Annotated in this window: 50 protein-coding genes (1 of these 50 only partly in view); 25 read left to right on the top strand and 25 right to left on the bottom strand. The window is 75.1% G+C overall.

What is annotated here, in order from left to right; genetic code table 11:
- Positions 1 to 38 precede the first annotated feature (38 nt).
- Complete coding sequence (locus ACWGKI_RS06970; RefSeq protein WP_452185790.1) at positions 39 to 1,739, bottom strand: restriction system modified-DNA reader domain-containing protein; 1,701 nt, start codon at positions 1,737 to 1,739, stop codon at positions 39 to 41.
- Positions 1,740 to 1,880: 141 nt separating this feature from the next.
- Positions 1,881 to 2,198 (bottom strand): MTH1187 family thiamine-binding protein, encoded by a 318-nt coding sequence (locus ACWGKI_RS06975; RefSeq protein ID WP_079571762.1) that lies wholly within the window; start codon positions 2,196 to 2,198, stop codon positions 1,881 to 1,883.
- 51 nt (positions 2,199 to 2,249) lie between these two features.
- Here ACWGKI_RS06975 and cofD point away from each other — a divergent pair, with 51 nt between their 5' ends.
- The 3 genes from cofD (at position 2,250) to ACWGKI_RS06990 (ending at position 4,340) form a co-directional block, all read left to right on the top strand.
- Complete coding sequence (cofD, locus tag ACWGKI_RS06980; protein WP_380244621.1) at positions 2,250 to 3,200, top strand: 2-phospho-L-lactate transferase; 951 nt, start codon at positions 2,250 to 2,252, stop codon at positions 3,198 to 3,200.
- A complete protein-coding gene (gene cofC, locus ACWGKI_RS06985) occupies positions 3,197 to 3,940 on the top strand; it encodes a 2-phospho-L-lactate guanylyltransferase (protein WP_452185793.1) in 744 nt (247 codons plus the stop codon). Before cofD ends, cofC begins: the two co-directional genes overlap by 4 nt.
- A gap of 70 nt (positions 3,941 to 4,010) precedes the next feature.
- Complete coding sequence (locus ACWGKI_RS06990; protein ID WP_380244623.1) at positions 4,011 to 4,340, top strand: cupin domain-containing protein; 330 nt, start codon at positions 4,011 to 4,013, stop codon at positions 4,338 to 4,340.
- Between the two features lie 3 nt (positions 4,341 to 4,343).
- Here ACWGKI_RS06990 and ACWGKI_RS06995 read toward each other — a convergent pair whose 3' ends face one another.
- On the bottom strand, positions 4,344 to 5,324 hold the full coding sequence (locus tag ACWGKI_RS06995; protein WP_452185795.1) for an aldo/keto reductase: 981 nt from the start codon (positions 5,322 to 5,324) through the stop codon (positions 4,344 to 4,346).
- Positions 5,325 to 5,414: 90 nt separating this feature from the next.
- Between ACWGKI_RS06995 and pdxR the strand changes: the two genes are divergently transcribed.
- The gene (gene pdxR, locus ACWGKI_RS07000; RefSeq protein WP_452185797.1) at positions 5,415 to 6,851 is read left to right on the top strand and encodes a MocR-like pyridoxine biosynthesis transcription factor PdxR; all 1,437 of its coding nucleotides are present in this window, start codon (positions 5,415 to 5,417) and stop codon (positions 6,849 to 6,851) included.
- A 10-nt stretch (positions 6,852 to 6,861) separates the two neighbouring features.
- Here pdxR and ACWGKI_RS07005 read toward each other — a convergent pair whose 3' ends face one another.
- The 3 genes from ACWGKI_RS07005 to ACWGKI_RS07015 all read right to left on the bottom strand — a co-directional run bounded on the left by ACWGKI_RS07005 (position 6,862) and on the right by ACWGKI_RS07015 (position 10,714).
- A complete protein-coding gene (locus tag ACWGKI_RS07005) occupies positions 6,862 to 7,467 on the bottom strand; it encodes a nitroreductase family protein (protein WP_452185799.1) in 606 nt (201 codons plus the stop codon).
- A gap of 95 nt (positions 7,468 to 7,562) precedes the next feature.
- Complete coding sequence (locus tag ACWGKI_RS07010; RefSeq protein WP_452185801.1) at positions 7,563 to 9,752, bottom strand: YhgE/Pip family protein; 2,190 nt, start codon at positions 9,750 to 9,752, stop codon at positions 7,563 to 7,565.
- Positions 9,749 to 10,714, bottom strand: a complete 966-nt coding sequence (locus ACWGKI_RS07015) for an ATP-binding cassette domain-containing protein (protein ID WP_452185803.1) — start codon at positions 10,712 to 10,714, stop codon at positions 9,749 to 9,751. The genes ACWGKI_RS07010 and ACWGKI_RS07015 overlap by 4 nt, the downstream gene beginning before the upstream one ends.
- 101 nt (positions 10,715 to 10,815) lie before the next feature.
- On the opposite strand from ACWGKI_RS07015, the gene ACWGKI_RS07020 reads away from it, so the two are divergent.
- Positions 10,816 to 11,451 carry a TetR/AcrR family transcriptional regulator gene (locus ACWGKI_RS07020; RefSeq protein ID WP_380244629.1) on the top strand — a complete coding sequence of 212 codons (636 nt, stop codon included), beginning with the start codon at positions 10,816 to 10,818 and terminating at the stop codon, positions 11,449 to 11,451.
- A gap of 81 nt (positions 11,452 to 11,532) precedes the next feature.
- Here the strand turns inward: ACWGKI_RS07020 and ACWGKI_RS07025 are convergent, their stop codons facing one another.
- The 4 genes from ACWGKI_RS07025 to ACWGKI_RS07040 form a co-directional block, all read right to left on the bottom strand.
- Positions 11,533 to 14,493 (bottom strand): FAD-binding and (Fe-S)-binding domain-containing protein, encoded by a 2,961-nt coding sequence (locus tag ACWGKI_RS07025; RefSeq protein WP_452185874.1) that lies wholly within the window; start codon positions 14,491 to 14,493, stop codon positions 11,533 to 11,535.
- Between the two features lie 556 nt (positions 14,494 to 15,049).
- The gene (locus ACWGKI_RS07030; protein WP_380244850.1) at positions 15,050 to 16,090 is read right to left on the bottom strand and encodes a TetR/AcrR family transcriptional regulator; all 1,041 of its coding nucleotides are present in this window, start codon (positions 16,088 to 16,090) and stop codon (positions 15,050 to 15,052) included.
- A 113-nt stretch (positions 16,091 to 16,203) separates the two neighbouring features.
- Complete coding sequence (locus tag ACWGKI_RS07035; RefSeq protein ID WP_452185806.1) at positions 16,204 to 16,590, bottom strand: DUF2510 domain-containing protein; 387 nt, start codon at positions 16,588 to 16,590, stop codon at positions 16,204 to 16,206.
- A gap of 118 nt (positions 16,591 to 16,708) precedes the next feature.
- The gene (locus tag ACWGKI_RS07040) at positions 16,709 to 18,070 is read right to left on the bottom strand and encodes an MFS transporter (protein ID WP_380245419.1); all 1,362 of its coding nucleotides are present in this window, start codon (positions 18,068 to 18,070) and stop codon (positions 16,709 to 16,711) included.
- 227 nt (positions 18,071 to 18,297) lie between these two features.
- Here ACWGKI_RS07040 and murA point away from each other — a divergent pair, with 227 nt between their 5' ends.
- From murA to ACWGKI_RS07055, 3 genes are read left to right on the top strand one after another with little or no spacing between them, the layout of a single operon-like run.
- Positions 18,298 to 19,614, top strand: coding sequence for a UDP-N-acetylglucosamine 1-carboxyvinyltransferase (gene murA, locus ACWGKI_RS07045; RefSeq protein ID WP_380245420.1), 1,317 nt, complete (start codon positions 18,298 to 18,300; stop codon positions 19,612 to 19,614).
- A 58-nt stretch (positions 19,615 to 19,672) separates the two neighbouring features.
- The gene (locus ACWGKI_RS07050; RefSeq protein ID WP_380245421.1) at positions 19,673 to 20,431 is read left to right on the top strand and encodes a lysophospholipid acyltransferase family protein; all 759 of its coding nucleotides are present in this window, start codon (positions 19,673 to 19,675) and stop codon (positions 20,429 to 20,431) included.
- Complete coding sequence (locus ACWGKI_RS07055) at positions 20,428 to 21,486, top strand: NAD(P)H-dependent glycerol-3-phosphate dehydrogenase (protein ID WP_452185809.1); 1,059 nt, start codon at positions 20,428 to 20,430, stop codon at positions 21,484 to 21,486. The genes ACWGKI_RS07050 and ACWGKI_RS07055 overlap by 4 nt, the downstream gene beginning before the upstream one ends.
- A gap of 11 nt (positions 21,487 to 21,497) precedes the next feature.
- Here ACWGKI_RS07055 and ACWGKI_RS07060 read toward each other — a convergent pair whose 3' ends face one another.
- From ACWGKI_RS07060 to ACWGKI_RS07070, 3 genes are read right to left on the bottom strand one after another with little or no spacing between them, the layout of a single operon-like run.
- Positions 21,498 to 22,640 carry a trans-sulfuration enzyme family protein gene (locus ACWGKI_RS07060; protein WP_452185811.1) on the bottom strand — a complete coding sequence of 381 codons (1,143 nt, stop codon included), beginning with the start codon at positions 22,638 to 22,640 and terminating at the stop codon, positions 21,498 to 21,500.
- A gap of 43 nt (positions 22,641 to 22,683) precedes the next feature.
- Positions 22,684 to 24,243 carry a pyridoxal phosphate-dependent decarboxylase family protein gene (locus tag ACWGKI_RS07065; protein ID WP_452185813.1) on the bottom strand — a complete coding sequence of 520 codons (1,560 nt, stop codon included), beginning with the start codon at positions 24,241 to 24,243 and terminating at the stop codon, positions 22,684 to 22,686.
- Complete coding sequence (locus ACWGKI_RS07070) at positions 24,240 to 25,628, bottom strand: MFS transporter (RefSeq protein WP_452185815.1); 1,389 nt, start codon at positions 25,626 to 25,628, stop codon at positions 24,240 to 24,242. The genes ACWGKI_RS07065 and ACWGKI_RS07070 overlap by 4 nt, the downstream gene beginning before the upstream one ends.
- Positions 25,629 to 25,688: 60 nt before the next feature.
- Here ACWGKI_RS07070 and ACWGKI_RS07075 point away from each other — a divergent pair, with 60 nt between their 5' ends.
- Positions 25,689 to 26,648: an aldo/keto reductase gene (locus ACWGKI_RS07075; protein WP_380245294.1), complete on the top strand. Its 960-nt coding sequence runs from the start codon at positions 25,689 to 25,691 to the stop codon at positions 26,646 to 26,648.
- Between the two features lie 125 nt (positions 26,649 to 26,773).
- On the opposite strand, the gene ACWGKI_RS07080 is transcribed toward ACWGKI_RS07075, so the two are convergent.
- The 3 genes from ACWGKI_RS07080 to ACWGKI_RS07090 are packed head-to-tail and all read right to left on the bottom strand — an operon-like array spanning position 26,774 to position 30,403.
- On the bottom strand, positions 26,774 to 27,964 hold the full coding sequence (locus ACWGKI_RS07080) for an acyl-CoA dehydrogenase family protein (protein ID WP_452185818.1): 1,191 nt from the start codon (positions 27,962 to 27,964) through the stop codon (positions 26,774 to 26,776).
- 28 nt (positions 27,965 to 27,992) lie between these two features.
- Positions 27,993 to 29,018, bottom strand: coding sequence for a CNNM domain-containing protein (locus tag ACWGKI_RS07085; protein WP_452185820.1), 1,026 nt, complete (start codon positions 29,016 to 29,018; stop codon positions 27,993 to 27,995).
- The gene (locus ACWGKI_RS07090; RefSeq protein ID WP_452185822.1) at positions 29,015 to 30,403 is read right to left on the bottom strand and encodes a hemolysin family protein; all 1,389 of its coding nucleotides are present in this window, start codon (positions 30,401 to 30,403) and stop codon (positions 29,015 to 29,017) included. Before ACWGKI_RS07090 ends, ACWGKI_RS07085 begins: the two co-directional genes overlap by 4 nt.
- 232 nt (positions 30,404 to 30,635) lie before the next feature.
- Between ACWGKI_RS07090 and ACWGKI_RS07095 the strand changes: the two genes are divergently transcribed.
- Positions 30,636 to 32,264, top strand: coding sequence for an AMP-binding protein (locus ACWGKI_RS07095; RefSeq protein WP_452185824.1), 1,629 nt, complete (start codon positions 30,636 to 30,638; stop codon positions 32,262 to 32,264).
- A gap of 101 nt (positions 32,265 to 32,365) precedes the next feature.
- Positions 32,366 to 33,535, top strand: a complete 1,170-nt coding sequence (locus tag ACWGKI_RS07100) for a D-alanine--D-alanine ligase family protein (protein WP_380244032.1) — start codon at positions 32,366 to 32,368, stop codon at positions 33,533 to 33,535.
- A 58-nt stretch (positions 33,536 to 33,593) separates the two neighbouring features.
- Here ACWGKI_RS07100 and ACWGKI_RS07105 read toward each other — a convergent pair whose 3' ends face one another.
- Together ACWGKI_RS07105 and ACWGKI_RS07110 are read right to left on the bottom strand one after the other, a co-directional pair.
- On the bottom strand, positions 33,594 to 34,007 hold the full coding sequence (locus ACWGKI_RS07105; RefSeq protein WP_452185826.1) for a VOC family protein: 414 nt from the start codon (positions 34,005 to 34,007) through the stop codon (positions 33,594 to 33,596).
- A 104-nt stretch (positions 34,008 to 34,111) separates the two neighbouring features.
- Complete coding sequence (locus ACWGKI_RS07110) at positions 34,112 to 34,588, bottom strand: DUF3515 family protein (protein WP_452185828.1); 477 nt, start codon at positions 34,586 to 34,588, stop codon at positions 34,112 to 34,114.
- 52 nt (positions 34,589 to 34,640) lie between these two features.
- On the opposite strand from ACWGKI_RS07110, the gene ACWGKI_RS07115 reads away from it, so the two are divergent.
- Positions 34,641 to 35,654: a thiamine-phosphate kinase gene (locus tag ACWGKI_RS07115; protein WP_452185830.1), complete on the top strand. Its 1,014-nt coding sequence runs from the start codon at positions 34,641 to 34,643 to the stop codon at positions 35,652 to 35,654.
- A 24-nt stretch (positions 35,655 to 35,678) separates the two neighbouring features.
- Here ACWGKI_RS07115 and ACWGKI_RS07120 read toward each other — a convergent pair whose 3' ends face one another.
- Together ACWGKI_RS07120 and rpmB are read right to left on the bottom strand one after the other, a co-directional pair.
- Positions 35,679 to 36,197 carry a GNAT family N-acetyltransferase gene (locus ACWGKI_RS07120; protein ID WP_380244036.1) on the bottom strand — a complete coding sequence of 173 codons (519 nt, stop codon included), beginning with the start codon at positions 36,195 to 36,197 and terminating at the stop codon, positions 35,679 to 35,681.
- Positions 36,198 to 36,404: 207 nt separating this feature from the next.
- Positions 36,405 to 36,596 carry a 50S ribosomal protein L28 gene (gene rpmB / locus ACWGKI_RS07125; protein ID WP_069984843.1) on the bottom strand — a complete coding sequence of 64 codons (192 nt, stop codon included), beginning with the start codon at positions 36,594 to 36,596 and terminating at the stop codon, positions 36,405 to 36,407.
- Positions 36,597 to 36,811: 215 nt separating this feature from the next.
- On the opposite strand from rpmB, the gene ACWGKI_RS07130 reads away from it, so the two are divergent.
- Genes ACWGKI_RS07130 through rsmD form a run of 3 tightly spaced genes read left to right on the top strand, consistent with a single transcriptional unit; the run spans position 36,812 to position 41,573 of the window.
- Positions 36,812 to 38,584: a DAK2 domain-containing protein gene (locus ACWGKI_RS07130; protein WP_452185832.1), complete on the top strand. Its 1,773-nt coding sequence runs from the start codon at positions 36,812 to 36,814 to the stop codon at positions 38,582 to 38,584.
- Positions 38,581 to 40,842: an ATP-dependent DNA helicase RecG gene (locus tag ACWGKI_RS07135; protein ID WP_452185833.1), complete on the top strand. Its 2,262-nt coding sequence runs from the start codon at positions 38,581 to 38,583 to the stop codon at positions 40,840 to 40,842. Before ACWGKI_RS07130 ends, ACWGKI_RS07135 begins: the two co-directional genes overlap by 4 nt.
- A 56-nt stretch (positions 40,843 to 40,898) precedes the next feature.
- The gene (gene rsmD / locus ACWGKI_RS07140; RefSeq protein ID WP_452185835.1) at positions 40,899 to 41,573 is read left to right on the top strand and encodes a 16S rRNA (guanine(966)-N(2))-methyltransferase RsmD; all 675 of its coding nucleotides are present in this window, start codon (positions 40,899 to 40,901) and stop codon (positions 41,571 to 41,573) included.
- Between the two features lie 56 nt (positions 41,574 to 41,629).
- Here rsmD and ACWGKI_RS07145 read toward each other — a convergent pair whose 3' ends face one another.
- The gene (locus tag ACWGKI_RS07145; RefSeq protein WP_452185837.1) at positions 41,630 to 42,433 is read right to left on the bottom strand and encodes a GNAT family N-acetyltransferase; all 804 of its coding nucleotides are present in this window, start codon (positions 42,431 to 42,433) and stop codon (positions 41,630 to 41,632) included.
- A gap of 105 nt (positions 42,434 to 42,538) precedes the next feature.
- On the opposite strand from ACWGKI_RS07145, the gene coaD reads away from it, so the two are divergent.
- From coaD to mutM, 6 genes are all read left to right on the top strand, one after another.
- Positions 42,539 to 43,048: a pantetheine-phosphate adenylyltransferase gene (gene coaD / locus ACWGKI_RS07150; RefSeq protein WP_452185839.1), complete on the top strand. Its 510-nt coding sequence runs from the start codon at positions 42,539 to 42,541 to the stop codon at positions 43,046 to 43,048.
- A complete protein-coding gene (locus ACWGKI_RS07155) occupies positions 43,045 to 43,614 on the top strand; it encodes a hypothetical protein (RefSeq protein ID WP_380244042.1) in 570 nt (189 codons plus the stop codon). Before coaD ends, ACWGKI_RS07155 begins: the two co-directional genes overlap by 4 nt.
- A gap of 182 nt (positions 43,615 to 43,796) precedes the next feature.
- Positions 43,797 to 44,348: a YceD family protein gene (locus ACWGKI_RS07160; RefSeq protein WP_380244043.1), complete on the top strand. Its 552-nt coding sequence runs from the start codon at positions 43,797 to 43,799 to the stop codon at positions 44,346 to 44,348.
- 2 nt (positions 44,349 to 44,350) lie between these two features.
- Positions 44,351 to 44,545: a 50S ribosomal protein L32 gene (gene rpmF / locus ACWGKI_RS07165; RefSeq protein ID WP_079574722.1), complete on the top strand. Its 195-nt coding sequence runs from the start codon at positions 44,351 to 44,353 to the stop codon at positions 44,543 to 44,545.
- Position 44,546: 1 nt separating this feature from the next.
- A complete protein-coding gene (gene rnc, locus ACWGKI_RS07170) occupies positions 44,547 to 45,290 on the top strand; it encodes a ribonuclease III (protein ID WP_452185841.1) in 744 nt (247 codons plus the stop codon).
- A complete protein-coding gene (mutM, locus tag ACWGKI_RS07175) occupies positions 45,283 to 46,218 on the top strand; it encodes a bifunctional DNA-formamidopyrimidine glycosylase/DNA-(apurinic or apyrimidinic site) lyase (protein ID WP_452185843.1) in 936 nt (311 codons plus the stop codon). The genes rnc and mutM overlap by 8 nt, the downstream gene beginning before the upstream one ends.
- A 36-nt stretch (positions 46,219 to 46,254) precedes the next feature.
- Here the strand turns inward: mutM and ACWGKI_RS07180 are convergent, their stop codons facing one another.
- On the bottom strand, positions 46,255 to 47,193 hold the full coding sequence (locus ACWGKI_RS07180) for an NAD(P)-dependent oxidoreductase (protein WP_452185845.1): 939 nt from the start codon (positions 47,191 to 47,193) through the stop codon (positions 46,255 to 46,257).
- 123 nt (positions 47,194 to 47,316) lie between these two features.
- Between ACWGKI_RS07180 and ACWGKI_RS07185 the strand changes: the two genes are divergently transcribed.
- Genes ACWGKI_RS07185 through ACWGKI_RS07200 form a run of 4 tightly spaced genes read left to right on the top strand, consistent with a single transcriptional unit; the run spans position 47,317 to position 52,367 of the window.
- The gene (locus ACWGKI_RS07185) at positions 47,317 to 48,864 is read left to right on the top strand and encodes an APC family permease (protein WP_452185847.1); all 1,548 of its coding nucleotides are present in this window, start codon (positions 47,317 to 47,319) and stop codon (positions 48,862 to 48,864) included.
- A gap of 1 nt (position 48,865) precedes the next feature.
- Complete coding sequence (locus ACWGKI_RS07190; RefSeq protein ID WP_452185849.1) at positions 48,866 to 49,390, top strand: hypothetical protein; 525 nt, start codon at positions 48,866 to 48,868, stop codon at positions 49,388 to 49,390.
- Positions 49,391 to 49,398: 8 nt separating this feature from the next.
- Complete coding sequence (locus tag ACWGKI_RS07195; protein WP_452185850.1) at positions 49,399 to 50,766, top strand: M20/M25/M40 family metallo-hydrolase; 1,368 nt, start codon at positions 49,399 to 49,401, stop codon at positions 50,764 to 50,766.
- A complete protein-coding gene (locus ACWGKI_RS07200; RefSeq protein WP_380244105.1) occupies positions 50,763 to 52,367 on the top strand; it encodes a phytoene desaturase family protein in 1,605 nt (534 codons plus the stop codon). The genes ACWGKI_RS07195 and ACWGKI_RS07200 overlap by 4 nt, the downstream gene beginning before the upstream one ends.
- Here the strand turns inward: ACWGKI_RS07200 and ACWGKI_RS07205 are convergent.
- The 3 genes in view from ACWGKI_RS07205 to cydC are tightly spaced (at most 34 nt apart) and all read right to left on the bottom strand, a layout consistent with a single transcriptional unit that may run on beyond the window.
- Positions 52,364 to 53,119, bottom strand: coding sequence for an ABC transporter permease (locus ACWGKI_RS07205; protein WP_380244106.1), 756 nt, complete (start codon positions 53,117 to 53,119; stop codon positions 52,364 to 52,366). The genes ACWGKI_RS07200 and ACWGKI_RS07205 overlap by 4 nt on opposite strands.
- The gene (locus ACWGKI_RS07210) at positions 53,116 to 54,036 is read right to left on the bottom strand and encodes an ABC transporter ATP-binding protein (protein ID WP_452185856.1); all 921 of its coding nucleotides are present in this window, start codon (positions 54,034 to 54,036) and stop codon (positions 53,116 to 53,118) included. Before ACWGKI_RS07210 ends, ACWGKI_RS07205 begins: the two co-directional genes overlap by 4 nt.
- Positions 54,037 to 54,070: 34 nt before the next feature.
- Positions 54,071 to 55,479, bottom strand: the 3' portion of a protein-coding gene (cydC, locus tag ACWGKI_RS07215; RefSeq protein ID WP_452185858.1) for a thiol reductant ABC exporter subunit CydC. 388 nt of this gene lie beyond the right edge of the window; the window shows 1,409 of its 1,797 coding nt (coding positions 389–1,797); the start codon falls outside the window, past its right edge; its stop codon occupies positions 54,071 to 54,073.

The following is a 55,479-nucleotide window of genomic DNA, read 5'->3' on the forward strand; positions in this document are numbered from 1 at the left end:
GTTTCTCGACGAAACAGGGCCAAACGCCCGCTCACAGCTCAGGCGAAGCGGTGGCGGTACGCGTCGGTGAGCGTGGGGCCCTCGGCGCCGAGGCGCCACACGCTCCACCCGTCGGCGGTCGGCGAGCCCGACGCGGCGGACGCCGCGTGGTCGGGGTGCCAGTAGCGGGAGCCGTCCGCGAGCTCGATCGCGCCGTCCTGGTGCAGCACCGCCTCGAAGTACTGGCGGCGCCGGGGACGCGACCAGACGATCGTCGTCGGGTGCACCAGCGTGCGGGCCAGCGCGACGAGGTCGGTGTCCACCTCGTCGGCGCCCGGCGGCGGCGCCCACGCCTGCTGCTCCGGCTCCGGCTCCGGCTCCCACGGGCGCTGCTCCGCCGCCCAGGACCGTTGCTCCGGCTCCGGCGCCCAGGCGTGACGCTCGGGCACGGGAGCCGGCGACCACGGTTCCGGCGGTACCGGTGACGTCAGCGGGTCGTACCCCGCGTCCCGCGGTGCCGGAGACCAGGCGTCGTCGAGCGGGTCCGTCGGCGGGGTGCGCAGCCGCGGCGGCTCGAGCGGCGGCACCTGCAGGCGCGGAAGGTCGTCCTCGACGCCGGACCACCGCGGTTCGGGCACCGGCAGGTCGAAGTGGGGGGCGGCCACCTCGGCGAACGCCCGGCCCAGCTCCGCCCGGTCGGTCGGCAGACCGGTGCCCTCCGGCTCGGGCCGCGAGGTGAAGCGGTCGGACCGCGAACGGCGACGCGGCGGCGGGGGCGGGGTGTCCGCCACGGCCCGCCGACGCTCGGCGAGCGGGAGCGGGAGCCGCTCGAGCGTCGTGTCCAGGTCCTCGGGCTCCGCGGGCGGGGCAGGAGCCGGCGCGGGCACGGGCAGAGGCCCGCTGGGCACGTCCACGTCGGCACCGGCCTCGGTGGACCGCGGTCGCGCGGCCCGGCGGCGCGTGCGGGTGGGGGGCGTCGCGTCCGCGTGGTCACGCGGCGGCTGCACGGCCGCGGGCATCTTGCCGTTGAGGGCGAGACCGACGGCGACCCCTTCCGCGAAGGTCTCCGGGTCCACCCCCGGCACCGGCTCGGCCGGCCGCGCACCCGGGCTCACGGCGTCGGTGGCCGGGCCGCCGACGCCGGGCCGGGCGCCGGGAGGCGCCGACAGGCTCGGGGCGGTCGGCGCCGAGGCCGGGTGGATCACCAGCGGCGACACGTCCACGAACCGGCGGCCGTCGGCGCTGTGCACCACGCCCATCTTCAGCACCTCGACCGGCATCGTCGGCTGGCGCAGGAAGTCGACGGCGTTGAGGATCTCCTCGCTCGCCTCCTGGCAGATGACGATGAGGCGCGCGCTGCTGCGGCCGGGCTGCGAGCGGGTGATCGGCACGCTGTCGTAGAACGCCGCGACGTCACGATGGAAGGCTGCGGGGCCGCCGTGGTACCGCTCGGCGAGCGCGCCACGGGTCAGGCGTCCGGCGGCCCCCGCGTGGTCGAGCGCGCGGGTGAGCGCGGCGCGGTCGAGGTCCGCGACCAGCTCCACGACGACCGGCGAGCCGGTGGCGTCGAGGGCGAGCAGGTGCGGCTCGTCCGGGCCCACGCCGGGGCTGACGGGGAAGATCTGCTCGCCGAGCAGACCGTCGATGTGACTGTCCACCACCCGGTGCGCGGTGGTGCCGACGCCCTGGGCCGTTGCGGCGGGCGACCGGTCGGACTGGACGAGGAGGGGCCGTTGGGCGTCGACCTCGAACAGGGGCATGCAGACCACTCCTGGCTCGGATCACGGCCCGGGCGGCCGGATCCCGGGCACAGCCTACGACCCCCCAGGACGTGGCCCGCAACACAGCAGGCTCTCAGGTGCGCGCTGCCACCTGACGGAGCGCGACGACCCGTCGTCCGGCTACGCGTGCCCCGCGCCGCCGTCGTCCGCCAGGCGCTCCTCGACCCGTGCGACCTTCGCGTCGAGCTGCCCGGTGTAGCCGGGGCGGATATCCGCCTTGATCACCAGCGACACGCGGTGGCCGCCCGCACCCACCGCCTCCGTGGCGCGCTGGATCACCGGCATCACCTCGTCCCAGTCCCCCTCGATCTCGGTGAACATCGCGGTGGTGCGGGTCGGCAGCCCGGACTCACGGACGATACGGACGGCGGCGGCGACGGAGTCCGCCACGGACTCGCCCGCGCCGAGCGGGGCGACGGAGAAAGCGAAGACGGCCATGCGTCCCATTGTGGGTGCCGAGCGCCGGCCCGGGAACCGTAGGCTCGTGACGTGAGCACACGCGTCACTCTTCTCGCCGGCGGCGTCGGCGGCGCCCGCCTGGCGCACGGCCTCGCCCTCGCGCTGCCCGACGGCGGCGCCCCGACCGCGGACGGCGGCCTCACCGTCGTGGTGAACGTCGGGGACGACACCGAACGGCACGGGCTGCTGGTCTCCCCCGACGTCGACACCGTCATGTACACCCTGGCCGGGCTGAACGACGAGACCCGCGGCTGGGGGCTGACCGACGAGACGTACACGACCCTCGACCAGCTCGCGCGCCTCGGCGAGGACACGTGGTTCACGCTGGGCGACCGCGACCTGGCGACGCACGTCGTGCGGACGGCTGCCCTGCGCGAGGGCCAGCCGCTCGGCGCGGTCACGGCCCGCCTCGCCGCCGCCCTGGGGGTGCGGGCACGCCTGCTGCCCGTCACCGACGACCGCCTGCGCACGCTCGTCGAGACGCCGTCGGGCCGCGTCGCGTTCCAGGAGTACTTCGTGCGCCGGCAGCACGCCGACGCGGTGCTCGGGATCGAGCTCGACGGCGTGACGACGGCGCGACCCGCTCCGGGCGTGCTCGACGCGCTCACGGACGCCGACCTCCTCGTCGTCGCGCCGTCCAACCCGTTCCTGTCGGTGGAGCCGGTGCTGGCCGTCCCCGGGGTGCGGGACGCCGTGCTGGCGTCGCCGGCGCGACGGGTCGCGGTGAGCCCGATCGTCGGCGGCCACGCCATCAAGGGGCCCGCGGCGCAGATCCTGGAGACGCTCGGGCACGAGGTGTCGGCCCTGGGCGTGGCCCGGCTCTACGCGGACCTGGTCGACGTCATGGTCGTCGACGACGCCGACGCCGGCCTCGCGGACCCGATCCGCGACCTGGGTGTCGAGGTGCTCGTCACCGACACCATCATGGGCGGGGCACCCGGGCGCGAGCGCCTGGCCCGCGAGCTGCTCGCCCTCGGATGACGGCACCCTCCACAGGACAGGGCGGCGCGGTCGCCGTCGTCCCCCTGCGCGACGGCGTCTCGGGGAAGTCCCGGCTGGCGGCCGCGCTCGACCCCGCAGCCCGCCGCCGCCTCGTGGCGGCGCTGGCACGTCACGTCGTCGCCGTCCTGCGCGCGTCCGCGGGCGTCGACGGAGTGCTCGTGGTGACCGCCGACGCGGTGTTCGCCCGCGAGACGCTCGGCCTCCCGGATCAAGGCGGCAGCTCGGGTTCAGAACGGCAGCTGAGACTGCCGCGCGGCACCGGAACTGCCGCGCCCGTCGCCCCGGACGTCGAGGTCGTCGCGCAGCCACCGGACCGCCCGGGCCTCAACGCGGCGCTCGACGTCGGTCGGGAGACGGCCGTCGAGCGCGGGGCCGCCCGCCTGCTGGTCGCGCACGCCGACCTGCCCCTGCTCGCGCCGGACGACGTCGAGGCGCTGCTCGCCGCGGCCGCCGACGGCGCGACCGGTGTCGTCGCGACGGACCGGCACCTGGCCGGCACCAACCTGCTCGCGCTGCCCGCCGACGTGCCGTTCACCTTCCGCTTCGGGGAGGGCTCGCGCGCGGCGCACGTCGAGGAGGCGGCCCGGGCGGGGCTGCGCCCGGTCGTCGTGCGACGCACCGGCACCGCCGTCGACCTCGACACCGTGGACGACTGGAGCGAGCTGCCCCGCGCCGTGCGCGACCGGCTGCGCCGGGGCCTCGACCTCCCCCTGCCCTGAGGGCCCCGCCGTGCCGGGACCGCCCGCCCGTGGACCGGTGAGTCCGGCACGTCCGCGCGGTCCACCGACCATGAGCATCGAGCTGATCGAGCAGTCCGCCCTGCCGGGCAAGAACTTCGAGGGCTACCTCCACGGCTCCGGCGCGTCGGTGATCTTCTCGCGCACCGACCGCGACGGCGCCGGCCCCCGGCTGCACCGGCACCCGTATCCCGAGACCTTCGTCATCCGGTCCGGACGGGCCCTCTTCCACGTGGGCGACGACGAGGTGGTCGCCGTGGGCGGACAGATCCTCGTGGCCCCGGCCCAGGTGCCGCACAAGTTCACCGTGATCGGGCCGGAGCTCTACGAGGGGGTGCACATCCACGCCAGCGACAGGATCGTCACCGAGTGGCTGGAGTAGCCCTCACACCGCGTCGAGGCGGGCGCGGGCGTCGTCGTCCAGGTCGAGGTCGGCGGCGCCGAGGATCTCCTCGAGCTGGGCCAGGCTGCTCGCCCCGACGATCGGCACCACCGGCACGTCGCCGCCGAGCAGCCACGCGAGCACCACCTGGTTCGGGGTGGCGCCGAGCTCGGCCGCGACCTCGCGCAGCACGCGCAGGCGCTCGTGGGTGGTCGGGTGGTCGAAGCCGTCCCACAGCGGCTTGTCGTCGCGCACGAGCGCGCCCTGCATGAGCGGCGAGTAGGCGACCACGGCGAGCGGGCTGCCCGCCTCGGACGACGCGCGGGCGTAGTCGAGCAGCTCGTACGACGCCCAGTTGTGCCGGCCGACGTCCGGGCGCGGGTAGGGGTAGGTGAGCTGCTGCTGCACGAGGCCGTACGGCGCGACGCCCTGACGCCGGGCCTCCTCGCGAGCCTCGACCACGCGGTGCAGCGCGACGTTGGAGATGCCCGCGATCCCGACCAGCCCCTCGGCCTGGAGCTTCCCGAACGCTCCGACGGTCTCGGCGAGCGGGGTGCCGTAGTCGTCGACGTGCCCGTAGTAGGCGTCGAGGTGGTCCACGCCCAGGTGCCGCAGGCTCTCGCGCGCCTCCCACGCGATCGTCTCCGCCCCCAGGCCCTGGAAGTTGGTGGGCTCGACGTTCTGCAGCGGCAGGTTCGGGTCCTTCTTGGCGGCGCCGACCTTCGTCGCGAGGCGCAGCTGGTCGCGGTTCCCCCGGTCGGCCAGCCAGCGCCCGATGACGTCCTCGCTGTCGCGGCCGTGCCCGCCGCCCCAGCCGTTGTAGTTGTTGGCGGTGTCGAGGAACGTGCCGCCGGCCTCGACGAAGCGGTCGAGGATCGCGCGGGACGTCTCCTCGTCCGTCCGGGTGCCGAAGTACATCGTGCCGAGGCAGAGCGTGCTGACCTCGAACGAGGTGGTGCCGTCGCCGATCGTGCGGTAGCGCATGGGTGCTCCTGTCCGTGGGCGCCGGCGTGGTCCGCCGGCTGACACGACTGACGCTAGGAGTCGATCGGTCTGGGTGTACCGTCCAATGCCATGCCCTCTGGCCAGACCAATCCTCGCCTGGCGTGGGACACCGTGCTCGATCTCGGCGACGACGGCGCGCCCCTGGTCGCGCGGCTCGAGCGGGCGGTGCGCGACGCCGTCCACGCCGGTCGCGTCCCGGCCGGCGCGGCCCTGCCGCCGAGCCGAGCCCTCGCCGAGACGCTGGGCGTGTCCCGGTGGGTCGTGACGGAGGTCTACGGGCAGCTCGTCGCGGAGGGGTTCTGCGAGGCGCGCGTCGGGTCCGGGACGCGGATCGCCCCCGGTGCCGCTCGTGCCGCGCCGACCGGCGCGACGACGTCCGCCGCCCCCGCGGCCCGCCTGCGCCTGGACCTGGCGCCCGGCGTGCCGGACCTGCGGCACGTGCCGCGCGCCGCGTGGCTCCGGGCGGTGCGCGACGCGCTCGCCGACGCGCCCGACGCCGACCTCGGCGCGCCGGACCCGGCGGGCCACCCGGGCACGCGCGCAGCCCTGGCCGCCTACCTGGCGCGGGCGCGCTCCACCGGCGCCGGCCCCGCCGACGTCCTGGTGACGCACGGCGCGACCGACGGCATGGCGCGGCTCGTCCGGGCCCTGCGGGCCGCCGGCCACCGCACGCTGCTGGTCGAGGACCCGAGCTGGGGGCGGCTGCGCGACGTCGCCCGCGACGGCGGCCTCGTCCCCGTCCCGGTCCCGGTCGACGCGCGCGGGGTGGCCGTGGACGCGCTCGTCGCGGCCGCCGGACGCACCGGCGCCCGGGCCGCCCTGGTGACCCCTGCGCACCAGTTCCCCACCGGCGTGGCGCTCGCGCCCGAGCGCCGGGACGCGCTCGTGTCGTGGGCGCGTGCCGCCGACGGCCTCGTGATCGAGGACGACTACGACGCCGAGTTCCGCTACGACCGGCGGCCGGTCGCCGCCCTGCAGGGGCACGACCCGGGCCGGGTGGCGCTGGTCGGGTCGCTGAGCAAGACCGTCTCGCCCGCGTTCGGGCTCGGCTGGCTGGTGCTGCCGCCCCGGTGGCGCGAGCGCCTCGGCGCCCTGTCCGGCGGCCCTGCACCGTCGACGATCGACCAGCTCGCCCTGGCGCGGTTCCTGTCCGACGGGGGCTACGAGCGGCACCTGCGGGCCGCGCGCGGGCGGTTCCGCCGGCGCCGCGCCGCCCTGCTCGACGCGCTCGGGACCGCCCTGCCGGGGCTGCCGGTGACCGGCCTGGCGGCGGGCCTGCACATCGTCCTCGGCCTGCCCGACGGCGTCGCGGCCACCGCCGTCGTGCGGGCCGCCGCCGCGCGCGACGTGGCCGTCGCCGACGTCCGCCGCTACCGCGTCACGGCCGCTGCGCTGCCCGGCGCCCCCGTCGAGGCCCTCGTCGTGGGGTACGGCAACCTCGCCGACGCACGCCTCGGCGAGGCCGTGGCCGGGCTCGCAGCGGCAGTGCGGTCCGTGCGCCCCTGACCGTGGGCGCTCACCATCGTCCGCGGTGCACGACGTCCTCCAGCGGCTTGCGGCGCCGCCGCGCGGGCGAGCCCTGCGCGCCGCCGCCCGCCGCGTGGCCCACGGCGACGACGCCGGTCTGGATCCAGGTTCCCGGGACGCCGAACGCCTCGCGGAAGGCCGGCATCTCGCCCGCGCCGATGCCGAAGAAGCACGCGCCCAGGCCCTCGTCGACGGCCGTCTGGAGCATGAGCAGGGACGCCATCCCCGCGTCGACGTGCCAGTACGGCACCGGCCAGCGCGCCTCGTCACGGTCGGTCCAGCCCTTGTCCGCCTCCGCGTACCGGCCCAGGTAGGCGTCCTTCGAGCACAGCGCGACGACCAGGACCGGCGCGGTGCGCATCCCCGCGAGCCAGCCCGACATGTCGCGGTCCGACGACGCGGGCGTCGTCGCGGTCCAGAACCGCTCGCGGTCCTCCGGCTCGGTGAGCACCAGGAACGACCACCCCTGAGAGAACCCTGCGCTGGGTGCCCGCACGGCGTTCCGCACCAGCCGGTCCACCGTCTCGGGCGCCACCGGCTCGTCCGTGAACCGTCGCACCATCCGCCGTCGTCGCACCACGTCCTGGAACTCCACGGGCCCATCCTGCACCGCCCGGTGCCGAACAGGTGGTTGCGCACGTTCTCGTCGTCCAGAGCGTGCGCAACCACCTGTTCGGCGATGAACGGTCGTCAGAGGACGAGCTCCGGCTGCAGCTTGGTCACCGTCCACACCCGTTGCCGGCGGGCGGCCAGGGTCGTCAGGCCCAGCGCGACGACGAGGACGCCGAGCAGCACCGTGACGTCACGCGTGACGGTCGCGAGGTTGCCGCCGTACAACAGCTGACGCAGGCCCTCGACGGCGTAGGTCATCGGCATGAACTGGTGCATCGCCTTGAGCGGCTGCGGGATGGTCTGCCACGGGAACGTGCCGCCCGCGGTCACCAGCTGCACCAGCATGAGCACCAGCCCCAGGAACTGCCCCGCCGCGCCGAGCCACACGTTGAGCGCCTGCAGCACCGCGACGAACGTCGCCGAGACGAGCACGAGGAACAGGGCCGTGAACAGGCCGTAGGAGGGCTGGATGTCCAGCGCGAACTTCGTCACCGCGAACATCGCCGCCACCTGCACGACGCCGATCGCGGCCGGCGTCACCCACCCGCCCAGCGCCGTCGCCAGCGCCGACCGGCCCGCCGCGAGCGCCCGCGTCGACAGCGGTCGCACGAGCAGGAACAGCACGTACGCGCCGATCCACGTGGCGAGCGACAGGAAGAACGGCGCGAGCCCGGCGCCGTAGGTGCCCGCCGACGACAGCGAGTCGTTGCGCACCTCCAGCGGGTTGCCGATGGTGGACGCCGTGTCCTCGCGGGTCTGGTCGTCGAGGTCGGGGACCTTGCCGAGTCCTTCGACGAGCCCGTCCCGCAGCTGCTGGGTGCCGCTCTTCAGCTCCCCGGAGCCGGCCGCGAGCCTCGTCGTGCCGGCCGCGAGCTCGGCGGCGCCGTCCGACACCTGCCCGGTCCCGTCCGCGAGACGGTGCACGCCGTCGACGAGCGCGGGCGTGGCCGCCGCGAGTCGCCCGGTCCCGTCGGCGAGCCGGTCCGCGCCGTCGGCCGCGGACGCGATGCCCGCGGTGAGCTGCGGCGTCGCACCCGCCAGCGTGGCCGCACCGTCGGCGACCTGCCGGGAGCCGTCGGCGAGCTGGTCGAGCTGTGCCGACGCCCCCTCGACCTTCGCCGTCGCCGCCTGGACGTCCTGCCGCTGCGTGTCGAGGGCGTCGTCGACGTCCGTGCGCGCCGTGTCGAGACGGTCGAGCACGTCGGACCGCAGCTGCGCGCACTGCGCCGCGACGTCCGTGGCCTCGGCCCCGTCGTCGGGGAGCGCCGCGCACAGCGCGTCGAGCTGCGTCGCCAGGTCCGCGCGCCCCTGGTCGAGGGTGTCGGCCGCGTCCGAGCGCGCCGTGTCGAGGGTGGGCAGCACCTGCCCGGCGGCGTCCGCGGCCTCGCGGCCGTACTGCGCCACCTGCGCGTTGCCGTCGGCGACCTGCGCGGTGCCGTCCGCCAGCTTCTTCGTCTGCGCGGGCAGGGCGGCGGTCCTGTCCTCCAGCTCACCGAGGCCGGACGCGAGCTGTCCGGCCCCGTCGTCGAGCTGCCCGACGGCGTCGGCGAGCGTCCCGACCTTGCCGTCCAGGGTCGCGGCGCCGGCCGCCGCCTGTGCCGCCCCGTCGGCGAGGGTGTGCGCGCCGTCGTCCGCGTCGGCGAGGCCGTCGTCGAGCTTCGTGGCGCCCGTGACCAGCTGCTTCGCGCCGTCCACCGCGTCGGCGAGGTTCGTGTGGATGGACGCGAACCCGCGCAGGAACGAGTCGGCCGCCTCCGTGCCGACCTCTTCCGCGATGGAGTCGCGCACCTTCCCGACGATCGTGTCCGAGATCGTCCCCGCGAGGTAGTTGTTCGCGTCGTTCGTGATGAGCGTGAGGCTGGCCTGCTGCGGCTCGAACTCGCCGGCCGACGCGAGGTCGGCGGAGAACGTCGGCCCGATGATGAGCGCCGCGTCGTAGCGGCCCGAGCGGACGCCCGCCTCCGCGTCCGCCTGCGACGTCTCGACCCAGCCGAACCCGCCGTCGTCGAGCAGCTGGTCCGCGACGTCGCGGCCGAAGTGCCGCTCCGTCGTCTTCCCGGTCTCCGCGTCGGTCGTCGTGGTCCCTTCGTCCTGCACGACGACGGCTGCCGGCACCTGGTCGAGCTGCCCGTACGGGTCGTGGTTGGCGAAGAGGTAGAGCCCCGCGTACAGCGTGGGGATCAGCGCCATCGCGAGGATGGCGAGCTTGGGGAGCCGCCCGGCGGCGAGGCGGCGCAGCTCGGACAGGGCCAGCCGGACCGCGGTCATCGGGTCTCCTCCTGCGGGTCGTCGGACGACGCGGCCAACGTGTCGTGGATGGGCGTGTCGTGGATAGGTGTGTCGTGGACGGGCGTGCCGGGCGGCTCGACGTCGGGCGGGTCGACGACGACCGGCTCGTCGACGTCCTCCTCCGCGCGGGGCTCCGCCTCCGGGGACGGCTCCAGCTCGTCCTCCACCTCGGTCTCGGGCTCGGGCGCCGGTTCCGGCTCGCGCTCCGGCTCCGGCTCGTGCTCCGGCTCGACGACAGGCGCGGGCGGCAGCACGAGGGTCGCGTCGCTCTCCCCCGGCGCGCCAGGGGTCTCGCGCCGCACGACCTGCGGCGGCTCGTGCAGCGTGGCCCCGCGCGCCGGCGGGAGGTCGACGCCCAGGTCGCGGGCCGACGAGCGCGTGCACTGCACCAGCACCCCGAGGCCGGACGCGGCGAGCGTGCGGGCCGTCTCCCACCAGACGGCCGGCTCGCCGCCGTGCCGGTCCGGCAGCGTGAGGACGACGAACCGCACGTCCGGGTCCTCCGCGGCGAGGGCCGCGAGCACCGCGGTGCGCACGCCGCCGGCCAGCTGGTCGACGCGGCGACCGCGGTCGGGCGTCAGGTCGCGCTCGTCCAGCCACCGCGAGACGTCGCGCGGCAGCGAGCGCCGGCCGGCCAGCGCGAGCCCTTCCGCCACGACGTCCGCCAGGGTGAGGGCGTCGTCGGGCTCGCTGATGCCGGGGACGTCGACGACGGCGGTGCGGGCGCGCAGGGCGGACGGCGGCACGTCGGCGCCGTCGAGGCGCACGGCCCCGGACGACGGCGCGAACCGGCCCGTCGCGACGAGCGCGAGGGCGGTGTGCCCGTGCCCGGGCTCGCCGGCCACGAGCAGGCACTCCCCCGTGGACCACGTGAGGTCGGTGGCCTCCAGCATCGGGTCGCGCCGTCCCTCGACCCGTACCCCGCTCAGCGTGATCTGCACCCCTGCTCCTGTCCCGCCGCTCGCGACGCACTGTTGACCTGCGATCAACAACTGTACGGCCGGTGTTGACTAGTGGTCAATAACGCCGTACAACTGGGGCCATGACCTCCGCCACCCCGCGCTCCCGGACCCGCCGCGAGCCCTCCGACCGGCGCCGCGAGCTGTTGGCCGCGGCCGCCGAGGCCGCCGCGGAGGACGGGCTCGACGCGATCACCCCGGCCTCGGTCGGCGCGCGCGCCGGGGCGTCGAAGGCGCTGGTCTTCCACTACTTCGGGTCGACGGTGCAGCTCCGGCGCGCGGTGGCGCTGGAGGCGGTGTCCGACCTGGAGCAGACCCTGCTGGCACCCGACGATCGTCCCCTCGCCGACCGCCCGGCGCACGCGATGTCGCTGTTCCTGGGCTCGGTCACGGCGCACCGGCGCGTGTGGGAGGACATCTGGCGCGGCGCGCTCGCCGACGACGGCGTCACGGAAGCCGCACTGGAGCGGGTGCGCTCCGCGCTGGTCGGGCGCATGACGACGACCGCCGGGACCATCGGCTTCACCCCCAGCGACCGGCTGCGGCTCCTGGCGCAGGGGTGGGTGGCGCTGGTCGAGAACGTCACCGCCGCCTGGCTCGGCGGCAGCGGCCTCGCGCGCGAGGAGCTCGAGCACCTGCTGCTGCGGTCGCTCGTCGTGCTCGTCCCCGAGCTCCCCGAGCCCGCCCGCTCCGGCGTCCTCGCCCTCACCCGCCCCTGACGGTGTTGTGGGTACGGAAAGGGCGAGAATTCCTCGGGGAATTCTCGCCCTTTTCGTACCCACAACACCGGCGGGGAGGGGTCAGAGGCGCTCGGCGATGACCTCCACGAGGGCCTTGCCCTCGACGCCCTCGAGCTGGAGGGCCTGCGTGCGGCAGGAGAAGCCGTCGGCGACGTACTCGGTGCCTTCGGCCCGCTCGCGCAGGGCCGGCAGCAGGGCGTTCTCCGCGACGGCCACCGACACGTCGTAGTGGCCCTTCTGCATGCCGAAGTTCCCGGCCAGGCCGCAGCAGCCGGCGAGGACCTTGACCTCGGCCCCTCCCGCGCGCAGCAGTGCCTCGTCGGCCGAGAAGCCCATCACCGCGTGCTGGTGGCAGTGCGGCTGCACGACGGCGGTCAGGTCCGACAGGTCGGGCACCTGCCACGCCGCGTCCGGGGCGGTGTCCGGTGAGGTGAGCAGCTCCGCCAGCGTGCGGGTGGCGTCGGCGACGGCGCGGGCGCGCGGGTCGTCCGGGAAGAGGTCGAGCAGGTCGGAGCGCAGCACCGCGGTGCACGACGGCTCCAGCCCGAGGATCGGGATGCCGTTCACCGCGTACGGGCCGAGCACGGACAGCAGCTGCGACAACCGCCGGCGGGCGCCGTCGAGCTGCCCCGTCGAGATCCACGTGAGGCCGCAGCACGCCTGCTGGGAGGGCACGACGACGTCGTACCCGGCGTCGGTCAGGACGCGCACCGCGGCCTGCGGCACGGACGGCGCGAGGGCGTCGCTGAACGAGTCCGCCCAGAGCACGACCTTCGGCCGCTCGCCGTCGGGCAGGTCCCCGGGCCGCTGCCCGGCGCCCAGGCCGGGCACGCCGTGCGAGGCCCAGCCCCGCTTCCACCAGGTGCGGAACGGGATCTCGGCGAACTGCGGCACCTCCCGCCGCGTGTCCATGCCGCCCGCCCACAGCACCGTCTTCGCGATCCACGGCACGCCGAGCAGCCCGTTGACCAGCCGCGGCATCCCGCCGGCGAGCCGCGCCCAGCGCGGGAGCCAGCCGAGCGCGTAGTGGTCCACCGGACGCAGCTTGCCCTTGTACGTACGGTGCAGCACCTCGGACTTGTACTGCGCCATGTCGACGCCGGCGGGGCAGTCCGACGAGCAGGCCTTGCAGCTCAGGCACAGGTCGAGCGACTCGCGCACCTCCGGCGCGGTGAGGCCGCCAACCAGGGTGCCGTTGACCGCCTCCTGGAGCACTCGCGCACGCCCGCGGGTGACGTCCTTCTCGTCCTTCGTCGCCTGGTAGCTGGGGCACATGAACCCGCCGGAGGCATGGTTGTCGGCCCGGCACTTGCCCACGCCGACGCAGCGGTGCACCGCCGTCGTGAGGTCGTGATGGTCGTGCACGAACGAGAACCCGAGGTGACCCGTCTTCTTCGAGATGCCGCGCAGCGGCCCGGACCCGGCGAGGCCCCGCTCCCCTACCGGCAGCGTGGAGGGCACGGACCGGGCGGCGGGCCGGCGCAGGTCGGCGTCCACGGCCGCGGGGCGCACGACGACGCCCGGGTTGAGCACGTCGTCAGGGTCGAACAGCGCCTTGACCTGCTCCATGAGCCGGATCGCCTCCGGCGAGTACATCAGCGGCAGGAGCTCGGAGCGCGCACGGCCGTCCCCGTGCTCCCCGGACAGCGAGCCACCGTGGTACGCCACGAGCCGGGCGGCGTCGGTCATGAACGTGCGCAGCACCGAGCCGGAGCTCTCCATCGGGATGTCGATGCGCAGGTGCACGCACCCGTCGCCGAAGTGTCCGTAGGGCAGGCCGTCGACGCCGTAGCGCTCCATCAGCTGGTCGAGGTCGCGCAGGTACGCGCCGAGCCGCTCGGGCGGGACGGCGGAGTCCTCCCAGCCGGGCCACGCCTGCTCCCCCGCGGGCGTGCGGCCAGCGAGGCCCGCCCCGTCCGCCCGGATCTGCCACATCTTCGTGGCGTCAGGCCCGGCGGGCAGCACCAGCGACGACAGGGCCGTCGACGACGTCACGATCGCCTCGGCGCGGGCGCTCGCCTCGTCCTGGCTCGCGCCGCCGACCTCGATCATCAGCCAGCCCGCGCCCTCGGGCAGCGCCGGCACCGCACCCTCGCCCTTGGCACGCCGGACGACGTCGACCAGCCGGGCGTCGAGCCCCTCGACCGCGAGCGGGTGGTGGCCCAGCAGCCGCGGGACGTCGTCGGCCGCCGACGGCATGTCGGGGTACCCGAGCACGACCAGCGTGGGCGCCGTCGGGACCGGGACCATGCGCAGCGTCGCGCCGAGCACGGTGACCAGGGTTCCCTCGGTGCCCACCAGCGCCTTGGCGAGGTCGGAGCCGTTCTCGGGCAGCAGGTGCTCCAGCGAGTAGCCGGACACCTGCCGGCCGAACCGGCCGAACTGCGTGCGGATGAGCGCGAGGTTCTCCCGCACCAGGTCCGCGAGCCCCGGCACGGCGGCGAACGTCGCGTCCCCGCGACCCGCGGTGAAGCGCCGGCCGCGCCCGTCGACGACGTCGAGCTCCAGCACGTTGTCCGCGGTGCGGCCGTAGGCCACGGCGTGCGGGCCGCAGGCGTTGTTGCCGATCATCCCGCCGAGCGTGGCGCGGTTCTGCGTGGAGGGGTCGGGCCCGAACCGCAGCCCGTGGACGGCGCCCGCGCGCTGCAGGGTCGACATGACCGTGCCGGGCTCGACGACCGCGGTGCCCGCCTCCGCGTCCACCGCGACCACCTGGTTCAGGTGCCGGGAGAAGTCGAGGACCACCCCCGTGCCCACCGCGTTGCCCGCCACCGACGTCCCCGCGCCGCGCGCCGTCACCGGGATCGACAGCTCGCGCAGCACCTCGAGGCCGCGCTCCACGTCGCGCGAGCTGCGCGGGAACGCCACGACGTCGGGCACGACGCGGTAGTTCGACGCGTCGGTGGAGTACTCGGCCCGGCGGCGGGAGCTCGTGTCGACGTCGCCGGCGACGACCGTCCGCAGCGCCGACGCGACGGCCTCGCGGGCCTCGTCGGCAGCCTTCCGGGCCGCGCTCTCCACCTCGTCACGGGTCGGCGCGGCCTGCGCGTCCTCGTCCGGTCCGGGGGTGGTGCGGGTCTGGGCTGGCACGCGCCGATTCTGCCATCGGAGCCCACGGGCCGCCGACGTGTCCACGCCGCCGGCGGCCGACCCCGCCCTCAGCGGGCACGACGCCGAGACCCCGGCCCACCGGCCCGGGGTCGGCGTGCAGATTCTGCAATCCAGGCAGAAACGCAGCGCTGAGGTGCTGGAGTCAGTCCGAGCCCGCTCACCGCTGAGGGGGCGCGCAGCACAGGAGCGCCAATTGAGAATCACGTACTCCAAGACCCTGACCGCCAGTGTGGTCGCCGTGGCTGGTAGCGGTAGGTGGTGCGGCCACCGCCAGCGCCGCGCAGGACCCGGCCGAGGCCACGGCGAACCTCATCGACGAGGTCGCCCCCGACCAGGGCACCGTGGTGGCCGGGACCGTGCAGCGCGATCAGGTGGTGGCCACGACAGGCACGACGCAGGCCACGATCCCCGTGGGCAGCAACCAGCCGGTGCAACCGCCACTACTACGTGTTCCTGCGGCTCAGGGTCAGCGCCTCGCGCGCTCGGCGGCAGCGTGGACGGCCTCGGCCTCGGCCTTGCGGGCGTCGCGCAGCGCCTTCTCGAGCTCGCGCACCCGCTTCTGGGCCTCGCGGACGCGCTTGTCCGCCTCCTTGCGGCGGGCCGCAGCCTTCTTGACCTTCGCGTCCGAGGCGTACGCGCCCGCCACGGCGACGGCCTCGACGACCGCCGGGTCGTCGCCGACCCCGGGCGCCGGGTCGTCCGGGCCGGCCAGCCCGCCCGCGGCCTCGCGTGCCGCGACATAGGCACCCACGCCGTCGAGCGTCCGCTCGAGACCCCAGGCGACGTCGTCCAGCTCGTCGAGCTTGTCGCCGCTCGCCGGCACGTACGTGCCGCGCTCCACCAGCGGGCGCAGGTACGGGAACCGCACCTCGTCGACGAGGTGGCGCAGGGCGTCCCGGTACGCGGAGCCCAGGGCGTCGTCGTCCCCGCCCGCCTCCTCCACGGCGCGGGCGAGGTCCCGGCCGAGGATGGCGGCGTTCCGCACGTACCCGCTGGTGAGCAGGATCGTCGCGATCTTCTCGTCGTCGCCGAGCGGGGTCGTCCGCAGGGCTCGGAGCCCGGCGTCGAGGACCCGCAGGTTGGCGGGAGTCATGGGCGCGCCGGTGACAGGGATGTCGAGCACCCAGGAGTGCGCGCGGAAGACAGCGAGCGTGAACAGGACCCATTCGCGCAGCTCGGCGCGCCAGTCCGGGGGCTCGTGGGCGGGCGGGAACTCGACGTCGATGGCCACCTCCTGCATGAGCAGCAGCAGGTCGTCCTTGCTGGTGACGTACCGGTACAGCGACATCGTGGTGAACCCGAGACTCTTCGCCACGCGGGCCATCGAGACGCCGGCGAGCCCTTCGGCGTCGGCGATCTCGACGGCCGCCTCGACGATGCGCTCGATGCTGAGCTCGCGGCGCGCCACCCGCTCCGGCCGCTCCGCGACGCCCCATGCGAGGGCGAGCCGCGGCGGGAGCTCCGGGGCGTCGGGCGCGGTCGGCTCCGTCTCCGGCATGTCCGTCATGAGGCCATCATCCCTGACCGGCTCCCTCGCCCCGGCAACGCTGTGAGCGGGCGTCTGGCCCAGTTCGGGGGTCGAGACAGGGCCAGACGCCCGCTCACACGACAGGCGGTCGGTCAGGTGAGGCGCTCGAAGACCATCGTCGCCTGGATGCGGTCCCCGCCGCCCAGCCCTCTGCTGCCTGACGATGCCGTCGTGATCGTGTGGAGCCGATAGCCGAGCGCCGCCTGGGCGTTGATGGCCTTCTCGAGCTCCGTGAGGTTCCCGGACCCGGTACCCCACATCTTCTCCTTCAGGATCACCTGCAGGACGACGTAGTTCATCCCGGTGGCTACGGGGCGCGGCTGGGCCCCGGCCACCGCCTCCGCCTGGAGACGCTGGACCAGCCCGCCGCCGTCCGCGGAGGGAGGAGGGGGCTGAGTCTGGTCCGTCCACCGGCTCCCGTCCCACCAGCGGGTGGTCCCCGACCCGTCGTCGTACCAACCGGCCTTCGTGTCAGCCATCTCGTCGTCTCCTGGTCCTCACCGTGCCGGCACCGGACGATGTCGGCGCTCCACCCTGGCACTCCCCGGGCGCCGGGCGCTCGACCGCGACGAGAGCCCGCCCACAACACTCAGGGGGTCAGGCGGAGATGTCCCCGCTGAAGTCGACGTCCCTGGTCTCCTTCTGCAGCCACAGCGCGACGAACGTGACCCCGGCCATCGCGGCGAGGTAGACGCCGACGAGCACGGGGGAGCCGGCCTTCTCCCACAGCCACACCGCGATGAACGGCGCGACGGCGGCGCCGAGGATCGACGCGAGGTTGTAGGCCACGGACGCCCCGGTGTAGCGGACGTTCGCCGGGAACAGCTCGGGCAGCAGGGCCGCCATCGGGCCGAACGTCAGCCCCATCAGGGTGAAGCCGAGGATGAGGAGCGACTGGACGCCCACCGTGCCGCCGGCGAACAGCGGCACGAAGAGCAGGCCGAACACGGCGATGCCCCCGGTCACGACCAGCAGCATCGGGCGCCGGCCGTAGCGCTCGGCGAGCGGCCCCGACACCAGCGTGAAGACGCCGAAGAAGACGCAGCCCACGATGAGCATCCACAGGAAGTCGATCTTCTCGTAGCCGAGCCCGGCGGGGGAGCCGTCGGTGGGGTCCGTGGCGGCGACCCCGTAGTTCAGGGTGAACGTGGTCATGAGGTAGAAGAGCGCGTACGTGGCGACCATGATGAAGGTGCCGGACGCCACCTTGCGCCACGAGGTGCGGAAGACCTCCGCCACGGGCACCTTCGCGACGGCCTCGGTCTCGACGACCTTCTGGAACGCCGGCGTCTCGATGAGCCGCAGGCGCACCCACAGCCCCACGATCACGAGGATCGAGCTTGCGAGGAACGGCACGCGCCAGCCCCAGGAGGCGAACTGCGCGTCCGACAGGGTCTGGGAGAGGCCGATGAAGACCAGGTTGGCCAGGATGAAGCCGATCGGCGCCCCCAGCTGGGGGAACGTGCCCCACACGGCGCGCTTGCCGGCCGGCGCGTTCTCCGTGGCGAGGAGGGCGGCGCCGCCCCACTCGCCGCCCAGGCCCAGGCCCTGGCAGAACCGGCACAGCACCAGCACCACCGGGGCGAGGACGGCCCAGCCAGGGTTCGTCGCGGCGGGGATGAGGCCGATGACCACCGTCGCGATCCCCATCGTGAGGAGCGACGCGACCAGCGTCGTCTTGCGGCCCACCCGGTCGCCGAAGTGACCGAAGAGGACGGACCCCACCGGACGCGCCACGAACGCCACGCCGAACGCGGCGAACGACGCGAGCAGGGCGGTCGTGCCGTCCTGGTTCGGGAAGAACAGGGCGGGGAAGACGAGCGACGCCGCGGTCGCGTACGCGTAGAAGTCGTAGAACTCGATGGAGGTGCCGATGAGCGACGCGACGATGACGCGGCCGCGCGAGTTGACGGCCGGCGTCGGCGTGCTCGGGGCGCCCGAGGTGACGGAGGTGGTCATGGGCGGGGACCGTACGCCCGCGGTCCGCATCCTGAACACTTGTCTCGACATACGAAATCGCTCGACCTGCGAGCAGGGTGCCCGCAGCGTGAAGGTGTGGTGAACGTGAATAAGGCGGCGGCGACGCGTGTTGGCACCACCGTGCCGGGCGAGGCAGGATCGACGGCGCACTGGGACACACCATCCTGGGACCACTGCATCCGCGACGACGGGACGAACACGACGACATGAACGATCTGCTGCACGTCAACGGCGGGACCCCGCTCGAGGGCACCATCACGGTGCGAGGGGCCAAGAACTTCGTCTCGAAGGCGATGGTGGCGTCCCTGCTGGGGGAGTCTGCGAGCGTGCTGCGGAACGTCCCGCAGATCCGCGACGTCGCGGTCGTCACCGGGCTGCTCGAGCTGCACGGCGTGAACGTGAAGGCGGACCCGGACGGTGGGATCCTCGACCTGGACCCGTCGAACGTCGAGTCGGCGCACGTGGCGGACATCGACGCGCACGCCGGGTCCAGCCGCATCCCGATCCTGTTCTGCGGCCCGCTCCTGCACCGCCTCGGTGAGGCGTTCATCCCGGACCTGGGCGGCTGCCGCATCGGCGACCGGCCGATCAACTACCACCTGGACATCCTGCGGCAGTTCGGCGCCGTCGTGGACAAGATGCCGAACGGCATCCAGCTGCGCGCCCCGCGCCGCCTGCAGGGCACCAAGATCTCGCTGCCGTACCCGTCGGTCGGCGCAACGGAGCAGCTGCTCTTGACGGCCGTGCGCGCGGAGGGCATCACCGAGCTCACCGGTGCCGCCATCGAGCCCGAGATCATGGACCTCATCGCCGTCCTGCAGAAGATGGGCGCGATCATCTCCGTCGACACGGACCGCGTGATCCGCATCGAGGGCGTGGACCGCCTCGAGGGCTACTCCCACACCGCCCTCAACGACCGCATCGAGACGGCCTCGTGGGCGTCCGCTGCGCTGGCCACCGGCGGCGACGTGACGGTCAAGGGCGCCACGCAGCCCGAGATGATGACGTTCCTCAACACCTTCCGGAAGGTGGGCGGGCGCTTCGACGTCCAGGAGGACGGGATCCGGTTCTGGCACCCCGGCGGCGACCTCGACCCCATCGTGCTCGAGACGGACGTGCACCCCGGCTTCATGACGGACTGGCAGCAGCCGCTCGTCGTGGCGCTGACGCAGGCGAAGGGCCTGTCGATCGTGCACGAGACGGTCTACGAGAACCGCTTCGGCTTCACGGACGCGCTGCGCAAGATGGGCGCGACGATCCAGGTCTACAAGGAGTGCCTCGGCGGCCGGGACTGCCGGTTCGGGCAGCGCAACTTCCAGCACTCCGCCGTGATCTCCGGCCCGACGCCGCTGTCCGCGGCGGACATCGAGGTGCCGGACCTGCGGGGCGGGTTCTCCCACCTCATCGCGGCGCTCGCCGCGAAGGGCACCTCCACGGTGCGCGGCATCAGCCTGATCGACCGGGGCTACGAGTCCTTCCAGGAGAAGCTGGTCGCCCTCGGGGCCGACGTCTCGCGCGGCTGACGCGCCACCCCGGCGCGCTGGCACGGCCGGTCGGCACGGGCGGGTAGGCTCTGAGCCCGTGCCGATCGCCCGACCTGACTCCCGTGGTTACCGCGCCGTCGCGCGGCTCGTGCGGCCCCTGCTGTTCTCGATGGTCCGCTACGACTGGCGCGGCGGCGAGGAGAACCTGCCCCGCGAGGGCGGGTTCATCGCCGCCGCGAACCACGTCACGGAGTTCGACGCACTGACGCTGGCGCACTACCTCTTCGACAAGGGGTTCGAGCCGCGGATCCTGGCCAAGCGCGGGCTGTTCACCGCGCCGGTGGTCGGCTCGCTGCTCCGTGCCACGCGGATGATCCCGGTGGACCGGGGCACGGCCGCCGCCGCGACGTCGCTCGAGGACGCGGGCGCGCAGCTCGGGGACGGTGCCTGCGTCGCGATCCTCCCCGAGGGCACCCTGACGCGGGACCCCGACCTGTGGCCCATGGAGGGCAAGACCGGGCTGGCGCGGATGGCGCTGGCCAGCCGCCTGCCGGTGGTGCCCGTCGCCCAGTGGGGCGCGCACAAGATCCTGCCGCGGTACGGGCGGCTGCTGCGCCCGTTCCCGCGCAAGCGCGTCACGATCGTCGCCGGCCCGCCGGTGGACCTGTCCGACCTGTACGACCGCCCGCTCGACACCCAGGTGCTGCGGGAGGCCACCAACCGCGTGATGAACGCGCTCACGGCGCTCCTCGCGGAGATCCGCGGCGAGACGCCGCCCGCGGCCCGGTTCGACCTGCGCAAGCACCCCGAGTACGAGAAGAAGCAGACCCACTACCCGCCCGTGGAGCGCCCTTGAGCAACGACCTGACCACCGAGCTGCCCGTCGTCTCCCGCGCGGCGGCCGCGCCGCGCCGGGTCGCCGTCCTCGGCTCCGGTTCGTGGGGCACGACGTTCGCGAAGGTCCTCGCCGACGCCGGGTGCGAGGTCCGGCTCTGGGGACGCGACGCCGCGGTGGCCCACGAGGTCACCACGGCGCACCGCAACGAGAAGTACCTGCCCGGCATCGAGCTGCCGCCGATGGTCGGCACCACGGACGCCGCCGCGGCCCTCGCCGGAGCACAGATCGTCGTCGTGGCCGTGCCGTCGCAGGTGGCGCGCGCCACGCTGACCGCGGTGCGCGAGCTCGTGGAGCCCGACGCGGTGATCGTCTCCCTCATGAAGGGTGTCGAGCTCAGCACCGACCAGCGCATGAGCGAGGTGATCGCCGAGTCCCTCGACGTCCCGGCGGCGCGCGTGACCGTCGTCTCCGGCCCGAACCTGGCCCGGGAGATCGCCGCGGAGCAGCCCACCGCGACCGTCGTCGCGGGCACGGACGACGCGGCGACGCGGCTGGTCGCCGAGGCGTGCACCACGCCGTACTTCCGCCCCTACCTCAACCGGGACGTCACCGGCGTCGAGCTGTGCGGCGCCGTGAAGAACGTCATCGCGCTCGCCGTGGGCATGGCCCAGGGGCGCGGCTTCGGCGACAACACGACGGCCACGGTCATCACGCGCGGCCTGGTCGAGATCACGCGCCTCGGGCTCGCGCTCGGGGCGGACGCCGCGACCTTCGCCGGGCTGGCCGGCATGGGCGACCTCGTCGCGACCTGCGCCTCGCCGCTGTCCCGCAACCACATGGTGGGGCGCCGCATCGGCGAGGGCCGCACGCTGGACGAGGCGGTCGAGGCCACCGGCACGACGGCGGAGGGCGCCAAGTCCTGCCGCTCCGTGCTCGACCTCGCCGCCAAGCACGGCGTGGACATGCCGATCACCGCCGGCGTCGTGGCCGTCCTGTACGACGGCCTGCCGGTGGAGGACATGGCCCGCGGACTGCTCGCCCGCCCCCAGAAGTCGGAGGGCGTCGGCGCCTGACGCGCCGCCGGTCAGCCGGCGGCGCGCAGCGCCTGGTCCAGGTCGGCCCAGAGGTCCTCGACGTCCTCGATGCCGACGGACAGCCGCAGCAGGTCCTCGGGGACGGTGCTCGACTCGGTCGCGAACCGGCGGCGCCGCTCCAGCGACGACTCGACGCCGCCCAGCGACGTCGCCGGGACCCACAGCCGAACCGCGGCGACGACGGCGTCGGCCGCGGCGGCCCCGCCGCGCGGGCGCAGGCCGAGCACCGCGCCGAAGCCGTTCATCAGCCCCGCGGCGCGCTCGTGGCCGGGGTCGCCGGGCAGGGACGGGTGCCGCACCTCCGCGACACCCGGGTGGTCGGCCAGACGGCGGGCCAGCTCGGCCGCGCTGGCGTTGGCGCGCTCCACGCGCAGGTGCAGGGTGCGCAGACCGCGCAGCGCGAGCCACACCTCCATCGGCCCCGGGATCGCGCCGTGCATCGTCCGGTACGCCCGCAGCCCGGCGGCCAGCTCGTCGTCGCGCGTCACGGCCGCGCCGAGGACGACGTCGGAGTGCCCGGCGAGGTACTTGGTCACCGAGTGCACGACGACGTCCGCGCCGAGGTCGAGCGGACGCTGACCGAGCGGCGTCGCGAACGTGTTGTCGACGACGGAGCGCACGCCACGCTCGCGTGCGGCGCTCAGGATCGCGGGCAGGTCGGCGACCTCGAGCATCGGGTTCGTCGGCGACTCGGCCAGCAGGACGTCGGCGCCGTCGAGGGCCGCCACGACCTGGTCCGTGTCCGCGACGTCGACGCGCCGCACGTCGACGCCGTGGCGTGCGGCCAGGTCGTCGAGGTAGCCGAGCGACACCTGGTAGGCGTGCCGCGGCACGACGACGGCGCCCCCGTGGGGCACGTGCCCGACCGCAGCGATCACGGCCGCCATCCCGGAGCCGAAGACGACGCCGTGCGACGCGCCCTCCAGCGCCGCCAGGGCCTCCTCGAACGGGTGCCACGTCTCGGTGTCCATCCGGGTGTACAGCAGCTCTCCCGGGGCGGAGACGCCCTGGTTGACGTACGTGGAGCTGAGGACGACAGGTGGGTTCACCGGCCCGCCCTGCGTGCGCGGAGGCCGGCCGGCGGTGACGGCGAGCGTGGCGGGGGACAGCGGGCCGGGCAGGTCGTGCGTCATGGTCGCAGGGTACGACCGCGGCCGGGTGCGGTGCGGCCGGGTCTCACGCCTCCCGGGGCTCCACCAGGCGGGCGAGCAGCTCGACCAGCAGGCGCTCCACGAGCGGAGCCGGAAGGGCCTCGACGAGCGCGAGCAGCGGCGCCATCGGCCCGACCCCGGGCGTCGCGTCCCCGCCACCCACGGAGCCCAGCCCGACGGCGTCGAGCAGCGCGGCGGCGGTGGTGGAGTCGAGCACGGGGCCGCCCGGGCCCGTGGGCAGGAGCTCGGCGGGCAGGGCGCCCAGCAGCGCGCCGGCGTCGGGCCGGGGCGTGCCACGCACGTCGTCCGCGGCCTGGCGCAGCACGGGCACCAGGTCGCCCAGCACGCCCTCGGTGACGGGCGTGACGGTGAGGTGGGTGGTGTGCGGCAGCCGCGTGCCGTCGGGCTGGTCCAGGCCGGGCTGGGCCTGGAGGGTCCAGCCCCGCGCGGCGACGGCGTCCGCCCACAGGTGCGGGTCGACACGGCGGTCCGCGGGTGCTGCGTCGTCGGTGGCGACCGCGAGCAACGGACCGACGGGGGATCCGACCACCCGCAGCCCCTCGACGCCCTCGACCGCCTCGCGCAGGGCGAGCGTGGCGCGGCGGGCCCGCCCGGCGAGCGTCGCGAGCCCGTCCGTGCCGAGGGCCTGCAGGATCGCCCACGCGGCGGCGAGCGGGCCGCCCGAGCGCGACCCGAGCAGGGTGGGGTTGACCACGGGGTAGCCGGGCCAGCGCGTCGTCGCGAAGTACTGCGCGCGCTGCCGGTCCCGGTCGCGGTGCAGCAGCACGGAGGCGCCCTTGGGGGCGAACGCGTACTTGTGCAGGTCCGCGCTGAGGCTGGTCACGCCAGGCACGCGCAGGTCCCACGCGGGCAGACCGGGCCAGAACGGGAGGGCGAACCCACCGATGCAGGCGTCCACGTGCACCGGCACGCCCGCTGCGGCGGCGAGCGCCGCGACGTCGGCCACCGGGTCGGCGGCGGCGTGCGGGTAGGACGGTGCGGACACGACGACCAGCGCGACGCCGTCAGCGCCCCCGGCCCCGTCGGTCATGCGGGCCCCGAGCGTGGCGGCGTCCACCGCGCCGGCCGCCGGGCCGTGCGCGACGACGGGCACGAGGTCGAGCTCCAGCCCGTACAGGTGGGCCGCCTTCTGGAACGCTGCGTGCACGGTGACCGGCGCGACGAGGCGCGGGCGGGCCTCGCCCGGCCGCAGCCCGCGGGCTGCGAGCCACGTGTCGCGCGCCGACTGGACGGCGAGCAGGCAGCTCTCCGTGCCGCCGCTGGTCACCGTGCCGACGGTGTCGGCGTCGCCGCCGAGCAGGTCGCGCGCGAACGCGACGACGTCCCGTTCGAGGGCGGCCACGGAGCCGAACGTCGTCGGGTCCAACCCGTTCACGGGCTGCATGGCGCGCACGGCGCCGGCGGCGAGCTCGTCGAGCTCGGGCACGCCCGGGTCGTAGACGTAGCTGAGCACGCGACCCCCGTGGGTCGGCGCGTCGCGGTGCCGCAGCGTGGCGAGGGCGGCGAGCACCGACTCCGGGGACTGCTCGAGGTCGAGGTCGGCGGGCGCGGCGGGGTGGGTCACGAGGTCTCCTGGGGGTGGTCGGCCCGGGTCGGGCCGGGGACTGCGGGGTGGTCGACGTCGCGGCGGCGCAGCGGGTAGCGGCCGAGCGGCAGCATGCTGACGGCGGCGAGCGCCGCGGGCAGCACGCTGAACGCGGCGACGATGCCGAGCACCGCGGCGGCGGGCTGCGTCACCGACTGCCCGCCCGTGGACTCGACGTATCCCGTCGCGGCGAGCACCACCGTCAGCAGGGTGGTGCCGAGCGCCATGCCTGTCGTCTCGCCCGCCGTCCACACGCCTCCGAACGCGCCGGCGCGGTCCGTGCCGGTGGTGCGGGCGTCGTGCGCGATGACGTCGGGAAGCATCGCCATCGGCAGGGACTGCATGCCCGCGTAGGCGGCGCCGGCGAGCGCGACGGGCAGGTACACCCAGGCGCCCGGCGCCCAGGCGAGCGGCAGCAGGGCGAGCGCCGCCACGGCGAACAGCCCGGACGCGAGGCGGAACGCACGCTCCTTGCCGACCCGGCGGGCGAGCGTGCCCCACGCCGGGGTCACGACCAGCGCGGGGCCGACGAGGGCGACGAACAGGAACGTCACGGCGGCGGTGTCGTGCAGCACCCAGGTGGCGACGTACTGGGCGCCGGCGAGCATGGCGCCGGTGGCGAGCGCCTGGAGCACGAACGTGGTGAGCAGCGTGCGGAACGGCCGGCTGGTGCGCAGCAGGCCGACGCCCTCGCGGTAGTGGGCGGCGATCCCGACCCGGGGCGGGAGAGGGCGCGGCGCGGCGGGCGGTCCTGCGGACCGTTCCACGGTGGAGGAGACGAGGAGGGCGGCGCCGAGCACGAGCGCCGCCGCCAGGGCCATGACGAGGTAGCCGAGCCGCTCGTCGTCGCCACCGAGGGCACGCAGAGCCGGGCCGCCGCCGCCGAACAGCAGGATCGCGGCGGTGAGCACCACCACGCGCGCCGTGAGCAGCCGGGTGCGGGCGTCGTAGGTGCTTGCCAGCTCCGCGGGCAGGGCGATGTAGGGCACCTGGAAGAGGCTGAACGCCGTCGCCGCGGCGAGGAAGGCGAGCAGCACCCACCCCGCGGCGGCCGCCGGGCTCAGACCGGGGGGAACCGCGAACGTGAGGGTGAAGAACACCGGCAGGGCCAGTCCTCCCACGACCATGAGCCGGCGACGACGCCCGGTCCGGGCGCGCTCGCGGTCGCTGGCGGCGCCGATCACGGGGTCGATGAGGACGTCCCAGACCTTGGCGGCGGTGACGAGCAGACCCGCCAGGGCCGCCGTCACGCCGAGCGTGTCCGTGAGGTAGAAGACGAGCACCAGCCCGGGCAGCGTCGCGAACCCGCCGGTGCCGACGGAGCCGACGGCGTACCGGACGATCGTGCCCCTGCGCAGCGTCATGAGCGGCGATCGTAGCGGCCCCGCGGGAATGTTCCGGACGCCGGGGCGCTTGTGCGACGTGTGACCCAGGCGACCAGCACGACGCAGACCGATCTTTCGCGCGGCCCTCTCGGCCTCGACGGGGCACCCCTGGTGCTCGGCGGCAACGTCTTCGGCTGGACGGCCGACGACGCGGCGTCGTTCGCCGTCCTCGACGCGTTCACCGACGCGGGCGGCCGCATGATCGACTCCGCCGACGTCTACTCCGCGTGGGTGGAGGGCAACTCCGGTGGCGAGAGCGAGCGGACGATCGGGCGCTGGCTGGCCCGCGGCGGCCGCCGCGACGACGTCCTGGTCGCGACGAAGGTCTCGCAGCACCCGCAGTTCCGCGGCCTGGCGGCGGCGAACGTGCGGGCGGCCGCCGAGGCGTCCCTGGAGCGGCTCGGCACCGACCGCATCGACCTGTACTACGCGCACTTCGACGACGCCGCGACGCCGATCGCGGAGACGGCCGCCGCGTTCTCCGCGCTGGTCGACGACGGTCTCGTGCGCGCGATCGGCGTCTCCAACTACACGCCCGAGCGGATCGACGAGTGGTTCGCCGCCGTGGAGGACGGCGGGCTGCACCGTCCCGTCGCCCTGCAGCCGCACTACAACCTCGTGGAGCGAGGCTTCGAGGACGGGCTGCGCCAGGCCGCCGAGCGGCACGGTCTCGGTGTGCTGCCGTACTACGCGCTGGCCTCCGGGTTCCTCGCCGGGACCTACCGCGACGGCGAGGCGCCCGACAGCCCGCGCGCGCAGGGCGCCGCGCGCTACCTGGACGACCGCGGACGTCGCGTGCTCGCGGCCCTCGACGACGTCGCCGCCGCGCACGGCGCGCCCGTCGCGTCCGTGGCGCTGGCGTGGCTGCGGCAGCAGCCGACCGTCGTCGCGCCCGTCGCCAGCGCCCGGCACACCGGCCAGCTCGAGGCGCTCGTGCGTTCCATGACCCTCGAGCTGACCCCGGACGAGCTCGCCCGGCTCGACGGCGCCTCCGCCTGACCCGAGAGTTGTCAGAACCACGTGAGCCCAGGGTCTGACGTGGTTCTGACAACGTGCGCGCGCCCGCGGTTGTCAGAACCAGGTGGGTCCCCGGCCTGACGTGGTTCTGACAACCTTCGCCGGGTTCAGTCCTCGAGCGGGCCGAGCACGGCCTGCGCGACGGTGGCGTGCGCCGACTCGTCGTCGGACGGGTGGAAGATCCCGGCGAGCACGTCGCGGTAGAGCCGTCCGAGCTCGGAGCGGTTGAAGTAGGTCGACCCGCCGGAGCAGCGGATCGCCTCGTCGACGACCTGCCGCGCCGTCTCGGTGACACGCACCTTCAGCCCCGCCGTCGAGCGGAAGAACCCGGCCCCGGACCCGGACCGCACGTCCACCTGAGCGTCGACCTCGCCCGCGACGAGGTCGAGCTGCGGCCAGAGGCCGTCGAGGGCCAGCGCGGCCGTGCCGATCCGCCAGCGGATGTCGGGGTCCTGCGAGTACGCCTTGCCGGTCTTCATCGAGCGCCGCCTGCGCACCGTCTCGACGGCGAGCGCCAGGGCCCGGTCGGCGATCCCCAGGTACACGGACGCGAGCAGGATCTCGAACGACGTGAAGATGCCCAGCACGTAGGGGTCGAGGTTCGGTCCGGGCGCGAGACGACGCAGCACACGGTCCGCGGGAGCGTGCGCGCCGTCGAGCACCGTCGTGCAGGACTGCGAGGCCCGCATGCCGAGCGTGTCCCAGTCGTCCTTGATCTCGAAGCCGCCGCCGTCGCGGGTGACGAACGCGTGCACGATGCGCGGGTCGTCAGGGTCGGTGGCGTCGTCGAGCCCCATGACGCCGAGGCGCGTCCAGCCGGGGGAGTTGGACGTGAAGATCTTGGTGCCGTGGAAGGAGTACCCGCCCTCGCCGTCGGGCCTGGCCTCGGTGCGTGACCCGAGCAGCACGAGGTCGTTGCCCGCCTCGGAGTAGCCGAAGCCGAACACCTCGCCGTGGGCGGTCTCCTCGAGCAGCCAGTCGAGCGACCCGTCGCCGCGCTCGTGCAGGAACCGGGCCACGCCCACCCACACGTGGTGCATGTTCACCGCCAGGGCCGTCGCCGGCGCCGCCCCCGCGAGCCGCGCCTGCTCGCGCGCGGCCTCGCGGAGGGTGAGGCCGGCGCCGCCGAGATGCTGGGGCACCATCGCCTGGAGGTACCCCGCCGCCTTCAGGTCGGCGAGGTCGTCGGCGAAGAACGTGTTCTCCCGGTCGTGCGTCGCCGCGCGGCCGCGGATCGTCTCCAGCAGCTCGTCGGTGAGGATCTGGCGGGGTGCGTCGTACGGTGAGGGCGCAGGCATGCCCTCACCGTACGACGCGCCGCGGCGGTCAGCCGCCCGCCGGGACCGGCTCGGGCAGCAGGCGCCGGAGCACGTCCGCGAGCGTGACGACGCCCAGGGTCCGGCCGTCGCGACGCACCAGCGCCAGCTGCTCGCCCGCCTCGCGCAGCAGCGCGATCGCCGAGTGCACGGTGGTCGACGCGTCCAGCACGAACGGCGCCCTCGCGAGCGGCGCGACCGGCGCGGCGTCGGCGAGCAGCAGGGTGTCGCGTACGTGCACGACGCCGCTCACCTCGCCGTCAGACCCCGGGCCGTGCAGCAGGATGCGCAGGTGGCCCGAGGTGACGGACGCCGCCCGGACGTCCGCCGCCGTCGCGTCCGCCGCGACCGCCGTGGGTCGGGCCCCGGGGACCACGAGCGCGTCGACGGTGAGCGTCTCCAGCTCGAGCGCCCCGGCGATCTGCGACGAGTACGCCGCGTCGAGCGCCCCGACGTTCGCGGAGTGCTCGACCAGGTGGCGCAGCGTCGTCGGGTCGTGCCCGACGTCCACGTGATCGACCGGCTCCACCCCGACGGCCCGCAGGCACCGGTTGGCCAGCGCGTTGAGCCAGCGCAGCACCGGGCGCGTGAGCCACATGAAGCCGCGCATCGGCAGCGCGAGCAGGGTGGCCGACGCCTCGGGGTGCGCGATGGCCCACGACTTCGGCGCCATCTCGCCCACCACGAGGTGCAGGAAGGTCACGATGACGAGGGCGAGCACGAAGCCCGCGACGTCCGCGACCCAGTACGGGACGCCCCACCCGGCGAACAGCGGGGTGAGCCAGTGGTGCACCGCGGGCTTCGTCACGGCGCCGAGCGCGAGCGTGCACGCGGTGATGCCGAGCTGCGACCCCGCCAGCAGCAGCGTCAGCTCGGACGAGCTGCGCAGCGCCGCCCGGGCGGAGCGGCTGGTGGCGGCGGCGTCCTCGAGGCGGTGGCGGCGCGCACCGAGGAGGGCGAACTCCACGGCCACGAAGAACGCGCTCAGCGCGATGATGACGACGGTCGCGGCGAGGACGACCCAGGGCTCGCTCATCGGTCCTCCTCCTTCGCGGTGCCGGACGAGGAACCGTCCGAGGTGTCGACCAGGCGGACGCGCACCAGGTGCGGCACGTGCCGCTCGACGGCGAGCACGTCCACCTCGATCCGCCGCTCGACGGGTTCGTCGTGCGCGAGGTCGGCCGGGTCGGGCGGGAGCTCGACCGTCACGGCGTCCCCTGCACGGGGCAGCGCGCCGAGCTGGGCGATGAGCAGACCGGCGACGGTCTCGTGGTCGCCGCGGGGCAGGTCGTGGCCGATGGCCCGCTCCGCCTCGTCGAGGTGGACGTCGCCGCCCATCACCCAGGTCCCGTCGGCCTCGGGGGTGACGGTGGCCGGCTCGTCGGCGTCGTGCTCGTCGGTGATCTCGCCGACGAGCTCCTCGGCGAGGTCCTCGAGAGTGAGGACGCCCGCGAGCCCGCCGTACTCGTCGACGACGACCGCGAGCTGGTTGCTCGAGCGCGTCAGCTCGGCGAGCGCCGCCGGGAGCGGCATCATCGTGGGCAGCACCGTGACCGGGCGCATGAGCTCGGTCACGGGCGCGTCGTCGGCGAGCCCGGTGCGCAGCAGGTCCGTCAGCTGGACGACGCCGATCGCCTGGTCCTCGCCGTCGACCACCGGGTAGCGGGAGTGGCCGCCCGCCATGAGGGTGCGCAGCTCGCCCACGGTCAGACCGGGCTCGACCGTCCCGACGCGCGACCGGGGGATCATCGCGTGCTCGACGTCGCGGGCTGGGAAGTCGAGGATCCGGTCCAGCAGCATCGACAGGTCGTCGGGCAGGTCGCCGCTGGAGCGCGAGTCGGCGACGATGTGCTCCAGGTCTCGGGCCGTGGCCGAGTGCTCGACGTCGTGCACGGGCTCGATGCGCAGCAGCCGCAGCAGGGCGTTCGACGCCTTGTCGAACACGGCGATGAGCCAGCCCAGCACGGTCAGGTAGGCCGTCGTCGAGCCGGCGAGGCGCAGGGCCGTGGGCTCGGGCCGGGCGATCGCGAGGTTCTTGGGGAACAGCTCGCCGAACAGCATCTGCACCAGGGTGGAGACGACCAGCGCCGCGACGGTGCCGACGGCCACGCCGACACCGGTCGGGACGCCGACGCCGCCGAGCAGGGTGCCGAGCGCGTCGCCCACGAGCGGCTCGGCCACGTAGCCGACCAGCAGGCCGGTCACGGTGATGCCGAGCTGGGCGCCCGAGAGCACGAACGACGTGCGACGGGTGACGGCGAGGGCCCGCTGCGCGGTCACGTCGCCGGACTCCGCGCGGGCGGCGAGCCGGGAACGGTCGACGGTCATGTAGGCGAACTCCTGGGCGACGAAGTACGCCGTCGCCGCGGTGATCACGAGGATCACCAGGAGGCCGAGGAGGAGGGAGAGCGCGGCGGTCATCGGGCGCGCACCGCCTCAGGGTCGAGGAGTCTCGGGGGCTGCGGGGAGCCCGGACTATGACTGGGGTCGTCGGCGGGCGCGGCGTTCTCGTCGGCCGCGGGCGCCGGGACGGCTTGCGCCGTGAGGGTGAGGTGGTCCACGAACGCCCCAACGCCGGCACCGCACGATCAGTTCCCGGCGCTACGCTCCGGTGCAACGGTCGACGAGGACCGTGCCGCACGAAGGGACCGCCATGTCCGACACCAGCGCCGACCGGACCGCCGACCGCTCCTCCGACCGGACCGTGATCCGCAGCCCGCACCCCGACGTCGAGATCCCCGACGTCACGCTCTACGACTTCCTCTTCGCGTCGCTCTCCGACGCCGACCTGGACCGGACCGCCCTGGTCGACGGCCCGAGCGGCGCCACGACCACCTACGGCGAGCTGCGCGCGCGGGTGGACGCCGTCGCGGGCGCGTTCGCCGCGCGCGGCCTGGGCGTCGGGGACGTGGTCGCCCTGCACAGCCCGAACGTGCCCGCGTTCGTCGCCGTCTTCCACGGTCTCCTGCGCGCCGGGATCACCGTCACCACCGTCAACGCGCTCGCCTCGGGGCGGGAGGTGGCCAAGCAGCTCGAGTCGTCGGGAGCGAAGGCCCTCGTGACCGTCTCGGCACTCCTGACCGCGGCCGAGGCCGGCGCGGACGCGGTGGGCATGGCGCCGCAGGACGTCGTCGTCCTCGACGGCGCGGACGGGCACCCGTCGCTGACCGAGCTGCTGTCCGCAGGGCACGGCGCCCCGGACGTCGACCTCGACCCGCGCACCCACCTCGCCGTGCTGCCGTACTCGTCCGGCACGACCGGGCTGCCCAAGGGCGTGATGCTCACGCACCGCAACCTCGTCGCGAACGTGCTGCAGACGGAGGCGTTCCTGCCCCTGGAGCCCGACGACGTCGTGCCGGCGGTGCTCCCGTTCTTCCACATCTACGGCATGACGGTGCTCATGAACGGCGCCGTGTACCAGCGTTCCGCGCTCGTCACGCTGCCGCGCTTCGACCTCGCGGAGTACCTGCGGGTTATCGAGCAGCATCGCGCCACCGTGCTGTTCGTCGCGCCGCCCATCGCGCTGGCGCTCGCCAAGCACCCGGCGGCCGAGGGGCGCGACCTGTCCAGCGTGCGGATCCTCATGTCCGGCGCCGCACCGTTCGACGAGCACCTCGCGGAGGCGGTGGGTCGCCGCATGCCCGCCGCGCGCGTGCTGCAGGGCTACGGCATGTCCGAGATGTCACCGGTCTCGCACGTGGTGCCGGTCGACCGCCCCGACGTCTCGCCCGGCACCGTCGGGATGCTCGTGCCGAACATGCTGGCCCGGGTGGTGGACCCGGCGACGGGCGAGGCGATCGCCCTGCCCGAGTCCGGCGTGAGCGCGCCGGGCGAGCTGTGGTGCGCGGGGCCGAACGTCATGGTCGGCTACCTGGCGGACGAGCAGGCCACGCGCGACACGCTCGAGCCCGACGGGTTCCTGCGCACCGGGGACATCGTGACCGTGGACGCCGAGGGCGTGTTCACCGTCGTCGACCGGCTCAAGGAGCTCATCAAGCACAAGGGCTACCAGGTGGCTCCCGCCGAGCTGGAGGCCCTGCTGCTCACCCATCCCGAGATCGCCGACGCCGCGGTGGTCGGCGTGCCCGACGAGGAGTCGGGGGAGGTGCCGAAGGCGTTCGTCGTCCGGGCCGAGGGCAGCGTGCTCACGGCCGACGACGTGCAGGCGTTCGTCGCCGAACAGGTGGCGCCGTACAAGAAGGTGCGGGTGGTGGAGTTCGTGGCGGCGGTCCCGAAGTCCGCCGCGGGCAAGATCCTGCGCAAGGAGCTCCGCGCCCGCTGACAGCCGGAGTGCTGTGAGCGGGAACCTGGCCCTTTCGACCGGCGTGTCGCGGGCCAGGCGCGCGCTCACAGCACCGGGGCGTTCCGGTAGGTTGGGCGGCGATGTCCGACGCCACCACAGCCTCCGTCCCCGCCGTCCCGACGCCGGGCGCCGACGCCTCCCGCAAGACCCGCGTCGCCGTGCTGTTCGGCGGCCGCTCGGGCGAGCACGCCATCTCCGCCTCCACGGCCAGCGGCGTGCTGCGCGCCATCGACCGCGACCGGTACGACGTCGTGCCCGTGGGCATCACGCGCGAGGGCCGCTGGGTCGTCGCCGCGGACGACCCCGAGCGCTGGCAGATCACGGACGGCCGCCTGCCTGAGGTGACGGCCGAGACCGGCGCCGAGGTGGTGCTGTCCCTCACCCAGGGCGAGCGCACCCTCCGCGTGCTGGAACCCGGCCAGGTGCCCGCGCTGCTGGGCGAGGTCGACGTGGTCTTCCCGCTGCTGCACGGTCCGTTCGGCGAGGACGGCACCGTGCAGGGGCTGCTGGAGCTCTCGGACGTGCACTACGTCGGCGCGGGCGTGCTCGCCTCGGCCGTCGGCATGGACAAGCACTTCATGAAGCTCGTGCTGGCGGGCCAGGGGCTCGCCGTCGGCCCGTACGTCGTCATCCGCCCGCGCGACTGGGAGCGCGACCGCGCGGCGTGCGTCGCCGCCGTCGAGCCGCTCGGTCTGCCGCTGTTCGTCAAGCCGGCGCGTGCCGGCTCGTCCCTCGGCATCACGCGCGTCGACGACCTGGCCGACCTGCCTGCCGCCGTCGACGCCGCGCGCGAGCACGACCCCAAGGTGATCGTCGAGGCCGGCATCGACGGCCGGGAGATCGAGTGCGCCGTGCTCGGCGGACGCGACGGCGCTCCGACCCGGGCGTCGCTGCCCGGCGAGATCGTCGTCGACCACGACAGCCACGCGTTCTACGACTTCGAGGCGAAGTACCTCGACGAGGCCCACGTCGACCTCCGCTGCCCGGCGGACCTTCCGCCGCACGTGCTCGACGAGGTCCGCGACGTCGCCGTGCGCACCTTCGAGGCCGTGGAGGCCGAGGGGCTGTCGCGCGTGGACGTCTTCGTCACGCCCGACGAGCGCGTCGTGGTGAACGAGATCAACACCATGCCGGGATTCACGCCGTTCTCGATGTACCCGCGGATGTGGGAGGCCTCGGGCCTGAGCTATCCCGAGCTGGTCGACGAGCTCATCCAGCTCGCGCTGGAGCGCCCGACCGGTCTGCGCTGACGCCGAGGTAGTTGCGGGCGCGGCGAGGTAGTTGCGGACGCGGCGAGGTCTCTTCTGATCAGGGCAGCACCCGTTGCCCGATGTCGCCGGGGTTGTACGCGATCTCCCAGCGAAACCCGTCGGGGTCCACGAAGTAGCCCGAGTACCCACCCCACTCGCGGTGCACGGGGTCCGAGACCGAAGCCGCCCCGGCTCGTCGCGCGTCGTCGAGAGCCGTGTCGACCTCTGCCGTGGTCGCGACGTTGTGGGAGAGCGTGACCGGCGGGGTCCCGCCGCGGGTGACCGGGCCGATCTCCTGGACGGCGGACGTCTCGTCCCAGAGGGAGAGGACGACGCGCTCGCCCACCTGGAACATCAGTACCTCGCCGGCGGCCTCGAGCGCTGGTTCCCAGCCGAGGCCGTCGACGTAGAAGCGCCGTGTCGCGCGAAGGTCGTGGACGACGAGGGTGACAAAGCTGAGCCGTGGGTCCATGGCTCGACCCTGCCACCTGGTACCGACCATCCGCCTGCGGAGGCTGAACTACCTCGGCACGTCTGGAACTACCTCGGCAGGTCTGGAGCTACCTCGGCGCGCGTTCAGCTGCAGTGGGCGGTGGCGGGGACGTTGCTCACGGCCTGGGCGAGGTCGCCCACGAACGAGGTCGAGTGGTCGGCGGTGACCGACGGCGGCACCAGGACCTCGACGGCGGGCTCGCGCCCGTAGGTGGTGAACCGCCAGGTGCCGTCGTCGCCGGCGACGACGATCCAGTCGACGGCGCCCGCCGGGGACTCGACCCGCTGGCAGTCCGGGGACGGCCCGGGCGGGGTGACGCCGCAGCGCAGGGTGACGGCGGCGCCGGGGTCGCCCCAGGCGGTGGTGGCCTGGGCGTTCGTGTCGCGCTGCGGCAGGTCTCCGGCGAGCGTGTCCGGCAGGGCGAGCATGACCGGGGCGCACGCCGGGTCGGCGGCGTCCTCGGCCGGGGTCGCGCCGATGGTCGGGGCGCACGCCGCGAGCGGCGCGACGACGAGGGCGGCCAGCGCGGCGGCGCGGGTCAGCGGGGAACGTCGGGGCACGACGTCCACGCTACCGGGCGGGAGGGCCCCGTCGACCGCCTACAGTCGTCCCGTGACCGACGCCACCCACCCCCTCGTGCGTGACCTGTCCGAGGAGGAGCTCCTCGCCCGGATCTTCCCCCTGCTGCCGGACGCCGCCGCCACGCTGCTGGGCCCGGGGGACGACGCGGCGGTCGTCGCGGCCCCGGACGGGCGGTTCGTCGTCACCACCGACGTGCTGGTCGAGGACCGGCACTTCCGCCGCCGCTGGTCGAGCGGGCACGACGTCGGGGCGCGGGCGGCGACGGCGAACCTCGCGGACGTCGCGGCGATGGGCGCGCGGCCGACGTCGCTCGTGGTCTCGCTCGTCGTGCCGGGCGACCTCCCGGTCGCCTGGGTGACGGGCCTCGCACGAGGTCTCGCCGAGGTGTCCGCACCGGTGGGCGCGGGTGTCGTCGGGGGCGACCTGTCCGGCGGCGACGCCGTCGTGGTGGCCGTCACCGCGCACGGCGACCTCGAGGGCCGGCCCCCGGTGACCCGGTCCGGCGCGCGGCCGGGCGACGTCCTCGCCTACGCGGGGAACCGTGGGCTGTCGGCGGCTGGGCTGGCTCTGCTCGACAGGGGGGTCGTCTCGTCCTCCGACGGCGCCCCGGAGGCGGTGGGGGCGCTCGGGCCGTACGTCGCGGGCTACCTGCGCCCCGAGGCTCCGCTCGACGCCGGTCCGGAGGCGGCACGGCACGGCGCCACCGCGATGCTCGACGTCTCGGACGGGCTGCTCCGCGACGCCGGGCGGCTCGCGCGTGCGAGCGGCGTGGCCGTGGACGTGGAGTCGGCGGCGCTCGAGGCGGACGTGGCGCGGCTCCTGCCCGCGGCGCAGGCGCTGGGCGTGGACCGGGACGCGGCGCTCGGCTGGGTGCTGTCGGGCGGCGAGGACCACGGCCTGCTCGCCACGTTCCCCGCCGACGTCGTGCTGCCGGGCACGTTCCGCAGGATCGGGCAGGTGCGTGCCGCTGCCGGGGGCGCGGGGGTCACCGTCGACGGCGGTACGCCCGCCGTTGCGACGGGCTGGGACCACTTCGCGGGCTGATCCCGGAGGATCGTCGTCCGGGGGTCAGCCGCGGCGGTAGCGGACCTCGGTGACCGGTGTGTCGCCGATGTCGTCCATCCGCTCCACGCCGTCCGGCTGGAACCCGTGGCGGCGGTAGAAGTGCTGTGCGCGCTCGTTCTGGGACAGCACCCACAGGGACATCGGCGTGCCGTCCTGCACGTCCGACAGGACGGTGCGCATGAGGTCGCGGGCCACGCCGCGCCCCCACGACTCGGGGTCGAGGTAGATCGCGTACAGCTCGAGGTCGCCGTCCTCGGCGTCCTCGTCGCGCGACGGGCCGTAGGAGGCGAAGCCGAGGAGGCGGCCGTCGCCTTCGGCCACGAGCGTCGTGCGGCCGCCCTCGTCGAGGATGCGCTGCCACTGGGCGGTGCGCTCGGCGACGTCGACGGAGTCGAGGTACTCGGCCGGCAGGACGCTGGCGTAGGCGCCCTTCCACGACGTGACGTGCACCTGCGCGATGCGCCCGGCGTCCGTCGTCTGGGCGGGGCGGATCTCCACGTCGCTGTCGGTCTGCACGATCATCTGCTCAGGGTGCCACGACGACCCGGGTTCGGCCAAGGCAGTTTGGTGAATCCTTCACGAATTCTTTGCCGGTGGCGGTGCGGCTGTCGGGGTGGCGCGCCTCGCCCGTCGGTCGGCCTCGGGGGACGACAAGACGCCCGTCGGGAAAGTCCCGACGGGCGTCTCGTGAAAGTGTCGACATCCGGGCCGGGGGCCCGGCGCGCAGGCTCAGGCTTGGCGCGTCACCTTGCCTGCCTTGAGGCAGGAGGTGCAGACGTTGACTCGCTTGGGGGTACCCGCGACCACGGCACGGACGCGCTGGATGTTCGGGTTCCAGCGGCGCTTCGTGCGGATGTGGGAGTGCGAGATGCTGTGCCCGAAGCCCGGGCCCTTGCCGCAGACGTCGCAGTTGGCAGCCACGGTCTCTCCTGAATCGTCGTGACACGTCCCGCGCCAGGGCAGCAGGACGTGAAGTGTGTGGTCTGGGGGAGCCCGGAACCGCCCGGGCAACTACACGAGGATAGCCGATCCGGAGGGTGACCCTCAACGTGGGGCTGCTCACCGCTACCGTGGGCCGCGGACACCGCCGGGCTAGAGGACCATGGCGGGGTGCTCGAGAGCCAGCGGGAGGTGACGTGACGGACCCGGACCTGCGGGACGCGGCCGTCGTGCGGCTGTGGGTCCGTCTGGCCGTGGAGGCGCTCGGCGGCGCCCGTGCGGCGCTCGACGGGGTCAACGTCTTCCCGGTCGCCGACGGTGACACCGGGACCAACCTCTACCTCACCCTCCGGGAGGGGGCGCACGCCGTCCAGGAGGAGCCCGCCGGGGCCGGTGGTGCGCGCCTCCTGCGCGTCCTCGCCCGCGGCGCGCTGCTCGCGGCGCGCGGCAACTCCGGCGTGATCCTCAGCGAGTGGTTGCGCGGCCTCGCCGCCGCTGCCACGCGCGGCGAGCCCGTGGAGCGGGCGCTGGCGACCGCCGCCCGGACCGCGCGGCTCGCCGTCGCTCATCCCGCGCCCGGCACGATCCTCACCGCCGCGGACGCTGCCGCGGACGCGGCCGCCGCCGCAGTCCGGGGCGCGGCACCGGCCGCCCGCACCGACGCCCGGACGACCGCCCGCACCGATCCGGAGCGTCGTCGTCGCCGGCAGGCGGTGCTGGACGCCGCGCGCTCCGGGGCGCGCGAGGCCCTGCTCACGAGCCCGGGCTCGCTCGACGCGCTGCGCGACGCCGGCGTGCTCGACGCCGGGGCGGGCGGGCTGCTGCTGGTGCTGGAGGCGCTGGCCGGCGCCCACCGCGCCGTGTCGGAGGCGCCCGGCACGATGTCGCCCGTGACCGGCCCCGTGACCCTTGACGTCGAGCTGCGCCAGGGCGACCCGCTGCCCGGTGCCGCCCCCGCCGGCTGTGATCCCGCGCCGGGTGCCGCCGAGAGCGACGCCGACGCGCTCGAGCTGATGTTCGTGCTGCACCGGCCCGCCGCGGCCGCCGACTTTGCCCCGGGAGCCGTCGCGGACGCACTGCGGCGGGACCTGGACGCCATCGGTGAGTCGGTCGTGGTGGTCGGCGGTGCGGACGAGCCCGACGAGCCGGACGACGTCGACGCCCCGGACGAGCCCGCGGTCGTCGGGGACGAGTCGCTGTGGCAGGCGCACGTGCACACGACCGACCTGGCAGGCGGGCTCGACGTGGCGCGCCGCTGGGCGGCGGGCGGCGCCGTGTCGCGTGTCCACGTGCGGCACCTGGCCGTGCTGGGTGCGCACGGTGCCGGGTCGGGCGTCCCGGCCGACGCGCCCTGGGGTGCCGTGGTCGCCACGTCCGCGCCCGCGCTCGCCGGCGACCTGGCGCGCGGCGGCGCCGTCGTGCTGCTCGACCTGGACCAGCCCGTGACGGCCGACGACCTCGCCCAGGCGGCGCTCGGCGTGCCCGCCGGCCGCGTGCTCGTCGTGCCCGGCCCCGTGCCCGGAGGTCGCGGCGCGCTCGACGGCGCGCTGGCCGCGCACCGGGACGGGGACGCGGGCGAGCCCGTCGTCGGGCTGCTCGACGCGGGCGACGACGCGCACGTGGTGACGGCGGTCGCGGCCCTCATGGAGGCCGGCATGGAGGCCGGCATGGAGGCGGGGGCCGAGGCCGACGTCCTGGACGGCGTGCCCGCGGCGGTCCGCCAGGCTCTCGGGCGCCTGAGCTCGTGGACGGGCGACGCCGCCGGTGCGGCGGACGCCCTGCGCGGCCTGCTGGCCGGCGCGCCGGACGCGGAGGTCGTGACGGTGCTGGCGGGCGTGGACGTGCCACCGGCGGTGCTGGCCGAGGTCGGGCGCGCGGCGGCGGCCGGGGCGCCGGACGCGGAGGTTGTCGTGCTGGCGACCGGCCGGCCCGGGCCCGGCGTGACGCTCGGGGTGGAGGCGCGGCGATGACGGGGCGCGAGAGCGAGGCGCTGACCAAGGTGCTGGGCGCGCGCAGCGCCGCCCCGCTGGAGAAGCTCGGGCTCGTCTCCGTGGGGGACCTGCTGCGGCACTACCCCCGCCGCTACGGCGACCCGGGCACGCTGACCGACATGGACCGGCTCGCGCTCGGCGAGCACGTCACCGTGATGGCCCGCGTCGCGCACGCCACCGTGCGCACGATGCGTTCCCGCTCCGGGGCCATGCTGCAGGCGGTCGTGACCGACGGCCGGCACGAGCTCGCGCTGACGTTCTTCGCGAAGCGTGCCGGCGCGCTGCGCCCGCACGAGGACAAGCTGCGGCCGGGGCGCGTCGGCCTGTTCACCGGAGTCGTCAGCGAGTACCGGGGCACCCGGCAGCTCACCCACCCGGACTACGTGCTCGTGGGCGTCGACGCGGACGACGCCGAGGCGGCCATGTTCGAGGCCAGCCGTCCCATCCCCATCTATCCCGCGTCGTCGTCCGTGCCGAGCTGGCGCATCCAACGGTCCGTGCGCACCGTGCTCGACCCGCTCACCGAGGCCGACGTCGAGGACCCCGTGCCGGCCGACGTCCGCGAGCGGGCCGGGCTGCCCGGCCGGCTCGAGGCGCTGCGCGCGATCCACGTGCCCGACGACCAGCGAGCCTGGCAGCGCGCCCGGCACCGGTTCCGCTTCGAGGAGGCCTTCGTGCTCCAGGCGGCGCTCGCCCAGCGGCGCGCGCACGCCGCGGAGCAGGAGGCCACCGCGCGCCCCCTGCGGGACGGGGACGCATCGAGCCTGCTCGCCGACTTCGACGCGGCGCTGCCGTTCACGCTGACCGACGGCCAGCGGTCCGTGGGCGAGGACCTGGCGCGCGAGCTCGCGCAGGCACGACCGATGCAACGGCTGCTGCAGGGCGAGGTGGGCTCCGGCAAGACCGTGGTGGCGCTGCGCGCGATGCTGCAGGTGGTCGACGCCGGGGGCCAGGCGGCCCTCCTCGCGCCCACCGAGGTGCTCGCGGCGCAGCACGCCCGCACGCTGCGCACGCTGCTGGGCCCGCTGGCCGAGGGCGGCCTGCTGGGCGGAGCGGCGCACGGCACCCGGGTCGCGCTGCTGACCGGCTCGCTCGGGGCGGCGGCCCGCAAGGAGGCGCTGCTCCAGGCGGCGAGCGGCGAGGCGGGCATCGTCGTGGGCACGCACGCCCTCCTGGGCGACCAGGTGCAGTTCGCCGACCTCGGCCTGGTCGTCGTCGACGAGCAGCACCGGTTCGGCGTCGAGCAGCGGGACGCGCTGCGTGCCAAGGGGCGCGTGGCGCCGCACGTGCTCGTCATGACCGCCACACCGATCCCGCGCACCGTCGCGATGACGGTCTTCGGCGACCTCGAGACGTCGTCGCTGACCGAGGTCCCCGCCGGCCGCGCCGGGATCACGTCGCACGTGGTTCCGGCCGGCAACCCGCGCTGGATGGAGCGGACGTGGGCGCGGGTGCGCGAGGAGGTGGACAAGGGGCACCGGGCGTACGTGGTGTGCCCGCGGATCCACCCCGACGACGACCTGCCCGCGGCCGGGGGAGCCGCCGCCAAGGACTTCGACGACGTCCCGGACCTGCTGGAGCTCATGGACGGGGGCGGTACCGGCTCCGGCGACGACCGGCCCCCGCTGCGCGCGGTGCTCGAGGTCGCCGACATGCTGCGGGAGACCCCGGCGCTCGCCGGGCTCGACGTCGGGGTGCTGCACGGGCAGATGGCGCCCGCCGACAAGGAGTCCGCGATGGCCCGGTTCGCGGCCGGCGAGCTGCAGGTGCTGGTCTCCACGACGGTGATCGAGGTGGGCGTCGACGTGCCCGACGCCACCGTGATGGTCGTGTTCGACGCCGACCGCTTCGGCCTGTCCCAGCTGCACCAGCTGCGCGGACGCGTGGGCCGCGGCGCCGCTCCCGGGCTCTGCCTCCTGGTCTCGACGGCGCAGCCGGGCACCCCCGCCGCGACGCGGGTCGAGGCGCTCGCGGAGACCACGGACGGCTTCCGGCTCGCGACCCTCGACCTGGAGCTGCGCTCCGAGGGCGACGTGCTCGGCGCCGCGCAGTCCGGTCGCTCCAGCTCCCTGCGGCTGCTGCGGGTGGTGCAGGACGCGGACCTCATCGCCGACGCGCGGCGCGAGGCGTCCGCCGTCGTGGAGGCCGACCTCGGGCTCGCGGACCACCCCGAGCTGCGCGCGGCGATCGAGGCGCAGCTCGACGAGGAGCAGGAGGAGTTCCTCGAGCGGGCCTGAGCCCCTGTCGCCAGGCGCGCGCGGGCACTCGCTGCCCGTGACCTAGGCTCGGCGGCATGACGAGGATCGTGGCCGGCCGCTTCGGCGGGCGCTCGCTGCAGGTGCCGCCGAAGGGCACGCGACCCACGAGCGACCGGGTCCGCGAGGCGATCTTCTCCCGCCTGGACCACCTGGACGTGCTGGACGGCGCGCGGGTGCTCGACCTGTACGCCGGGTCCGGCGCGCTCGGCCTCGAGGCCGCCAGCCGCGGCGCCGCCGACGTCGTGCTGGTCGACGCGAACCGGCGTGCCGCGGACGTCGCACGCCGCAACGTCGCCGCGCTGGGCCTCCAGCGCGAGGTCCGGGTCGTGACGGACTCCGCCGAGCGGTTCGCGGCAGGCGCCGTGCCCGCCGACGGCGCCGCGGCTCGCGGCGTCGACCTGGTCTTCCTCGACCCCCCGTACGACCTGGCGGAGGACGCGCTCGCGACGGTGCTCGCGCACCTCGCCGCGCCCGGTGTGCTCGCCGCGGGTGCCGTCGTCGTCGTCGAGCGCTCCACCCGCAGCCCGGAGCCGGCCTGGCCGTCGGGCCTGGCGGCGTTCGCCCGCAAGGACTACGGCGAGACGGCCGTGCACTATGCGGAGCCCGAGCCCGAGCCCGAGCCCGAGCCCGAGCCCGAGCCCGAGCCCGAGCCGGAGCCGGAGCCGGAACAGAAGGCGGGCGGCCCGAGCACGGCAGGCTCGGCCGGCTGACAGGCTCGGCCGGCTGACAGGCTCAGCCGGCTGACAGGCTCAGCCGGCTGACCGGCTCAGCCGGCTGACCGCGGCGGGGCGTACTGCTCCGCGCCCTCCAAGATCCCCACGGGGACGGCGGCAAGAGCGACCCGGTCGCCCGGGTCCACCAGCGGGACCCGCTCGGCGGACGCCGCCGCGAGCAGCCGCCGCGTGGCCGCGTCGTCGACCAGCACGCCCTCGCACGCGACGAGGTGCTCGGTGAGGAAGCGGACCACCGGGTCGCCGGGCACGTCGTGGGGCAGGTCGCCGGGCAGGTCGTGGGACTCGCCGTCCCGCAGGTCGTCGCTCACTTCGAGAGCGAGGAGCAGCATCGCCGGGACGCGAGGCGAGCCGGGCCCGTTCATGCCGGGCTGGAAGTAGGGCACGGCCAGCGCGCCTGCCCCGTGCCGGGCGTAGAAGCGCAGCCGTGCGGCGGGGTCGCCGTGCTGGGGGTGGGCGGCGTGATGCCCCGGGTGCTCGACCTCCGCCAGCACGAGCGCCGGGGCGCGCTCGGCCCGCCACGCCGCGACGGAGCGGTCCAGCAGCAGGCCGCCCAGGCCACCGCCGCGCCCGCCCGGGGCGATGGCGAGGTAGTCGAGCAGCAGCACCCGGGTGGCCGGCGACCACGACGCGACCACGCCGGCGGTGACGTGGCCGCCGCGCTCGACGCCGTGCGCCGTCTGCTCGCCGGAGCGGCAACCGGCGCGCAGGGCCTCGAGCGTGATCAGCTCGGCCGGCGGGAACGACGGCGCGAGCACGTCCCGCCAGAGCGACGCCAGCTGGGCGTCGGTGGTGAGGGGGACGACGTCGGGGACGGCGCCCGGGGCGGCGGTGGCCATCCCTCATGGTGTCCCCGTCGAGCGCTCGCGGCACGGCCGGAGGCACCCGCGACGGGACCGGCCAGGGTCCCGGGGATCGGGACGGCGCTGTACTAGCGTGACCGGGTGAGCATCGCCGTCTGCCCCGGGTCGTTCGACCCGATCACCCTCGGCCACCTCGACATCGTCCGGCGGGCGTGCCGGATGTTCGACGAGGTCGTGGTCGGGGTGGCGCACAACGCCGCCAAGAACGCCCTGCTGGGCCCCGAGGAGCGCGTGGGGCTCGCCCGGGCGGCGCTCGCCGCAGACCCGGAGACCGCCGCCGTGCGGGTGGAGGTCGTGCCGGGGCTCCTCGTGGATTTCTGCCGGGAGATCGGCGCGGTCGCGGTGGTCAAGGGGCTGCGCGGCGGGGCGGACTTCGACGCCGAGGTGCCGATGGCGCTCATGAACCGTCACCTGACCGGCGTGGAGACGGTCTTCCTGCCGGGGGAGCAGCGCTTCGCCCACGTCGCGTCGTCGCTGGTGAAGGACGTGGCCCGGTACGGCGGGCCGATCGACGACCTCGTGCCGCCCGGGGTGGCGGACGCGGTGCGCGCGGCACTGAGCGGCACGAACCGGACCAAGGAGCAGGGATGAGCGAGACGACCCAGAGGACCCCGGCCGGCGAGGAGCAGGAGAACCCGGTCGGCGGACTCCTGGACATCCTGGAGGACCTGGCTGCGCTGGTCGAGAACGCGCGCTCGGTGCCCCTGTCGACCAACGTGAAGGTCGACCGCGACCAGGCCCTCGGCCTGGTCGACGAGCTGCGCGACGCGCTGCCCACCCAGGTGGGCCGGGCGGACGAGGTGCTCGCCGCGGCGCGCGACACGCTGGACGACGCGCACCGCCAGGCCGAGGAGATCGTGGCGTCCGCCCGAGCCCGCGCCATCGAGCTGGTGCAGACGGAGCAGGTCGTGGTGCAGGCGCAGTCCCGCGCCGCCGAGATCGTGGCGGAAGCTGAGCGCCGGGCCGCGGCGCTGCGCGCGGACGCGGACGCGTACTGCGACGGCAGGCTCGCGGACCTCCAGCAGGACCTGGACGCCCTGTCGAGCCAGGTGCGCGCCGGCCGGGAGAAGCTCGCCGACCGGCTGGAGCAGGGCTCGCCCCGGGTGCGGTGGGACTCCGTCGCCGACCCGCGATGGCCGCAGGGCACGCAGTCCTGACCCCGTCGGAGCCCGTCCGGAGCGCGTCGTGGCCGGTCCGTGAGAGACGGGTCACGTCCGGGCGTGCTGCCACACGTGTCCGCGATGGCCTAGACTAGATCGCTGGCCCCGTCGCGGGCCGCCCCCCTTTCGCCCGCCAGTCCTTGGAGCCTGCCATCGCCACCGCGAAGCCTTCGCCGCTCGTGCTCGACACGCACGAGCTGTCTCGGCGACCCGGGACGATGGAGGAGGTCGCGCGTGTCGTGCCCGCTCCCGCGGACATGGGGACCGCCGTCATCGGCGTGCCCGAGGGTGACGACCTGACGCTGGGCCTCCGGCTCGAGTCGGTCCTGGAGGGGGTGCTGATCACCGGCGTCGTGCGCGGCACGGCGGTGGGGGAGTGCGCGCGCTGCCTCGACCCGGTGTCCAAGCAGGTGACGGTGCGCGTGCAGGAGCTGTTCGCCTACCCCGAGCGGGCCAAGGCGGCGGAGGAGTCCGGCGACGAGGATGCCGAGGACGAGCCGGTGCTGGTCGACGACCTGGCCGACATCGAGCCGGCGGTTCGGGATTCGCTCGTAACTGCACTACCATTTCAACCGCTGTGCCGTCAGGACTGCCCCGGCCTGTGCTCCGTCTGCGGGGCCCGGCTGGCGGACGACCCTGACCACCATCACGACCTGGTCGACCCCCGGTGGTCGGCATTGCAGACCATGCTCGAGGAGTCGAGCGTGTCCGACGAGACGAAAGAGAGCTAGCCGTGGCTGTTCCGAAGCGCAAGATGTCGCGCAGCAACACCCGGGCGCGTCGCTCGCAGTGGAAGACCACCGCGGCCGTCCTCACCACGTGCCCGAGCTGCAAGGGGCAGAAGCTGTCCCACGCCGCCTGCCCCACCTGCGGTGCCTACAAGGGCCGCCAGTACGCTGAGGCGCTGCGCACCGAGCACGCGGGCTGACATGCCTGCACGCGGCCCCCGGCAGCGGCCGGAGCCGACTGCTCTTCTCGAGAAGCTCGGGGTCCACCTGGACCCCGAGCTTCTCGTGCTTGCCCTGACGCACCGCTCGTTCGCGCACGAGGCCGGGGGCATCCCGACCAACGAGCGGCTCGAGTTCCTGGGCGACACCGTCCTGGGTCTGGTCGTCACGGAGGCGCTGTACCGGCGCCACCCGGACCACTCCGAGGGTGAGCTCGCCAAGATGCGCGCGGCCACGGTGTCGCAGCGCGCGCTCGCCGCCGTCGCGCGCCGCCTCGACCTCGGCAGCTACGTGCTGCTCGGCAAGGGCGAGATCCGCACGCGAGGCTTCGACAAGGACTCCATCCTGTCGGACACCGTCGAGTCGCTGATCGGCGCGACCTACCTGTCGCACGGCCTGGAGCCGGCGCGCGAGCTGGTGCACCGGCTCGTCGACAGCACCCTCGCGGCGGCGGCCGACCTCGGCGCCGGGCTCGACTGGAAGACGTCGCTGCAGGAGGCGGCTGCGGAGCGCGGCTTCGGCGCCCCGGTGTACGAGGTGCGGGGCGACGGCCCGGAGCACGCCCGTGTCTTCCACGCGCAGGTGGCCGCCGGCCCCGTGCTCGGCCTCGGCACCGGCACCGCGAAGAAGCACGCCGAGCAGGCGGCCGCGGAGGAGGCGTACCACGCCCTCCAGGCGCTCCCGCTCCCCGGGAGCCCCTCCACGGCCGACGCCGCCGGTGCCTGAGCTCCCCGAGGTCGAGACCGTCCGGGACGGCCTCGACCGCCTGGTGGTGGGCGCCGTCGTGCGCGACGCCGAGGTGTTCCGCGACTACTCCGTGCGCCGCCACGACGGCGGCCCCGTCTCCTTCGTGGACCAGGTGCGCGGCCGGCGTCTGGACGCCGCCGTCCGCCGGGGCAAGTTCCTCTGGCTGCCGCTCGGCGGCACGACGGCGGCCTCTCCCGACGGGTCTGCGCTCCTGGCGCACCTCGGCATGTCCGGCCAGCTCCTCGTGCGCGACCCGGCGGTGGCGGGGGACTGGGCGCACCCGCACCTGCGTGTCCGCCTGCACCTGGAGGACGCGCCGAGCGGTGCCGAGCTCCTCGACTTCGTCGACCAGCGCACGTTCGGCCACCTGTCGGTGGTGGACCTGGAGCCGACGCCCGACGGTGCGCCGGGCGGCCTCGGCAGCGACCTCCCGGCCGTCCCGGAGCCGGTCGCGCACATCGGCCGTGACCCCCTGGACCCGGCCTTCGACGTGGACGCGGTCGTGGCCGCGGTGCGCCGCCGGCGCACCGGGATCAAGCGCGCGCTGCTCGACCAGACCCTGCTGTCCGGCGTCGGCAACATCTACGCGGACGAGGCGCTGTGGCGGGCACGCCTGCACTTCGCCCGCGCCACCGACCGGCTGCGGCCGGCGGAGGTGCGCCGGGCCCTCGACGCCGCCACGGAGGTCATGACGGAGTCGCTCGTGCAGGGCGGCACCAGCTTCGACGCGCTGTACGTCAACGTCAACGGCGAGTCCGGGTACTTCGCGCGGGGCCTCGCGGCCTACGGGCGCGCGGGCGAGCCGTGCCCGCGCTGCGGCACGCCGATCCGGCGCGACGCGTTCATGAACCGCTCGTCGTACACCTGCCCGGTCTGCCAGCCGCGCCCGCGCAGCGGCCGCTGGTAGCCGGTCCCTCCCGCGGGACCCTCGCCGGCGGGGCGCTCAGCGCGCCACGACGTTGCGCAGCCCGGCCGCGCCGTCGGCCAGCCACGCCGTCAGCTGCGCGGAGACGAACTCCGCCGCCCCCTGGGGACGGCCGCCCGCGACGTGCGGCGTGAGGATCAGGTGCGGCGCGTCCCACAGCGGCGAGTCCTCCGGCAGGGGCTCGGTCTCGGTGACGTCCAGCGCGGCGCCGGCGAGCGTGCCGCCGCGCAGCGCGGCGACCAGCGCGTCCTCGTCCACCGTGGCACCGCGGCCGGCGTTGACGAACCGGGCGTGGTCCGGGAGCAGGCCGAGGACGCGCGCGTCGAGGGCGTGGTGGGTCGCCTCCGTGGCGGGCAGCAGGGAGATCAGCACGTCGGTGGTCGGCGCCACCTCGTCGATCGAGGACACGACCGGGAAGCCGTAGCGCTCGCCCGCCGACGACGCCACGCCGGTCACCCGCGCGCCGAGGGCGGCGAGGAGCGGGGCGAGCACGGCGGCGATGGAGCCGAACCCCCAGACGGTCACGCGCGCGCCGCGCAGCGTGAACAGCTGCTCCTCGCGCGCCTGCTCGCGGCCGAGGTCGCGGTCCCACGTGTGCTCCCGCTGGGCGGCGAGCGTGCGGTCGAGCCGGCGGACCGACGCGAGCACCAGCGCGAGGGTGTGCTCGGCGACGGTCGCGTCGTGCAGGGAGCGGCCGGACGAGATCACCACGTCCGGCGCGAACCCGGCCGCGAGCGCCTGGTCGGGGCCCGCGTTGAGCGTCTGGACCCAGCGCAGGCGGGTCAGGCGGCGCGCGGCGTCCTCCAGCACCCGCTGGGGGCTGGACCACGTGACGAGGGCGTCGGCGTCCGTGTGCTCCTCGGGCACCGGGTCGCGCATGACGTAGCGCGCCACCTCCACGCCCGGCACGTCGATCGTCAGGTCGAAGGGCACGTTGCCCGGCACGAGGATCTTCACGCCTGGCGACGCTAGCAGCCCGGACGGCGGGGAGGTGCGGCGTTCGTGGTGCGGCCCGTGACCTGCCCCCATATCGTCGTGCCGTCCGGCGGGTGCCGGACGGCGGGGTGTCGGGAGGTCGGCATGACGACGTCGGGGACAGGTGCCGGGGGCGCGGGCTCGGGTGCGGGGACGATCGACGGCCCGCCGCCCACGCGGGAGCAGGTGCGCCGCGCGATGACGGCGCGCACGCCGCGGAACTACATCACGTGGCTGACGTTGGCGTTCATGATCACGTCGTCGGTGGCGAGCCTGCGGGCGGCGCCGACGATGGCGGTCTACGGGCTCGCGGCGGTGTTCCTGTACGTGGTCCCGGCGATCGTGTTCCTGCTGCCGACGTCGCTCGTCTCGGCGGAGCTCGCCTCGGGCTGGTCGGGGGGCGTCTACCGGTGGGTGGCGGAGGGGCTGTCCAAGCCGCTGGGGTTCCTGGCCGTGTGGTGCCAGTTCGCGATGACGATCTTCTACTACCCGAGCCTGCTCGGGTACGTGGCCAGCACGCTCGCGTACGTCATCAACCCGGCGCTGGCGTCGAACGGCGTGTACGTGGCGATCGTCATCATCGTCATCTACTGGGCCGGGGTGTGCGTGTCGTCCCAGGGCACGAAGACGGTCGCGGGCCTGTCGAGCGCGGGGCTGATCATCGGCACGCTGGTCCCGGCGGCGATCCTCGTGGTGCTGGGGATGGTGTTCCTCGGTCAGGGCAACTCGTCGGCCGCGCCGATGGACTCCTCGCACCTGCTGCCGCAGTGGACCGGCATCGCCTCGCTGGTGCTCATCGTGAACAACTTCCTGTCGTACGCCGGCATGGAGATGAACTCGGTGCACGTGACCTCCTTGCGCCACCCGGCCAAGGAGTTCCCACGGTCGATGTTCCTCGCGATCGGCCTGGTGCTGCTGATCTTCATCCTCCCGGCGGTCGCGATCAGCTGGGTGATCCCGGCCGACCAGCTCTCCCTCACCGCGGGCGTGATGCAGGCGTTCGACGCGTTCTTCGCCAACTTCGGGGTCTCGTGGCTGACGCCGATCCTGGGGCTGATGCTCATCGCCGCGTCGATCGGCGGCATGCTGACGTGGCTCGCCGGGCCGTCGAAGGGGCTGCTGACGGTGGCGCGCGAGGAGGGCTACATGCCGCCCTTCCTGCAGCAGCTGAACAAGCACGGCGTGCAGCAGAACATCCTCGTGGCGCAGGGGGTGTTCACCACGGTCATCGCGCTGCTGTACGCGTTCATCCCGGACGTCTCCAGCGCCTACTGGATCCTGTCGGTGATCACCACGCAGGTGTACCTGATCATGTACCTGCTGCTGTTCGTGGCGGCGCTGCGGCTGCGCCGGACGGCGCCCGACCATCCCCGCGGCTACCGGGCGCCGGCGCTCGGCCTGCTGTGCGTGGTGGGGTTCCTCGCCTCGGTCGCCGCCCTCGTGATCGGCTTCGTGCCGCCGGCGCAGTTCTCCAGCGGGTCCGGGGGCACGTACTTCCTCATCGTGGGCGGCGGGCTCGGTGTCATCGGCCTGCTCATCCCGTGGCTGTTCCTGCGGTTGCGCAAGCCGTCCTGGCGGCAGCCTTCGGCCGAGACGACGGACGGCACGACGGACGACGCGACGGGCGGCGCGGCCGCCGGGACGGAGGCGTGAGATGACCACGACGACGCCGTCGCACGAGCCCGAGCCCGGCGCCCCCGGCCGACGACGCTGGATCACGTACACCGCGGCCGCGATCCTGGTGCTGGTGCTCGGCGCGATCATGATGATCCAGTTCGCCGGCCACCAGGACCGGCAGGACGAGCGAGAGGCCGAGCAGAAGGCCGCGACCCTGCACGCGGCGTTCGCCGACATCGGGATCACGGCCTTCTCCGAGGAGACCATCGCCCGCGTCCTCGGCTCGGACGGCGGTGGGTTCTGCACCGATCCGGCCGCTCTCGTCGACGCCACCGCGAACCTCGGCGCGTCGAACGGCGCGGCCGGGCCGGGTCTGCGCCCGTCGGTCCTGGACGAGCGTCGCCTCCAGGGCGACCGCCTGGTCATCGAGACGTACTGCCCCGAGCAGCTGGACGCGTTCGAGGCGTACGTCGACTCCCTCAACCTCGACTCGACGACCAACTCGACGACCAGCTCGACGACCAGCTCGACGACCACGCAGTCCACCGGCGCCAGCTCCTAGGAGACCTGATGACCACCAGCCCTGACCCGCAGGCCGTGCGGGCCGCCGTCGCCCCGCTGATGCCGCGCGCGCTGGACGACCTGCGCACGCTCGTGGCCATCCCGTCCGTCGCGGACGAGCGCCTGTACCCGCGGGCCGAGTGCGAGCGGGCGGCGCAGTGGGTGGTGGACGCGTTCCGCGCCGAGGGCATCGACGACGCCCGCCGGGAACGCACCCCGGACGGCTCGGACGTCGTGGTGGGGTACCGGCCGGGTCCGCCCGGCGCGCCGACGGTGCTCCTGTACGCGCACTACGACGTGCAGCCGCCGCTCGACGACGCGGCGTGGACGACGCCCCCGTTCGAGCTGACGGAACGGGACGGCCGGCTCTACGGCCGGGGGGCCGCCGACTGCAAGGGGAACGTCGTCACCCACCTCACGGCGCTGCGGGCGCTGCGCTCGCTGGTGGGCGACGACCTGCCGGTGGGCGTGCGGATCGTGATCGAGGGCTCGGAGGAGCAGGGCACGGGCGGCCTGGACCGTTGGGTCGAGGACCACCCGGGCGCCCTCGCGGCCGACGCCATGCTGGTGCAGGACACCGGCAACGCGCGGCTCGGCCTGCCGACGCTCACCGTGTCGCTGCGTGGCGCCACGACGGTCGTGCTGCACGTCGAGGCCCTCGAGGGGGAGATCCACTCCGGCATGTTCGGCGGGGCCGCGCCCGACGCCCTCGCCGCCCTGGTCGCGATCCTGGCCACCCTGCGCGACGCCGAGGGGAACACGACGATCGACGGTGTGGACACGACGGGCACGTGGCCCGGCGTGCCGTACGACGCCGAGGCCTTCCGCGCCGACGCGGGCGCGCTCCCCGGCACCACCCTGCTGGGCGACGGCGCGGTCGCCGACATGCTGTGGGCCCGGCCGGCCCTGACGATCCTCGGCATCGACGCGCCGTCGGTCGTCGGCTCGGCGGCCGCGATCCAGCCGCGGGCCGCCGCCCGGCTCAACCTGCGGGTGCCGCCCGGCGCCGACGCGCAGGACCTCCAGGACAAGCTGGTCGCCCACCTCGAGGCGCACGCGCCGTGGGGCGTGCGCGTGACCGTGGAGCGCGACGCCGTCGGGCAGCCGTTCGCCGCACGCACGGACGGGCACGTCTTCGAGACGCTGTCCACGGCGCTCGCGGACGCCTACGGGCAGGCCACGGTGACGGCCGGTCAGGGCGGGTCGATCCCGCTGTGCAACATCCTCGCGAGCCAGTACCCCGACGCCGCGATCGTGCTGCTCGGCGTCGAGGAGCCGGCCTGCCTGATCCACGCGCCGAACGAGAGCGTGCACCCGAGCGAGATCGAGCACCTCGCCGTGGGCGAGGCGCTCTTCCTGGCGCGGCTCGGCGGATGACGACCCTCGCCGCGCGCTACGACGCCGTCGTGGTGGGCGGCGGGCACAACGGGCTGACCGCAGCCGCGTACCTGGCCCGCGCCGGGCGCGACGTGCTGGTGCTGGAGCGTCTCGACCACGTGGGCGGTGCGGCCGTGTCCGCGGCGGTGTTCCCCGGCGTGCAGGCGCGCTTGTCGCGCTACTCCTACCTGGTGTCGCTCCTGCCGCCCGTGATCGTGCGCGAGCTGAGGCTGCCGGTGGCGCTGCGTCGCCGGCGCTTCTCGTCGTACACGCCGGTGGGGGACGCGGGGCTGCTCGTCGACACCGCGGACGACGCCGCCACCCGGGCGTCGTTCGCCGCGGTCGGCGCGCCCGCGGCCGACCACGCCGCGTGGGCCGGCTGGTACGCGGCCACCGGCCGCCTCGCCCGCCGGCTGTTCCCCACGCTCACGGAGCCGCTGCGGTCGCGGGCCCAGGCCCGCGCGCTGGTGGACGACGACGCCACGTGGGACGCGCTCGTCGAGCGTCCGCTGGGGGAGGCCCTGCGCGCCCGGTTCGGGTCGGACGTCGTGCGGGGCGTGGTCGCGACCGACGGCCTCATCGGCACCTTCGCGGACCTGGACGAGGCGTCGCTGGTCCAGAACCGCTGCTACCTCTACCACGTGGCCGGGGGCGGCACGGGGGACTGGGACGTCCCGGTGGGCGGTATGGGCGCGGTGTCCGGGGCGCTGCGCGACGCCGCCCTCGCGGCCGGGGCGACGGTCGTCACGCGCGCCGCCGTGACCGCCGTCGACCCGGGCGGCGGCGGCGACGCCCGGATCGTGTGGACCGACGACGACGGCCGCGAGCAGGAGGTCGCGGCGGCCACCGTGCTGTGCGGCGCGGCACCGGACGTCCTCGACGACCTCCTGGCCGCCGGCGGGGCGGCACCCTCCGGCCGGGCGACGCCCGCGCCGCCCGAGGGCGCCCAGCTCAAGGTCAACATGCTGCTGCGCCGGTTGCCGCGGCTGCGCGACGCCGTCGACCCGGTGGCGGCGTTCAGCGGGACGTTGCACGTCAACGAGTCGTTCGACCAGCTCCAGGCCGCGCACGCGGACGCCGCGGCGGGCCGGGTGCCCGCCCTCCCGCCGTGCGAGATCTACTGCCACTCGCTCACCGACCCGTCGATCCTCGGGGACGACCTGCGCGCGTCCGGCGCCCAGACCCTCACGCTCTTCGGCCTGCACATGCCGGCGCGGCTGTTCCGGGCCGACGACCCGGCCGCGCACGACGACGCACGGGAACGGGCCCTGGCCGCGACGCTCGCCTCCCTCGACTCGGTGCTCGCGGAACCCGTCGAGGACGTGCTGCTGCGCGACGCCGCCGGCCGGCCGTGCCTGGAGGCGCGCACCCCCACCGACCTGCAGCGCGACGTCGGGCTGCCGGGCGGCCACATCTTCCACCGGGACCTGTCGTGGCCGTGGGCCGAGGACGACGGCCTGGACCGGCCGGGGTCGTGGGGTGTCGAGACCGTGCACCCGCGGGTGCTGCTCGCCGGGGCGGGCGCGCGGCGCGGCGGGGGAGTGAGCGGTGTCCCCGGCCGCGCCGCGGCGATGGCGGTGCTCGGCGAAGGGCGGCGCTAGCGGATCTCCGCCCGCAGCAGACGCCGCATGCCGACGACGAGGGGCACGCCGATCCACACGAGGCTCGCCGTGCCGAGCTGCGCCCACTGCTCGCCCGTGACGTCCGGCGCGGTCAGCATGCTCATCGCGAGGCTCAGGTCGAGCCAGGTGCCGTGCGCGGCCCACCACGGCGCCAGGCTCGCGACCAGCCCGGACAGCGACGGCAGGACGAGCATGAACCCGAGGTAGGCGACCAGCGCGGGCGCCGACGCCCGGATCAGCACCGCGAACCCGAAGCCGACGGCCAGCGCGACCACGTTGAGCAGCACGGCCCGCCCGGTCTGCTCCAGGGTCAGGTCCCACACGGGGGAGATGCCGCGGAACGCGGACGCGGCGACGGTCCCCCCGGCGGCCGCGACGAGCTCCACGGCGCCGGCGAGCAGCGCCACCGTCACGGCGGCGACGCCCTTCGCGACGACGACCCGCCCGCGCCGGGGGACCAGCGCGAACGTCGTCAGGGCGCTGCGCTGGTTCCACTCGCTCGTCACGGCGAGCACGGCCACCATCGGCAGCACGAGCTGCATCGGGAACGCGATCATGCGCGTGAACGACGCGAAGGTGACCTCGTCGTCGCGCCCCCACACGGTCACGGCCCCCACCACCAGCGCGGCGACGAGCGCGACCGAGATCAGCAGCCAGGCGCCCGCGCGGGTGTCGAGCATCTTGCGCACCTCGACGTCCACGAGGCGGGTCATCGGGATCGTGGCCCTCATGCCGCCGCCCCCTCGGTCAGCGCCGGTGCGGGGTCGCGCTGGTCGTCGGACGTGAGCTCGAGGAACATCTCCTCCAGGCCCGCACCGTCGGCGGGCCGCAGCTCGGTGACCGCGAGCCCTGCGGCGAAGGCCACGCGTCCGGCGGTCGCGAGGTCGGCGTCCGTCGCGACGGCTCCGTCCGCCGTCGGCGCGACCTGGAACCCGGCGTCGCCGAGGGCCGCACCGAGCGCCGCGCCGTCGTCGGAGCGCACGAGCGTCCCGACCCCCGCGAGCAGCTCGCGGGTGGTCCCGGCGGCGACGACGCGGCCGCGGCCGATCATCACGATGTCGTCGGCGATCATCTCGATCTCGGCCAGCAGGTGGCTGGACAGCAGCACCGTGCCGCCGTCGTCCGCGAAGCCGCGCAGGAGGTCGCGCATCCAGCGGATGCCCGCCGGGTCGAGGCCGTTCGCGGGCTCGTCGAGGACGAGCACGTCCGGCGCGCCCAGGAGCGCCGTGGCGATCCCGAGCCGCTGCCGCATGCCCAGGGAGTAGTCGCGCACCCGGCGCCGGCCTTCCGCGCGGGTCAGGCCGACGAGGTCGAGCACCGCGTCCACCCGGGCGGCGGACAGCCCCATCGTGCGCTGGGCCAGCACCAGGGTCTCGCGGCCCGTGCGACCGCCGTGCTGCGCCGACGCGTCGAGCAGCACCCCGACCTCCAGGCCAGGGTTGGGCAGGTCGGCGTAGCGGCGTCCCAGCACGGTCGCGGTGCCCGACGTCGGTGCGGCGAGACCCGTCAGGAGCCGCAGCGTGGTGGACTTCCCCGCGCCGTTCGGTCCGAGGAAGCCGGTGACCCGGCCCGGGCGCGCCGTGAAGGAGACGTCGTCGACGGCCGTGAAGCCGCCGTACCGCTTGGTCAGGGACTCGATGGTGATCACACCAGGACGCTAGCGGCGGCCTCCGGGCGCGTCGTCATCCCTGGGGAGGACCGGCGAGGGCGTGCTCCTGCCGCGCCGCCCAGGCGTAGTCCGGCACGTCGCGCCGCAGCTCGTCGTGCGTGCCGCGCGCGACGACCCTCGCCGTCCCGTCCGCCGTGCCGCCCGCAGCGGCGCCGCCCAGCAGCAGCACCTCGTCGGCGGCCGCCAGCGGGGTGAGGCGGTGCGACGCGAGCACGACCGCCCGCCCGGTGGTGCGCGCGTGCGCCACCAGCGTCGCGACCAGGGCGTCGGCCGTGGCGGCGTCGAGGTGCTCCGCGGGCTCGTCGACCAGCAGCACGCGCGCCGGGGCGAGCAGCGCCCTGGCGACGAGCAGGCGGCGACGCTCGCCGCCGGAGACGTCGGCGCCGTCGGGCCCGAGCATGGCGTCGAGACCGTCCGGCAGCCCTGCGAGCCAGCGGTCGAGGCCGACGGCGGCGAGCGTGCTCCGGGCGTCGTCGGGCGTCACGTCGGGGCGGGCCACCCGAAGGTTCTCCAGCACCGTCGTGCCGAAGAGGTGCCCGTCCTCCGCGACGAACAGCGTGCCGTCCGGCGTGGCGCGGACGTGTCCGGTGCGGGCCGGGAGCAGCCCGGCGGCCGTGAGGAGCAGCGTCGTCTTGCCGACGCCGGACGGGCCGGCGAGCGCGACCACCGCGCCCGGCCGGAGGGTGAGGTCCACGTCGGCCACGACGGCGCGGTCCGCCCATCCCGCGCCGACCCCGTCGAGCTCCAGCAGCGCGTGCGCCCCGTCCGGCGGGGGCGGCGTCTCGGGAGGCCGGGCGCCCGACGGGTCGGGCAGGAGGGCGACCAGGCGGCGGGCGGCCTCGCGCGAACGGCGCAGCTGGACGGCGGCCGCGGGCAGCGTCGAGGTGGCCTCGAAGACGGCGAGCGGCGTGAGGACCACGACCGCCAGCTCGACGGGCGCCAGGGCGCCTGCCGCGACGGCCGGGATGCCGAGCAGCAGCGAGCACAGCACGGCGAGGGTCTGTGCCCCCGCGTCGATGGCCGCGGACGTCCCGGAGATGCGAGCGCCGTCGTGGGTGGAGCGGGTGAGCCGCGCGTCGGCGTCCCGCAGCCCGGCCAGGCGGCCGTCGAGGCGTCCGGCCACACGGAGCTGCTGCCCGTCCTCCAGCACCTCCAGCGCGCGTGCGGTGACCTCCGCCCGCGCCTCGGCGCCCCGCCGCTCGACGGACGCCGCCGCGCGCGAGGCCAGCCACGGCGCCAGCACGCCGGTGAGCAGCAGGCAGCCGAGCAGGGTGAGACCCGCGGCGGGCAGGAACGCGCCCACCAGGACCACGGATCCGAGCCCGACCCCGACCGCCACCCCGGCGGGGATCAGCGCCCGCACGACGACGTCGCCCACCGCGTCCACGTCCGCGCCGACCCGGGCCAGCAGGTCGCCGCGGC

This window comes from Isoptericola sp. NPDC055881, assembly GCF_053615895.1.

What these genes read in the sequence shown, in the direction of transcription:
- ACWGKI_RS06970 (WP_452185790.1), bottom strand. Translation starts at nt 1,739, where the DNA reads ATGCCCCTGTTCGAGGTCGACGCCCAACGGCCCCTCCTCGTCCAGTCC.
- ACWGKI_RS06975 (WP_079571762.1), bottom strand. Translation starts at nt 2,198, where the DNA reads ATGGCCGTCTTCGCTTTCTCCGTCGCCCCGCTCGGCGCGGGCGAGTCC.
- cofC (WP_452185793.1), top strand. Translation starts at nt 3,197, where the DNA reads ATGACGGCACCCTCCACAGGACAGGGCGGCGCGGTCGCCGTCGTCCCC.
- ACWGKI_RS06990 (WP_380244623.1), top strand. Translation starts at nt 4,011, where the DNA reads ATGAGCATCGAGCTGATCGAGCAGTCCGCCCTGCCGGGCAAGAACTTC.
- ACWGKI_RS06995 (WP_452185795.1), bottom strand. Translation starts at nt 5,324, where the DNA reads ATGCGCTACCGCACGATCGGCGACGGCACCACCTCGTTCGAGGTCAGC.
- pdxR (WP_452185797.1), top strand. Translation starts at nt 5,415, where the DNA reads ATGCCCTCTGGCCAGACCAATCCTCGCCTGGCGTGGGACACCGTGCTC.
- ACWGKI_RS07010 (WP_452185801.1), bottom strand. Translation starts at nt 9,752, where the DNA reads ATGACCGCGGTCCGGCTGGCCCTGTCCGAGCTGCGCCGCCTCGCCGCC.
- ACWGKI_RS07020 (WP_380244629.1), top strand. Translation starts at nt 10,816, where the DNA reads ATGACCTCCGCCACCCCGCGCTCCCGGACCCGCCGCGAGCCCTCCGAC.
- ACWGKI_RS07030 (WP_380244850.1), bottom strand. Translation starts at nt 16,090, where the DNA reads ATGACGGACATGCCGGAGACGGAGCCGACCGCGCCCGACGCCCCGGAG.
- ACWGKI_RS07035 (WP_452185806.1), bottom strand. Translation starts at nt 16,590, where the DNA reads ATGGCTGACACGAAGGCCGGTTGGTACGACGACGGGTCGGGGACCACC.
- ACWGKI_RS07040 (WP_380245419.1), bottom strand. Translation starts at nt 18,070, where the DNA reads ATGACCACCTCCGTCACCTCGGGCGCCCCGAGCACGCCGACGCCGGCC.
- murA (WP_380245420.1), top strand. Translation starts at nt 18,298, where the DNA reads ATGAACGATCTGCTGCACGTCAACGGCGGGACCCCGCTCGAGGGCACC.
- ACWGKI_RS07060 (WP_452185811.1), bottom strand. Translation starts at nt 22,640, where the DNA reads ATGACGCACGACCTGCCCGGCCCGCTGTCCCCCGCCACGCTCGCCGTC.
- ACWGKI_RS07070 (WP_452185815.1), bottom strand. Translation starts at nt 25,628, where the DNA reads ATGACGCTGCGCAGGGGCACGATCGTCCGGTACGCCGTCGGCTCCGTC.
- ACWGKI_RS07080 (WP_452185818.1), bottom strand. Translation starts at nt 27,964, where the DNA reads ATGCCTGCGCCCTCACCGTACGACGCACCCCGCCAGATCCTCACCGAC.
- ACWGKI_RS07085 (WP_452185820.1), bottom strand. Translation starts at nt 29,018, where the DNA reads ATGAGCGAGCCCTGGGTCGTCCTCGCCGCGACCGTCGTCATCATCGCG.
- ACWGKI_RS07090 (WP_452185822.1), bottom strand. Translation starts at nt 30,403, where the DNA reads ATGACCGCCGCGCTCTCCCTCCTCCTCGGCCTCCTGGTGATCCTCGTG.
- ACWGKI_RS07095 (WP_452185824.1), top strand. Translation starts at nt 30,636, where the DNA reads ATGTCCGACACCAGCGCCGACCGGACCGCCGACCGCTCCTCCGACCGG.
- ACWGKI_RS07100 (WP_380244032.1), top strand. Translation starts at nt 32,366, where the DNA reads ATGTCCGACGCCACCACAGCCTCCGTCCCCGCCGTCCCGACGCCGGGC.
- ACWGKI_RS07105 (WP_452185826.1), bottom strand. Translation starts at nt 34,007, where the DNA reads ATGGACCCACGGCTCAGCTTTGTCACCCTCGTCGTCCACGACCTTCGC.
- ACWGKI_RS07120 (WP_380244036.1), bottom strand. Translation starts at nt 36,197, where the DNA reads ATGATCGTGCAGACCGACAGCGACGTGGAGATCCGCCCCGCCCAGACG.
- ACWGKI_RS07135 (WP_452185833.1), top strand. Translation starts at nt 38,581, where the DNA reads ATGACGGGGCGCGAGAGCGAGGCGCTGACCAAGGTGCTGGGCGCGCGC.
- rsmD (WP_452185835.1), top strand. Translation starts at nt 40,899, where the DNA reads ATGACGAGGATCGTGGCCGGCCGCTTCGGCGGGCGCTCGCTGCAGGTG.
- ACWGKI_RS07145 (WP_452185837.1), bottom strand. Translation starts at nt 42,433, where the DNA reads ATGGCCACCGCCGCCCCGGGCGCCGTCCCCGACGTCGTCCCCCTCACC.
- ACWGKI_RS07155 (WP_380244042.1), top strand. Translation starts at nt 43,045, where the DNA reads ATGAGCGAGACGACCCAGAGGACCCCGGCCGGCGAGGAGCAGGAGAAC.
- rnc (WP_452185841.1), top strand. Translation starts at nt 44,547, where the DNA reads ATGCCTGCACGCGGCCCCCGGCAGCGGCCGGAGCCGACTGCTCTTCTC.
- ACWGKI_RS07185 (WP_452185847.1), top strand. Translation starts at nt 47,317, where the DNA reads ATGACGACGTCGGGGACAGGTGCCGGGGGCGCGGGCTCGGGTGCGGGG.
- ACWGKI_RS07190 (WP_452185849.1), top strand. Translation starts at nt 48,866, where the DNA reads ATGACCACGACGACGCCGTCGCACGAGCCCGAGCCCGGCGCCCCCGGC.
- ACWGKI_RS07195 (WP_452185850.1), top strand. Translation starts at nt 49,399, where the DNA reads ATGACCACCAGCCCTGACCCGCAGGCCGTGCGGGCCGCCGTCGCCCCG.
- ACWGKI_RS07200 (WP_380244105.1), top strand. Translation starts at nt 50,763, where the DNA reads ATGACGACCCTCGCCGCGCGCTACGACGCCGTCGTGGTGGGCGGCGGG.
- ACWGKI_RS07205 (WP_380244106.1), bottom strand. Translation starts at nt 53,119, where the DNA reads ATGAGGGCCACGATCCCGATGACCCGCCTCGTGGACGTCGAGGTGCGC.